This is a genomic window from Vibrio profundum (genome assembly GCF_050337555.1).
Taxonomy (GTDB): Bacteria; Pseudomonadota; Gammaproteobacteria; order Enterobacterales; family Vibrionaceae; genus Vibrio; species Vibrio profundum.
Genome location: NZ_JAKJTA010000010.1, coordinates 57489 through 115159 on the forward strand (window position 1 = coordinate 57489; position 57671 = coordinate 115159).

At 46.3% G+C, this 57671-nt stretch carries 52 protein-coding genes and 1 tRNA gene (2 of these 53 cut by a window edge); 30 read left to right on the plus strand and 23 right to left on the minus strand.

Annotation, left to right across the window (positions count from 1 at the left end; all coding sequences use genetic code 11):
* On the minus strand, positions 1 to 142 hold the 5' portion of the coding sequence (locus L4C34_RS11005) for an alpha/beta fold hydrolase (RefSeq protein ID WP_428789384.1). 623 nt of this gene lie to the left of the window's left edge; 142 of the gene's 765 nt are visible here — the first part of the coding sequence; its start codon is at positions 140 to 142; its stop codon lies beyond the left edge, outside the window.
* A gap of 92 nt (positions 143 to 234) precedes the next feature.
* On the opposite strand from L4C34_RS11005, the gene seqA reads away from it, so the two are divergent.
* Both seqA and pgm read left to right on the plus strand, forming a co-directional pair.
* Positions 235 to 780 carry a replication initiation negative regulator SeqA gene (seqA, locus tag L4C34_RS11010; RefSeq protein WP_428789385.1) on the plus strand — a complete coding sequence of 182 codons (546 nt, stop codon included), beginning with the start codon at positions 235 to 237 and terminating at the stop codon, positions 778 to 780.
* Positions 781 to 866: 86 nt separating this feature from the next.
* Positions 867 to 2513, plus strand: a complete 1647-nt coding sequence (gene pgm, locus L4C34_RS11015; protein WP_428789386.1) for a phosphoglucomutase (alpha-D-glucose-1,6-bisphosphate-dependent) — start codon at positions 867 to 869, stop codon at positions 2511 to 2513.
* A 125-nt stretch (positions 2514 to 2638) separates the two neighbouring features.
* On the opposite strand, the gene L4C34_RS11020 is transcribed toward pgm, so the two are convergent.
* Positions 2639 to 3397 carry a DUF1853 family protein gene (locus tag L4C34_RS11020; protein ID WP_428789387.1) on the minus strand — a complete coding sequence of 253 codons (759 nt, stop codon included), beginning with the start codon at positions 3395 to 3397 and terminating at the stop codon, positions 2639 to 2641.
* Between the two features lie 214 nt (positions 3398 to 3611).
* Here L4C34_RS11020 and L4C34_RS11025 point away from each other — a divergent pair, with 214 nt between their 5' ends.
* The gene (locus tag L4C34_RS11025) at positions 3612 to 4370 is read left to right on the plus strand and encodes a Nif3-like dinuclear metal center hexameric protein (protein ID WP_428789388.1); all 759 of its coding nucleotides are present in this window, start codon (positions 3612 to 3614) and stop codon (positions 4368 to 4370) included.
* 83 nt (positions 4371 to 4453) lie between these two features.
* On the opposite strand, the gene L4C34_RS11030 is transcribed toward L4C34_RS11025, so the two are convergent.
* Positions 4454 to 5743, minus strand: coding sequence for a citrate synthase (locus tag L4C34_RS11030; protein WP_428789389.1), 1290 nt, complete (start codon positions 5741 to 5743; stop codon positions 4454 to 4456).
* A 397-nt stretch (positions 5744 to 6140) separates the two neighbouring features.
* Between L4C34_RS11030 and sdhC the strand changes: the two genes are divergently transcribed.
* The 8 genes from sdhC to sucD all read left to right on the plus strand — a co-directional run bounded on the left by sdhC (position 6141) and on the right by sucD (position 15764).
* Complete coding sequence (gene sdhC, locus L4C34_RS11035; RefSeq protein ID WP_428789390.1) at positions 6141 to 6524, plus strand: succinate dehydrogenase cytochrome b556 subunit; 384 nt, start codon at positions 6141 to 6143, stop codon at positions 6522 to 6524.
* Positions 6518 to 6865 carry a succinate dehydrogenase, hydrophobic membrane anchor protein gene (gene sdhD / locus L4C34_RS11040; RefSeq protein WP_428789391.1) on the plus strand — a complete coding sequence of 116 codons (348 nt, stop codon included), beginning with the start codon at positions 6518 to 6520 and terminating at the stop codon, positions 6863 to 6865. The genes sdhC and sdhD overlap by 7 nt, the downstream gene beginning before the upstream one ends.
* Entirely contained in the window at positions 6866 to 8632 is a 1767-nt protein-coding gene (sdhA, locus tag L4C34_RS11045) for a succinate dehydrogenase flavoprotein subunit (RefSeq protein WP_428789392.1), read from the plus strand.
* Between the two features lie 14 nt (positions 8633 to 8646).
* The gene (locus tag L4C34_RS11050) at positions 8647 to 9357 is read left to right on the plus strand and encodes a succinate dehydrogenase iron-sulfur subunit (RefSeq protein ID WP_428789393.1); all 711 of its coding nucleotides are present in this window, start codon (positions 8647 to 8649) and stop codon (positions 9355 to 9357) included.
* Between the two features lie 102 nt (positions 9358 to 9459).
* Positions 9460 to 12273 (plus strand): 2-oxoglutarate dehydrogenase E1 component, encoded by a 2814-nt coding sequence (gene sucA, locus L4C34_RS11055; RefSeq protein ID WP_428789394.1) that lies wholly within the window; start codon positions 9460 to 9462, stop codon positions 12271 to 12273.
* 25 nt (positions 12274 to 12298) lie between these two features.
* On the plus strand, positions 12299 to 13507 hold the full coding sequence (odhB, locus tag L4C34_RS11060) for a 2-oxoglutarate dehydrogenase complex dihydrolipoyllysine-residue succinyltransferase (protein ID WP_428789395.1): 1209 nt from the start codon (positions 12299 to 12301) through the stop codon (positions 13505 to 13507).
* A gap of 218 nt (positions 13508 to 13725) precedes the next feature.
* Positions 13726 to 14892, plus strand: a complete 1167-nt coding sequence (gene sucC, locus L4C34_RS11065) for an ADP-forming succinate--CoA ligase subunit beta (RefSeq protein ID WP_428789396.1) — start codon at positions 13726 to 13728, stop codon at positions 14890 to 14892.
* Positions 14892 to 15764, plus strand: a complete 873-nt coding sequence (gene sucD / locus L4C34_RS11070) for a succinate--CoA ligase subunit alpha (protein ID WP_428789397.1) — start codon at positions 14892 to 14894, stop codon at positions 15762 to 15764. The genes sucC and sucD overlap by 1 nt, the downstream gene beginning before the upstream one ends.
* A gap of 89 nt (positions 15765 to 15853) precedes the next feature.
* Here sucD and rnt read toward each other — a convergent pair whose 3' ends face one another.
* On the minus strand, positions 15854 to 16522 hold the full coding sequence (gene rnt / locus L4C34_RS11075; RefSeq protein ID WP_428789398.1) for a ribonuclease T: 669 nt from the start codon (positions 16520 to 16522) through the stop codon (positions 15854 to 15856).
* 214 nt (positions 16523 to 16736) lie between these two features.
* Here rnt and motY point away from each other — a divergent pair, with 214 nt between their 5' ends.
* On the plus strand, positions 16737 to 17618 hold the full coding sequence (gene motY, locus L4C34_RS11080; RefSeq protein ID WP_428789399.1) for a flagellar protein MotY: 882 nt from the start codon (positions 16737 to 16739) through the stop codon (positions 17616 to 17618).
* Between the two features lie 115 nt (positions 17619 to 17733).
* Here motY and L4C34_RS11085 read toward each other — a convergent pair whose 3' ends face one another.
* The 6 genes from L4C34_RS11085 to L4C34_RS11110 all read right to left on the minus strand — a co-directional run bounded on the left by L4C34_RS11085 (position 17734) and on the right by L4C34_RS11110 (position 24999).
* Positions 17734 to 18459 carry a DUF3726 domain-containing protein gene (locus L4C34_RS11085; protein WP_428789400.1) on the minus strand — a complete coding sequence of 242 codons (726 nt, stop codon included), beginning with the start codon at positions 18457 to 18459 and terminating at the stop codon, positions 17734 to 17736.
* Positions 18456 to 20189 (minus strand): hypothetical protein, encoded by a 1734-nt coding sequence (locus L4C34_RS11090; protein WP_428789401.1) that lies wholly within the window; start codon positions 20187 to 20189, stop codon positions 18456 to 18458. The genes L4C34_RS11085 and L4C34_RS11090 overlap by 4 nt, the downstream gene beginning before the upstream one ends.
* 96 nt (positions 20190 to 20285) lie before the next feature.
* Positions 20286 to 21929, minus strand: coding sequence for a BCCT family transporter (locus L4C34_RS11095; protein WP_428789402.1), 1644 nt, complete (start codon positions 21927 to 21929; stop codon positions 20286 to 20288).
* Positions 21930 to 22038: 109 nt separating this feature from the next.
* Positions 22039 to 23028: a membrane dipeptidase gene (locus L4C34_RS11100; protein ID WP_428789403.1), complete on the minus strand. Its 990-nt coding sequence runs from the start codon at positions 23026 to 23028 to the stop codon at positions 22039 to 22041.
* Positions 23029 to 23105: 77 nt separating this feature from the next.
* Positions 23106 to 24566 (minus strand): aldehyde dehydrogenase family protein, encoded by a 1461-nt coding sequence (locus L4C34_RS11105; protein WP_428789404.1) that lies wholly within the window; start codon positions 24564 to 24566, stop codon positions 23106 to 23108.
* A gap of 43 nt (positions 24567 to 24609) precedes the next feature.
* On the minus strand, positions 24610 to 24999 hold the full coding sequence (locus L4C34_RS11110; RefSeq protein ID WP_428789405.1) for a RidA family protein: 390 nt from the start codon (positions 24997 to 24999) through the stop codon (positions 24610 to 24612).
* 164 nt (positions 25000 to 25163) lie between these two features.
* Between L4C34_RS11110 and L4C34_RS11115 the strand changes: the two genes are divergently transcribed.
* Both L4C34_RS11115 and cysS read left to right on the plus strand, forming a co-directional pair.
* A complete protein-coding gene (locus L4C34_RS11115) occupies positions 25164 to 26063 on the plus strand; it encodes a LysR family transcriptional regulator (RefSeq protein WP_428789406.1) in 900 nt (299 codons plus the stop codon).
* Between the two features lie 233 nt (positions 26064 to 26296).
* Positions 26297 to 27682: a cysteine--tRNA ligase gene (cysS, locus tag L4C34_RS11120; protein WP_428789407.1), complete on the plus strand. Its 1386-nt coding sequence runs from the start codon at positions 26297 to 26299 to the stop codon at positions 27680 to 27682.
* A gap of 73 nt (positions 27683 to 27755) precedes the next feature.
* On the opposite strand, the gene L4C34_RS11125 is transcribed toward cysS, so the two are convergent.
* From L4C34_RS11125 to L4C34_RS11170, 10 genes are all read right to left on the minus strand, one after another.
* Positions 27756 to 28712, minus strand: coding sequence for an AEC family transporter (locus L4C34_RS11125; protein ID WP_428789408.1), 957 nt, complete (start codon positions 28710 to 28712; stop codon positions 27756 to 27758).
* A gap of 49 nt (positions 28713 to 28761) precedes the next feature.
* The gene (gene gloA / locus L4C34_RS11130) at positions 28762 to 29178 is read right to left on the minus strand and encodes a lactoylglutathione lyase (protein ID WP_428789409.1); all 417 of its coding nucleotides are present in this window, start codon (positions 29176 to 29178) and stop codon (positions 28762 to 28764) included.
* Positions 29179 to 29227: 49 nt separating this feature from the next.
* Positions 29228 to 29863, minus strand: coding sequence for an endonuclease III (gene nth, locus L4C34_RS11135; RefSeq protein WP_428789410.1), 636 nt, complete (start codon positions 29861 to 29863; stop codon positions 29228 to 29230).
* 21 nt (positions 29864 to 29884) lie between these two features.
* Positions 29885 to 30577, minus strand: a complete 693-nt coding sequence (locus tag L4C34_RS11140; protein WP_428789411.1) for an electron transport complex subunit E — start codon at positions 30575 to 30577, stop codon at positions 29885 to 29887.
* Positions 30570 to 31205, minus strand: a complete 636-nt coding sequence (rsxG, locus tag L4C34_RS11145) for an electron transport complex subunit RsxG (protein ID WP_428789412.1) — start codon at positions 31203 to 31205, stop codon at positions 30570 to 30572. Before rsxG ends, L4C34_RS11140 begins: the two co-directional genes overlap by 8 nt.
* Before the next feature lie 2 nt (positions 31206 to 31207).
* A complete protein-coding gene (gene rsxD / locus L4C34_RS11150; protein ID WP_428789413.1) occupies positions 31208 to 32254 on the minus strand; it encodes an electron transport complex subunit RsxD in 1047 nt (348 codons plus the stop codon).
* Positions 32254 to 34932 (minus strand): electron transport complex subunit RsxC, encoded by a 2679-nt coding sequence (gene rsxC / locus L4C34_RS11155; RefSeq protein WP_428789414.1) that lies wholly within the window; start codon positions 34930 to 34932, stop codon positions 32254 to 32256. Before rsxC ends, rsxD begins: the two co-directional genes overlap by 1 nt.
* Positions 34933 to 34934: 2 nt before the next feature.
* Positions 34935 to 35531: an electron transport complex subunit RsxB gene (rsxB, locus tag L4C34_RS11160; protein WP_428789415.1), complete on the minus strand. Its 597-nt coding sequence runs from the start codon at positions 35529 to 35531 to the stop codon at positions 34935 to 34937.
* On the minus strand, positions 35531 to 36112 hold the full coding sequence (gene rsxA / locus L4C34_RS11165) for an electron transport complex subunit RsxA (RefSeq protein WP_428789416.1): 582 nt from the start codon (positions 36110 to 36112) through the stop codon (positions 35531 to 35533). Before rsxA ends, rsxB begins: the two co-directional genes overlap by 1 nt.
* A gap of 275 nt (positions 36113 to 36387) precedes the next feature.
* Positions 36388 to 36463: transfer RNA gene (locus L4C34_RS11170), tRNA-Asn, on the minus strand.
* Between the two features lie 392 nt (positions 36464 to 36855).
* On the opposite strand from L4C34_RS11170, the gene uvrB reads away from it, so the two are divergent.
* The 3 genes from uvrB (at position 36856) to luxU (ending at position 40880) form a co-directional block, all read left to right on the plus strand.
* On the plus strand, positions 36856 to 38889 hold the full coding sequence (uvrB, locus tag L4C34_RS11175) for an excinuclease ABC subunit UvrB (protein WP_428789417.1): 2034 nt from the start codon (positions 36856 to 36858) through the stop codon (positions 38887 to 38889).
* Between the two features lie 262 nt (positions 38890 to 39151).
* On the plus strand, positions 39152 to 40570 hold the full coding sequence (gene luxO, locus L4C34_RS11180) for a quorum-sensing sigma-54 dependent transcriptional regulator LuxO (RefSeq protein ID WP_428789418.1): 1419 nt from the start codon (positions 39152 to 39154) through the stop codon (positions 40568 to 40570).
* Positions 40536 to 40880, plus strand: a complete 345-nt coding sequence (gene luxU / locus L4C34_RS11185) for a quorum-sensing phosphorelay protein LuxU (RefSeq protein WP_428789419.1) — start codon at positions 40536 to 40538, stop codon at positions 40878 to 40880. Before luxO ends, luxU begins: the two co-directional genes overlap by 35 nt.
* Here luxU and yvcK read toward each other — a convergent pair.
* Positions 40869 to 41759, minus strand: a complete 891-nt coding sequence (yvcK, locus tag L4C34_RS11190; RefSeq protein WP_428789420.1) for a uridine diphosphate-N-acetylglucosamine-binding protein YvcK — start codon at positions 41757 to 41759, stop codon at positions 40869 to 40871. The genes luxU and yvcK overlap by 12 nt on opposite strands.
* A 410-nt stretch (positions 41760 to 42169) precedes the next feature.
* On the opposite strand from yvcK, the gene moaA reads away from it, so the two are divergent.
* The 10 genes from moaA to L4C34_RS11240 all read left to right on the plus strand — a co-directional run bounded on the left by moaA (position 42170) and on the right by L4C34_RS11240 (position 51181).
* Positions 42170 to 43159, plus strand: a complete 990-nt coding sequence (gene moaA / locus L4C34_RS11195; protein WP_428789421.1) for a GTP 3',8-cyclase MoaA — start codon at positions 42170 to 42172, stop codon at positions 43157 to 43159.
* A gap of 43 nt (positions 43160 to 43202) precedes the next feature.
* Positions 43203 to 43724, plus strand: a complete 522-nt coding sequence (gene moaB, locus L4C34_RS11200) for a molybdenum cofactor biosynthesis protein B (protein WP_428789422.1) — start codon at positions 43203 to 43205, stop codon at positions 43722 to 43724.
* 9 nt (positions 43725 to 43733) lie between these two features.
* Entirely contained in the window at positions 43734 to 44213 is a 480-nt protein-coding gene (moaC, locus tag L4C34_RS11205) for a cyclic pyranopterin monophosphate synthase MoaC (protein ID WP_428789423.1), read from the plus strand.
* Positions 44210 to 44455, plus strand: a complete 246-nt coding sequence (gene moaD / locus L4C34_RS11210) for a molybdopterin synthase sulfur carrier subunit (RefSeq protein ID WP_428789424.1) — start codon at positions 44210 to 44212, stop codon at positions 44453 to 44455. The genes moaC and moaD overlap by 4 nt, the downstream gene beginning before the upstream one ends.
* Before the next feature lies 1 nt (position 44456).
* A complete protein-coding gene (moaE, locus tag L4C34_RS11215; protein ID WP_428789425.1) occupies positions 44457 to 44906 on the plus strand; it encodes a molybdopterin synthase catalytic subunit MoaE in 450 nt (149 codons plus the stop codon).
* A 169-nt stretch (positions 44907 to 45075) separates the two neighbouring features.
* Entirely contained in the window at positions 45076 to 45492 is a 417-nt protein-coding gene (locus L4C34_RS11220) for a CBS domain-containing protein (protein WP_428789426.1), read from the plus strand.
* A 128-nt stretch (positions 45493 to 45620) separates the two neighbouring features.
* The gene (locus L4C34_RS11225; RefSeq protein ID WP_428789427.1) at positions 45621 to 47081 is read left to right on the plus strand and encodes an MATE family efflux transporter; all 1461 of its coding nucleotides are present in this window, start codon (positions 45621 to 45623) and stop codon (positions 47079 to 47081) included.
* Positions 47082 to 47148: 67 nt separating this feature from the next.
* Positions 47149 to 49449 (plus strand): zinc/cadmium/mercury/lead-transporting ATPase, encoded by a 2301-nt coding sequence (locus L4C34_RS11230; protein WP_428789428.1) that lies wholly within the window; start codon positions 47149 to 47151, stop codon positions 49447 to 49449.
* 265 nt (positions 49450 to 49714) lie between these two features.
* A complete protein-coding gene (gene udp, locus L4C34_RS11235) occupies positions 49715 to 50479 on the plus strand; it encodes a uridine phosphorylase (protein ID WP_428789429.1) in 765 nt (254 codons plus the stop codon).
* Positions 50480 to 50737: 258 nt separating this feature from the next.
* Entirely contained in the window at positions 50738 to 51181 is a 444-nt protein-coding gene (locus L4C34_RS11240; protein WP_428789430.1) for a hypothetical protein, read from the plus strand.
* A gap of 92 nt (positions 51182 to 51273) precedes the next feature.
* Here the strand turns inward: L4C34_RS11240 and L4C34_RS11245 are convergent, their stop codons facing one another.
* On the minus strand, positions 51274 to 52080 hold the full coding sequence (locus tag L4C34_RS11245; protein WP_428789431.1) for a hypothetical protein: 807 nt from the start codon (positions 52078 to 52080) through the stop codon (positions 51274 to 51276).
* A 211-nt stretch (positions 52081 to 52291) separates the two neighbouring features.
* Complete coding sequence (gene metG / locus L4C34_RS11250) at positions 52292 to 54352, minus strand: methionine--tRNA ligase (RefSeq protein ID WP_428789432.1); 2061 nt, start codon at positions 54350 to 54352, stop codon at positions 52292 to 52294.
* 159 nt (positions 54353 to 54511) lie between these two features.
* Here metG and apbC point away from each other — a divergent pair, with 159 nt between their 5' ends.
* The 3 genes from apbC to L4C34_RS11265 all read left to right on the plus strand — a co-directional run.
* Positions 54512 to 55585, plus strand: a complete 1074-nt coding sequence (apbC, locus tag L4C34_RS11255; protein ID WP_428789433.1) for an iron-sulfur cluster carrier protein ApbC — start codon at positions 54512 to 54514, stop codon at positions 55583 to 55585.
* 189 nt (positions 55586 to 55774) lie between these two features.
* Complete coding sequence (gene udk / locus L4C34_RS11260) at positions 55775 to 56416, plus strand: uridine kinase (protein WP_428789434.1); 642 nt, start codon at positions 55775 to 55777, stop codon at positions 56414 to 56416.
* 114 nt (positions 56417 to 56530) lie between these two features.
* On the plus strand, positions 56531 to 57671 hold the 5' portion of the coding sequence (locus L4C34_RS11265) for an AsmA family protein (RefSeq protein WP_428789435.1). The gene runs 1046 nt beyond the window's last position; 1141 of the gene's 2187 nt are visible here — the first part of the coding sequence; it begins with the start codon at positions 56531 to 56533; its stop codon lies off the right edge, out of view.

Genomic DNA, 57671 nt, shown 5'->3' on the forward strand with positions numbered 1-57671 from the left:
GTAGATCTAGACTCACGACTTGATAGTCGTCTTTTAGATCTCGGGCAAGCGTACCTAGATTATCTAAGTTACCAAATAAACCATGGATCAAAACAATGGTGTGACCTTCACCTTCAATTTTATAGTTTAGCAGCTCTGACATTTTCTCTTATTCACACAGGGTTTCTCGTAGAGTATCTGCAAAGATCTCGTTATAATCCTATGGAGTTTAAACATTGAGATAATGAAAAGCGAATGAAAACAATTGAGGTTGATGAGGAACTGTACCGCTTCATCGCTAGCCAAACACATCACATCGGGGAAAGTGCCTCAGATATTCTGCGCCGCTTACTGATGATAGATGTCGATGCTATGCAGGCAGATACAAGTTCGGTTGTTCCGGTTGAGCCAAAAGGCATTGTCGTGAGTAAAGAGGGAGCGAAAGAAAAACACATTGATAGCGTAAAAGCTATGCGCTCGTTGCTTATCTCTGATGAGTTCGCAGGCATGACGAAAGCCATTGACCGATTTATGTTAGTGCTATCGACCCTGTATCGAATTGATTCAATTACTTTTTCAGAAGCGAGCCAAGTTAAAGGCAGAAAACGAGTGTACTTTGCTGACAATGAAAAAACCTTGCTAGCTAATGGTAACACGACCAAACCTAAGGCCATTCCAGATACCCCGTTCTGGGTGATTACCAATAACAATACCAGCCGAAAGCGTCAAATGGTGGAGCAGCTCATGGGCAAAATGAGTTTCCCCAACGATTTGGTTGATAAAGTCGTTAACGCTATCTGAACCACCTGATTTTAGCCTCGCTTTGCACTCCAACAAGTTCAATGCGGGGCTTGAGCAGCTATTCATATCATTAAAGGATTTTTTATATGTCTATTCACCCTCGCGCAGGGCAGCGAGCGCAGCAGCAAGATCTGTACAATATTCCAGCACTAGTCGCTAACTACTATCTTATCCAGCCGTCTTCGCATTCCTCCGATCAAAGAGTCCAGTTTGGTACGTCGGGGCATCGTGGGTGTGCAGACAAAGCAACATTCAATGAACATCATATTTTAGCGATCGCGCAAGCGGTGGCAGAGTACCGAGCTGAGCTGAATACGACAGGGCCTTTGTTTATTGGTAAGGATACCCACGCGCTATCCGAGCCGGCTTTTTCCAGTGTGGTTCAGGTATTGGTGGCGAATGGGGTGCAAGTGGTTGTGCAAGAAAGCGCTGGTTATACGCCGACGCCGGGCATCTCTCACGCTATTTTAACCCACAACTTGTCTGCGAAAGATAAAGCTGACGGTTTGGTTATCACTCCTTCACATAACCCTCCACAAGACGGCGGTATTAAATACAACCCGGCACATGGTGGGCCAGCAGAAGGGGACATCACCAAAAAAATTGAAGATCGAGCGAACGCTTTGATTGCAGAAGGTCTACAAGGCGTGCAGCGCATTAGCCTTGAACAAGCGAAGGCATCTGAATTGTATCAAGAGAGAGACTTGGTTGCGCCATATGTGGCTGACTTGGTTAACGTTGTTGATATGAAAGCGATTCAAAATGCGGATCTGAACATTGGCGTTGATCCTCTTGGTGGTAGCGGTATCGAGTACTGGAAGCAGATTCGTGATGCATACGGTCTTGATATTACATTGGTTAATGATGCTGTCGATCCATCGTTTCAGTTTATGTGCCTAGACAAAGATGGCGTTGTGCGTATGGATTGCTCGTCGCCATATGCCATGGCTGGCTTGTTGGCTCTGAAAGATGAGTATGACTTAGCGTTTGGTAATGACCCAGATTACGACCGCCATGGTATTGTGACACCTGCGGGACTGATGAACCCAAACCACTTCTTAGCGGTTTGTATCGACTATTTGTATCGTCATCGCAGTGATTGGTCAGCTGAAGTTGCCGTTGGCAAGACGTTGGTTTCTAGCGCGCTGATTGATAAGGTGGTCGCCGATCTTGGCCGTGAGCTGTGTGAAGTGCCAGTTGGCTTTAAATGGTTTGTGGACGGCTTGTTTAGTGGTCGCTTTGGTTTTGGCGGTGAAGAGAGTGCGGGTGCATCTTTCTTGCGCAAAGATGGTACGCCTTGGGCAACGGACAAAGATGGTATCATCTTGTGTCTTCTGGCTGCTGAAATAACCGCAGTGACAGGTAAGAACCCACAGCAATATTACCAAGAGTTGGCAGCCAAACACGGTGAATCTCAATATAGCCGTACCCAAGCTGTCGCGAATAGTGAGCAAAAAGCCGTTTTATCTAATTTGACTCCAGATGCCGTTCTTGCGGAAACCTTGGCAGGCGATCGTATTACCGCCCGTTTAACTCATGCTCCAGGTAATGGCGCTGCGATTGGTGGCCTTAAGGTGACAACTGAGTTTGGCTGGTTTGCGGCAAGGCCGTCAGGCACAGAAGACATTTACAAAATATACTGTGAGAGTTTTAAAGGTGAAGAACACCTAAAAATGCTTGAGCAAGAAGCGCAAGATATCGTTAAAAAAGTGTTTGTTGCAGCTGGTTTGTAACACGCAATTCAGCGACTAAAAACAGTACAAAAAAAAGCAGTGGCAGTGCCGCTGCTTTTTTGTAGCCGTGGGAAAGTTCTAAATATTCTAAATATTCTAAATATTATAAAAGCCACAACTCTTGATTAATTATTTGGCCACGAATCTGGGACGACAAACCAGAATTTGCCTGATTGAGCTTGATAGTGGAGTGGCTCACGGTGTGGATGTGAGACTTCTTGGTTGAGATCAAACTTGTCGAATCCCGTGATCCAAAGGTGCTTTGCTAACGGTAAAATAGGTTCACTTATTAAGTGCTTTTGGCTTTGGTAACACCAATAGCCTTCTACTCGAGAGGGTTCGATTTCATAGCCTAAACAGTGAGTTGGAATCTCGTACTGCTCAAATGGATTGACATATAAACGCCCTTGCATCAATAGGTGTTGAGATATGTCGTCCCACTCTGGAAATCGTAGGCGAAATGATTTGCTTGCAGACATTGCGAGCTGGTGGTTAAGCATCCTATCTAATTTTAGATCTAAGCGGTCTTTGGCGTTAGGCCCATACCACTTCCCATCGTGCAATAGATAAAACTTTATCGCGACTTCCCAGTGTTCAAGTTGAGTAGTAGCCAAGTTTTCAATAATAAAGTCGATGGCACCCAAGGTTTTTCCCGCGTCACTGAGTTGGACCTCTTCCGCGAGGATCTGATGGTGCTGACTGTGGTTAAATAGCTCGCTCACCACATACTGGTAGAGGAAGCCGAGCCGAGGGTTTCCGGTATAACTATCAGGCCATCGCGGCGCAACGGTTTGGGTCGGTGCTGAATGACATATAGGTGATAAGGCGTTGAACAGCGACGGGGTATTTTGTACCCACTGGGCAATACGAGGAAAGTCAGTCATAGTTTTTGGGCAATCTAAGTCGAAACTTGGCGGTGGCCAACAGTGTACATCAGACCAATGAGCTTATTAAGATTATGTTTGTTTCCGTTCAATATCGATCAAGCTGAAACTAAAGCGCGCTAGGCATATCTTGGAAATAGTCAATCTTCCTCGATTAGGATGGGAACCCTAGGGTATGATTACCTGATAGATCAAACATTCACGGAATCTCCTTATGAACAATATCCAGCTTGAAAGCGTACTGAACCAGAAGCTTTCTCCGCAATTAGTAAAAGATTACAGCCCAAATGGTTTGCAGGTGGAAGGTAGCCCAAAGATACGTAAGGTGATTACAGGCGTGACAGCCTCGCAAGCACTGATCAATGTAGCGATTGAGAAGAACGCTGATGCCATTTTAGTCCACCACGGTTACTTTTGGAAAGGGGAGCCTGAGCCAATTAGAGGGATGAAAGGCCAGCGTATCCGTAGTTTAATTAAAAATGACATCAATCTGTATGGTTATCACTTACCGCTAGATATCCACTCTGAGCTTGGCAACAATGCCCAATTAGCTGCCTTGCTGGGTATTGATATACGTGGGGGGATGGAAGATCACCCTCAATCCGTTGCCATGCACGGCGTCTTTGATCCGCCAATATCGGGGAAAGAATTGAGTGAGCGCATTACAAAGTGTTTACACCGAGCTCCACTGCATATTGCGCCAAACAACACGGATAAGATCATTTCGTCGGTTGGTTGGTGTACTGGTGGTGGTCAAGACTATATAGATCTTGCTGCTAAATTAGGGCTCGATGCATTTATTTCGGGTGAGATTTCTGAGCGCACAACGTACTCAGCGAGGGAGCAAGATATTCATTATTTCTCAGCAGGACATCATGCAACTGAACGTTATGGTGTAAAAGCACTTGGTGAATGGCTCGCTCAGGAACATGGACTAGATGTCGAATTTATCGATATCGATAACCCGGTGTGAGTATTCGGTATAAGTGTCAGTATTAGAGATATGATAAAAAAGGGCTTGGAAAACCAAGCCCTTAACACATGCGTTGTTGTCAGTTATTCACGTTCGTGAATAGGCTGAAAATCACGTTTGGTCTGGCCTGTGTAAAGCTGGCGAGGACGGCCAATACGATTCTCAGGGTCACTGTGCATCTCGCTCCAGTGAGCAATCCAGCCGATGGTACGAGACATGGCAAAGATAACTGTAAACATGGACACTGGAATACCGATCGCTTTAAGAATGATACCTGAGTAAAAATCAACGTTCGGGTATAGTTTCTTATCGACAAAATATTCGTCTGATAGAGCAATACGCTCTAATTCCATCGCGACATCAAGAAGAGGATCTTTGATGTTCAGCTCTTTGAGTACTTCATGGCACGCTTCACGCATTACCGTTGCACGTGGATCGTAGTTCTTGTAGACACGGTGGCCAAAGCCCATCAAGCGGAATGGATCATCTTTGTCTTTTGCTCTATCTACATATTCAGCAATCTTATCGACTGAACCAATTTCTTCGAGCATCTTCAAACATGCTTCATTGGCACCACCATGAGCCGGTCCCCAAAGAGAGGCGATCCCTGCGGCGATACAAGCAAATGGATTCGCGCCAGATGAACCTGCTAGACGAACAGTTGAAGTCGACGCGTTTTGTTCGTGATCGGCATGCAACGTGAATATTTTGTCCATCGCACGTGCAACCACTGGGTTCACTTCGTACTCTTCACATGGGTTAGCAAACATCATGTGCAGGAAGTTTTCTGCGTAGCTTAGATCGTTGCGTGGGTAGATAAATGGCTGACCGATTGAGTATTTGTAACACATGCCAGCGAGTGTTGGCATTTTCGAAATCAAGCGGAATGCAGCAATCTCACGGTGTTCGTCATTGTTGACGTCAAGAGAGTCGTGATAGAAGGCAGCAAGTGCTCCAACTACACCACACATAACGGCCATTGGGTGAGCGTCGCGACGGAAACCGTGGAAGAAGCTCGCGATTTGCTCATGAACCATAGTGTGGCGAGAAATAGTCTTTTTGAATTCTTCATACTCAGCGCGTTTTGGCGCTTGACCATAAAGAAGAATATAACAGACTTCTAAATAATCGGCATTATTAGCTAATTGATCGATAGGGAAGCCACGATGCAATAAGACGCCTGCGCCGCCATCAATGTAGGTGATTTGAGATTCACAAGATGCAGTGGCAAGAAAACCAGGGTCAAAAGTAAAGTATCCATTTGCTCCTAGTTTACGAACGTCAATGACTTCTGGACCTAAGGTTCCATCCATAATATCGAGCTCGATTGGCGATTTACCTTCAACTTGAAGGACCGCTTTCTTATCTGCCATAACCAATCTCCTTTGTTTATTTTTATCCGATACGGATTTTCATGCCTCAATTTTTTACGTTTGTTCGTGAAGAATGTCAATTACTCTCCTCTTTTGTGTGCACTTGTAAGTGTTTTTTATTGGTGCATAGTTAAAAACCTGCCCTGTGTAGCAAAAACTGTTGCACGTATTGTATTAGAATGTTGCCAGCCGTATAGTGGCGGCGAAATTTTAGGGGGAAACCTTTTGAATTCAAGGCTAGACTGAATTATTGAGATGGATTCACCTAGTTTTGTCTGTTAACAAAAACCTCACATTCATTTGCACCAAAATGATGCTTTGTGATGAGGTTGAGGTTAACTTTTACAAGGTTCCGTCAAAAATTTATTCATAATTATAAATGCAATAATGGAGCTGAGTGAGCAAGCCCATGAAAAAAAGAAAGTCTAGACCTGTTAATCTCGATTTACAGACCATCCATTTCCCGATCACCGCAATTACATCTATTCTTCACCGAATATCAGGTGTGATCATGTTTGTTTCGGTCGGAATCCTACTCTGGCTATTGTCCCAATCTCTTTCCTCCCCAGAAGCCTTTCAGCAAGTTGTTAATGGCTTCTTCGTGAAACTGGTTCTATGGGGAATTTTGACCGCGGTTTCATACCATATTGCTGGTGGCATTCGCCATCTAATGATGGATTTAGGTCATTTTGAAGAGCTTGAAAGCGGTGCGAAAAGCGCGAAAGTTGTTTTTGTCGTGACAGTCGTTCTTTCGCTGCTAGCGGGGATTTTAGTATGGTAAATAATGTTTCCACTTTTGGTCGCAATGGCGTACACGATTTTTTGCTGATTCGTGGCACTGCGATCATTATGACCCTTTACGCTATATATCTGGCGTGCTTCTTCGCTTTCTCAGGTGAGATTACCTTCCAAATCTGGACGGCTTTTTTCGCTGGTACCTGTACTAAAGTGTTTACTATGTTGGCGCTGGTTTCAGTGCTGATTCATGCCTGGATAGGTATGTGGCAAGTGCTCACTGATTATATTAAGTGTTCTATGATCCGCGCTGGACTTCAGCTGCTCGTGATTGCCGCACTAATTAGCTATGTTTTTTCTGGTCTGTTTATTTTGTGGGGTGTGTAAGTGACTATTCCAGTTCGTGAGTTTGATGCCGTCGTAATCGGCGCTGGTGGTGCTGGTATGCGTGCCGCTCTCCAGATATCTGAGCAGGGGCTATCATGCGCACTGTTATCAAAAGTATTCCCTACACGTTCTCATACGGTATCTGCCCAAGGTGGTATCACAGTCGCACTAGGCAACTCCCATAAAGATAATTGGCAGTGGCATATGTACGATACTGTCAAAGGTTCCGATTACATTGGCGACCAAAATGCCATTGAGTACATGTGTAAGAACGGTCCAGAATCGGTTATCGAGCTTGAAAAAATGGGCCTTCCATTTTCACGCTTCGACAACGGCTCTATTTACCAAAGACCATTTGGTGGTCAGTCTATAGAGTTTGGCGGCGAGCAAGCTGCGCGAACGGCAGCCGCGGCAGACCGTACAGGTCACGCGCTTTTGCATACTCTTTACCAACAAAATATCAAGCACAAGACAACAATTTTCTCTGAGTGGTATGCACTGGATTTGGTGAAGAACCAAGACGGCGCCGTTATGGGTTGTACCGCGATTTGTATGGAAACCGGTGAGATTTGTTATTTCAAATCAAAGGCAACTATTTTAGCGACAGGTGGAGCGGGGCGTATTTATGCTTCAACCACGAATGCACACATCAACACAGGTGATGGTGTGGGTATGGCGCTTCGCGCTGGTGTACCAATGCAAGACATGGAAATGTGGCAGTTCCACCCAACCGGGATCGCGGGCGCAGGTGTATTGGTAACAGAAGGGTGTCGTGGCGAAGGCGGCTATCTACTCAATAAAGACGGCGAACGCTTTATGGAGCGTTATGCACCTAATGCCAAAGACTTGGCTGGTCGTGACGTCGTGGCACGCTCAATGATGATTGAATTGCGTGAAGGACGCGGTTGTGAAGGACCATGGGGACCTCACATTAAGCTGAAATTGGATCATCTAGGTAAGGACGTATTGGAATCACGTTTGCCGGGCGTTTGCGAATTGTCACGAACGTTTGCTCACGTGGATCCTGTGAAAGAGCCGATCCCAGTTATACCTACATGTCACTACATGATGGGTGGGGTGCCAACGCAAGTTTCTGGCCAAGCAATCAAACAAGATGCTTCTGGAAACGATGAAGAAATTCAAGGCTTATTTGCCTGTGGTGAAATCGCCTCAGTATCAGTTCATGGTGCGAACCGTTTAGGCGGTAACTCGCTTCTTGATTTAGTGGTATTTGGTCGAGCGACTGGTTTGCACTTGGGTGAAACACTAGCAGCGCAAGCAGAAGCTCGCCCTGCAACTGAGTCCGATATTGAAGCTTCTCTTGCTCGTACCATGCGCTGGGAAAACAGCACGGGCGGTGAAGACCCAGTGCAAATTAGAAAAGATCTGCAAAGTTGCATGCAAAATAACTTCTCAGTATTTAGAGAAGGTGATGCGATGGCAACAGGTCTTGAAGAGCTGAAAGTGATCCGTGAGCGTTTGAAAGATGCTCATCTGGCTGACAAATCATCTGAGTTTAATACCCAGCGCGTTGAGTGCTTGGAGTTGGATAACTTGATGGAAACGGCGTTCTCGACAGCAGTGGCGGCAAACTACCGTACTGAAAGTCGCGGTGCTCACGCTCGGTTTGATTTCCCGGATCGTGACGATGAAAACTGGCTATGCCACTCAGTCTATAACCCTGAGACGGAAAACATGGCGAAACGTGATGTCAATATGGCACCGGTTCACCGCGAAGCGTTCCCGCCTAAAATTCGTACATACTAAGGGAGGCCTACGACATGAAACTAAACTTCTCTTTGTATCGTTATAACCCAGATGTAGATAAAAAACCTTATATGAAGGACTACACTCTGGAAGTTGACGATGGCTCAGACATGATGCTGCTAGATGCGATGATTTTGCTAAAAGAGCAAGATCCTACCATCTCATTTCGTCGCTCGTGCCGTGAAGGTGTATGTGGCTCTGACGGAGTCAATATGAATGGTAAGAATGGCCTCGCGTGTATCACGCCGTTGTCAGCGTTAACCGGTGGAAAAATTGTCATTCGTCCGTTACCTGGTTTGCCGGTAGTGCGCGATTTAATTGTCGATATGACCCAGTTTTACGACAACTACGCCAAAGTAAAACCATTCTTGATTTCCGATGGTGAATTACCTCCGTCACGAGAGCACTTACAGTCTCCAGAAGACCGTGTACATCTTGATGGATTGTATGAGTGCATCATGTGTGCGTGTTGCTCAACATCGTGCCCATCTTTCTGGTGGAACCCAGATAAGTTTATCGGTCCGGCTGGCTTACTTGCGGCCTATCGCTGGCTAATCGACAGCAGAGATACAGCGACAGATGAACGTTTGTCTGATCTTGATGACGCTTTTAGTGTCTTCCGTTGTCACGGCATCATGAACTGTGTGAGCGTTTGTCCGAAAGGTTTGAACCCGACTAAAGCAATTGGTCATATCAAAACGATGCTCGTCAATCGTTCTGTATAACAAATTCAGTAACAAGATGGCGTGAAGGCTTAAGCTGGATCGCCTACGTAATAACTCGGCCTAGACCGTAGATAACATGAAAACAACTGGTTAAGGGAAAATATGCACAATGGTGTGATGAAGGCGTGGCTCGAGTCTTCACACTTGGCTGGTGCCAATGCAACATATGTAGAAGAACTCTACGAACTGTATCTGAGTGATCCCGAACAGGTAAGTGATGAGTGGAAAAGTGTGTTTGAAGATTTGCCTGTGCAAGCTTCTGTAGCGGCTGAACAGCCGCACTCACGTGTCCGCGAATACTTCCGACGACTCGCAAAAGAAACAAAGCATTACAGTGCCCAAGTTAGTGATCCAGACGTCGACGCAAAGCAAGTAAAAGTTCTACAGCTGATTAATGCTTACCGATTTAGAGGGCATCAAGCCGCCAACCTAGACCCGTTAGGTCTTTGGAAGCGAGAAGCGGTCGCTGAGCTGGACCCTGCATACCATAATTTAACGGAACAAGATTTTGATGAGACGTTTAACGTAGGGTCTTTTGCCATTGGCCAAGACACTATGGTATTGCGAGATATCTACAAGGCGTTGAATCAAACATATTGTGGTTCGATTGGTGCAGAATACATGCACATGACCAATACGGAGGAAAAACGTTGGATTCAGCAGCGTTTGGAATCTGTTTCTGGTCAGCCAGCTTTCACGAAAGACGAAAAGCATACTTTCCTTGAAGAGCTAACTGCAGCGGAAGGATTGGAGCGTTATCTGGGTGCTAAGTTCCCAGGTGCGAAACGTTTCTCTCTTGAAGGTGGTGATGCACTTATCCCTATGACCAAAGAGATCATCCGCCATGCGGGTGCAGAAGGCATGCGTGAAGTTGTCGTAGGCATGGCTCACCGTGGTCGCCTCAATATGTTGGTTAACGTATTAGGTAAAAAGCCTCAAGATTTGTTCGATGAGTTTGCTGGTAAGCAGCATGATGAATCATGGGGTACGGGTGATGTGAAGTATCACCAAGGTTTCTCAGCAGACTTTGCGACTTCTGGTGGTAATGTCCACTTAGCTCTCGCTTTTAACCCATCGCACCTCGAAATCGTGAACCCTGTTGTAATCGGGTCGGTACGTGCTCGTCAAGATAGGCTCGAAGATCATAGTGGTAGCTTAGTGTTGCCAATCACTGTTCATGGTGATTCTGCGATTGCGGGTCAAGGTGTTGTGCAAGAAACGTTCAATATGTCTCAGGCACGTGGCTTTAAGGTTGGCGGAACTATTCGCATTGTGGTGAACAACCAAGTGGGTTTCACCACGTCTAACCCAACTGACACTCGCTCTACTATGTATTGTACTGATATTGCGAAGATGGTTCAGGCACCAATTTTCCACGTGAATGCCGACGACCCAGAAGCTGTCGCTTTTGTTGCTCGCACTGCATTGGATTATCGCAATACGTTTAAGCGTGATGTGGTGATCGATCTGGTTTGTTATCGCCGTCATGGTCATAACGAAGCCGATGAGCCGAACGCGACTCAGCCTCTGATGTACCAGAAAATCAAAAAGCACCCGACGCCACGTAAGCTATACGCAGATGTGATGATCGATAAAGGTGAATTTGAAATGGAAGCCGCCACCCAATTGGTCAATGAATATCGTGATTTATTAGACCAAGGTGAAGTGGTTGTAAAAGAGTGGCGTCCAATGACGATGCACTCTGTGGACTGGTCACCTTTCTTAGGTCACGACTGGAATATGGATTGGGCGAGTAAAGTTGACAATGATCGACTGCTAAGCTTAGGCAATAAGGTGTGTTCATTCCCAGAAAGCCATAAGCTGCAAAGTCGGGTACACAAGCTGTACAACGATAGACTTGCTATGGTGGAAGGCGAAAAAGCAATTGACTGGGGTATGGCAGAAACGCTCGCTTATGCCACGTTAGTTGATGATGGCAGACGTATTCGTATTTCAGGGCAGGACTCTGGTCGCGGTACATTCTTCCATCGCCATTCTGTATTGCATAACCAATCCGATGCCAGCACTTATATTCCACTGCGTCACTTACATGACAAGCAGGGTCCATTTGAAGTCTATGACTCAGTGCTATCGGAAGAAGCCGTATTGGCGTTTGAATATGGTTACGCGACTGCTGAGCCGGGTGGATTGACATTATGGGAAGCCCAATTTGGCGATTTTGCAAATGGTGCGCAGGTCGTGATCGATCAGTTTATCTCTTCTGGTGAACAGAAGTGGGGGCGCTTATGCGGCTTAACGATGTTGCTTCCACATGGTTATGAAGGGCAAGGTCCTGAGCACTCATCTGCGCGCGTAGAGCGCTATCTACAGTTGTGTGCTGAGCAGAACATGCAGGTTGTCATGCCGTCAACGCCAGCTCAAGTTTATCATATGCTGCGCCGCCAAGTTGTACGCCCTATGCGTCGTCCATTGATTGTTATGTCACCGAAGTCCTTACTTCGTCATCCACTGTGTGTTTCTAGTATTGATGATTTAGCTCAAGGGACTTTCCAAGCAGCAATTGGTGAAATTGACGATATCAAGCCAGATGGCGTGAAACGCGTGGTGATGTGTGCAGGTAAGGTTTACTACGATTTGCTGGAACAGCGTCGTAATAATGAGCAAAAAGATGTGATTATCATTCGTGTTGAGCAACTGTACCCGTTCCCGATGGAAGACGTGCAGAGGATTCTTTCTCAATACGTTAATGCGACTCAGTTTGTTTGGTGCCAAGAAGAGCCTCTAAACCAAGGTGCATGGTATTCAAGCCAGCATAATTTCCGCTCAGCGATACCTGCGGGCTCTGAGATCATTTATGCAGGTCGCCCTGCATCAGCTTCTCCAGCGGTTGGATATATGTCCGTCCATTTGAAACAACAAAAAGCGTTAGTTGAAGACGCTCTGACCCTAGATTAAGAACTAGAGTGAAAGGAAAAAGAACATGACAATTGAAATTCTGGTTCCAGATTTACCTGAATCCGTAGCTGACGCTACAGTAGCAACTTGGCACAAAAAGCCAGGTGAAGCGGTTGCCCGCGATGAAGTGATCGTCGATATCGAGACTGATAAGGTGGTGCTTGAAGTGCCTGCGCCGGATGCTGGCGTTCTAGAATCTATCGTTGAAGAAGAAGGCGCAACCGTACTTTCTCGTCAGCTGATTGCTAAGTTAAAACTAGGTGCAGTGGCCGGAGAGCCAACTAAAGACAAAACTGCTGCGACAGAAGCGTCACCAGATAAACGTAAAACTGCAGATCTATCTGAAGAAACGAATGACGCGCTGAGCCCAGCGGTACGTCGACTGTTGGCTGAACACAATATTGATGGCAGCCAAGTAAAAGGGTCAGGTGTTGGTGGACGCATCACTCGTGAAGACGTCGAAGCCTATATGAAAAACAAAGATGCTGGTGCGCCAGCATCGGCCGAGCAGGGGGTAGTAGTACCTGCTGCCGCTCGTAGCCAAAAACGTGTACCTATGACTCGTTTACGCAAAACAGTTGCGAACCGATTGTTGGAAGCGAAGAACAGTACAGCGATGTTGACGACGTTCAATGAAGTCAACATGAAGCCAATCATGGACTTAAGAAAGCAGTACAAAGATCAATTCGAAGAGCGTCATGGCATTCGTTTGGGCTTTATGTCTTTCTACGTGAAAGCCGTTACTGAGGCCTTAAAGCGTTTCCCTGAAGTGAACGCTTCTATCGACGGTACTGATATTGTTTATCATAACTATTTTGATATCAGCATGGCGGTTTCAACTCCGCGCGGCCTAGTCACTCCAGTATTGAAAGACTGCGATACGTTAGGTTTTTCTGATATTGAAAAAGGTATTAAAGAGCTCGCCATCAAAGGTCGAGATGGCAAATTAAAGGTTGAAGAGCTGATCGGTGGTAACTTTACTATCACCAATGGCGGTGTATTTGGCTCTCTGATGTCGACTCCAATTATTAACCCACCTCAGTCTGCCATTTTAGGCATGCATAAAATCCAAGATCGCCCGATGGCGGTCAACGGAAAAGTTGAAATCTTGCCAATGATGTACCTAGCTCTGTCTTACGATCATCGTCTAATTGATGGGCGTGAATCGGTAGGTTTCTTGGTCACGATTAAAGAACTACTAGAAGATCCAGCGCGTTTATTGCTGAATGTTTAACAATGTCGACCGTGCCTCAGTGCGATAAACGCTAGGCGGTGCGGTAAACATTCTAGTAACTCAGGTCAGCTGTGTTCACAGCTGGCCTGAAACTCAGCGTGAGTAATGCCATCACGTTGATAACTTCAAAGAGTACTCCTACATATACTTGCTCGGCGCCAGCTAGAAGCGAATGGAAATAATAAATCCTTCAAAGGATAAATAGACGGAATAACATAATGAATTTGCATGAATACCAAGCCAAACAGCTGTTTGCAGAATTCGGGTTGCCTGTACCAGAGGGCTACGCATGTGATACACGACACGAAGCTGCTGAAGCTGCCAGTAAAATTGGTGGCGATAAGTGGGTCGTAAAATGTCAAGTACATGCGGGTGGTCGCGGTAAAGCTGGCGGTGTTGAGCTGCATGATACTAAAGATGGCATTCGTGATTTCGCTCAAAAATGGATTGGCAGAAATCTAGTTACGTACCAAACAGACGCTGCAGGCCAACCTGTAACAAAAATCTTGGTTGAAGAAGCTTCTAATATTGCCAACGAGCTTTATTTAGGCGCGGTTGTTGACCGTTCTACTCGTCGTATTGTTTTCATGGCATCGACAGAAGGCGGCGTTGAGATTGAAAAAGTAGCGGAAGAAACTCCGGAACTTATTCACAAAGCGGCTATCGATCCGCTGGTAGGCCCTCAAGCTTACCAAGGTCGCGAGTTGGCGTTCAAATTAGGCCTAAAAGGCGATCAAATTAAGCAGTTTGTGAAGATCTTTATGGGTCTAGGTGAGATGTTTGCTCAGTACGACCTTGCGCTACTAGAAATCAACCCATTGGTTATCACGGGCGAAGGCAACCTATTGTGCCTTGATGGCAAGATCAACATTGATTCTAATGCTATGTACCGTCAACCAAAATTGCGTGAAATGCACGATCCATCTCAAGAAGATGAGCGTGAAGCTCATGCTGCGCAATGGGAACTGAACTACGTTGCTCTTGACGGAAACATTGGTTGTATGGTCAACGGCGCTGGCCTAGCAATGGGTACAATGGATATCGTTAACTTGCACGGCGGCAAACCAGCGAACTTCCTTGATGTAGGCGGCGGTGCGACGAAAGAACGTGTAACTGAAGCGTTTAAAATCATCCTGTCTGATACCAATGTACAAGCAGTGCTTGTGAACATTTTCGGCGGTATCGTTCGTTGCGACCTGATTGCTGACGGTATCATTGGTGCAGTAGAAGAAGTGGGCGTGAAAGTACCTGTTGTCGTTCGTCTTGAAGGAAACAACGCACCATTAGGCGCGAAAAAGCTGGCCGATAGTGGTCTAAACATCATTGCTGCAAACTCTCTCACTGAAGCAGCGGAAAAAGTAGTTGCTGCAGCGGAGGCGAAATAATGTCAGTTCTAATTAATAAAGAGACTAAAGTGATCTGTCAGGGCTTTACTGGCGGTCAAGGTACTTTCCACTCTGAGCAAGCGCTTGAATACGGTACTAAGCTCGTTGGTGGTGTTTCTCCGGGTAAAGGTGGTCAAACGCATTTAGGTTTGCCAGTCTTTAACACGGTACGTGAAGCTGTTGAGATGACAGGTGCAACTGCATCGGTTATCTACGTACCAGCACCGTTCTGTAAAGATGCGATTCTGGAAGCGATTGACTCAGGCATCAAACTGATTGTGACGATCACTGAAGGTATTCCAACTCTTGATCTTCTTGACGTTAAGGTTCGTTTAGACGAAGCAGGCGTGGTCATGATTGGTCCAAATTGCCCAGGCGTCATCACTCCTGATGAATGTAAAATTGGCATCATGCCAGGCCATATCCATAAGAAAGGTAAAGTCGGTATCGTTTCTCGTTCTGGCACATTGACTTATGAAGCGGTTAAACAAACGACTGACGAAGGCTTTGGCCAATCGACTTGTGTTGGTATTGGTGGTGACCCAATTCCTGGTTCTAACTTCATCGATATTCTAAAGTTGTTTGAAAAAGATCCTGAAACTGAAGCAATTGTAATGATTGGTGAGATTGGTGGTACGGCTGAAGAAGAAGCGGCAGCTTTCATCAAAGAGAACGTATCTAAGCCAGTTGTTTCTTACATTGCTGGTGTAACGGCTCCTCCAGGTAAACGTATGGGCCATGCTGGTGCGATTATCTCTGGTGGTAAAGGTACTGCGGAAGATAAGTTCGCTGCATTAGAGTCTGCGGGCGTTAAGACAGTGAAGAGCTTAGCTGATATCGGCAAAGCAATTCGCGAAATCACGGGCTGGTAATTAAACCATCTTGAATAGAAAAAACCGAGCTATGATGCTCGGTTTTTTATTGTTTGTACTTTTAAACTAGCGAAGCATGAAAGAGAGTGTCACTCTTGGCATTTGTCCGCGTCAGCGCATTCGTCTGCGACAGGCCAGCCACCCAAGGCTTTCCACTTGTTAACAATCGAACAGAAAAGCTCAGCTGTTTTTTGTGTGTCATATAGAGCGGAATGTGCTTCTTTATTGTCAAATTCCATTCCTGCGGTACGGCAGGCCTTAGCTAAAACCGTTTGTCCATATGCTAGACCACTCAATGCCGCGGTATCGAAGGTGGCAAATGGATGAAATGGAACACGTTTTAGCTTAGAGCGTTCACTGGCTTCTTTGACAAATTGATGATCGAACGTGGCGTTATGGGCGACCATAATAGCTCGATTACAGCCTTCTATTTTTAGCTCTTTACGTACTAATTTATAAATTTCTTTTAGGGCTTCTGATTCGGTAACGGCGCCACGCAACGGGTTGAAAGGGTCTCGGATACCATTGAATTCTAATGCGGCTTGTTCAAGATTCGCGCCTTCAAATGGACTCACGTGAAAATGTATTGTTGAGGCTGGCTGAAGATTACCCTCCTCATCCATTCTTAGGGTGATAGCGCAAATTTCAAGCAGTGCGTCAGTTTTTGCATTAAAACCAGCAGTCTCAACATCAACGACGACAGGGAAGTAGCCTCGAAAGCGCCCTTTTAATGTAAGCGCATCATTGTTTGAACTCATGTGTTACCTAAATTATCGGATAGCTGCATATTATCGCAGATTCTGTTCGGTAGAAAAACCTGACACTATAATTAATCGAGCCTAATTGAGAGTGAGTGATGAGTTATATGACGGTCAACCACGATAGTGGCGGGAGTTTTGCATAACAGGTGATAGTGCGTTATCGGTGGCAAAAAGATGCCCCCAGCTTCATTAGTTGTGAGTTGAGTGAAATATGAATAAGTGGATTATCGTTGTAGCGTCTTCTTTACTGGGAATATACGTTCCCAATGCATGGTCTTGGGAGAAACACTTTGTCGCGTCTCCGAGTCAATCTCATTGGGAAATGGCGGTGAATACACCACTAGAGTGTAGGTTAATTCATCCTATTCCGAATTACGGCGATGCAGAGTTTATCTCTCACGCAAGCAAGAAAATCAATTTAGACTTTGAGCTTAAAATGCGTCTGCCAATGGGGGCCACACGGGATGTCAGCCTGATTTCAATGCCACCTGCGTGGCGGCCTGGTGAAAACGCTGAGCGTATTTCTAATATTAAATTCTTTAAACAATTTGATGGTTATATTGGCGGGCAAACAGCGTGGGGAATTTTGAGTGAATTGGAAAAAGGGCGCTACCCGACCTTTAGCTACAGAGATTGGCAAAGTCGTGACGAGCGAGTAGAAGTCTCTTTATCTTCGATATTATTTCAACCGAAATATGATCAATTTAGTCAATGTATTAGCCACTTACTACCTTATAGTTTTGAGGATATTGCGTTCACTATTTTGCATTATGATCGTGGGAGTATTCAGCTGAATAAGGCCTCAAAGAAACGTCTATCACAAATTGCTGAGTACATTCGTTACAATAAAGATATCGACTTGGTCTTAGTGTCGACGTATACCGACGCAACTGACAGTAAGTCGGTTAGTCAAGATTTGTCGGAGCAGCGAGCAAACGCATTGCAAAATTATTTTCAGTCGATAGGTTTGTCTGAAGATAGGATACAAGTCCATGCTTACGGTAAGCGCCGCCCGATAGCCGACAACGCGTCCGCGATTGGCAAGAGTAAAAACCGCCGCGTAGTCATTTCATTAGGTAGAACGCGCGTGTAGAGATTACTGCACATGATCAAAAAAGCCTAGAGAAGCCGGCTTCACCTAGGTGGAGAAGTCGACTTTTGGGATTACGTTTTGGTGAGAGTTTTCGTTAAGTTCATCACTGAGCTGGTTAAACCAACTCCCCAGCTCCCTTAATCGAGCGTGCGCTGTTCTCCACCAAAATGGCTTTGCCAGTGTTCACTAATATCTCCCACTCTGCTTCATCGACGCTAATACCTTCATTCCAAGCGACTTGTTGAGCTTGCTTTAATTCGCTTGAGTCAATATGAATACTGAAGTCAGACGCGAGGTCAGCTATGTCAAAGTGACGTTTAGAAATGGTGAGCGTCATGCTCTGATATTCATCCTCGACGATGTGGTCAGATAGAAAAATCTCAGGTAAGTTGCAATCTTGATTGAGTACAAATAGAGTGCGTTTTGGGCTCGAACCATTGCTCCACTGAGCGCTACAAGCGAAGCCTAAATCAGATAGCTTGGCAAGTTCACTGTATGCAAGCCAGCGATTGTGGCAGTGATTTATATCCAGCGTCAGCGTTTCAGTATTGGCCATTTTTTCAATCGCGAAAGCGATGAGAGCTGGCATGTGACAAGCCAAACTTGCATTGTGAAGTTCCACCGTCAGGCGGTCGCTACCGATCGCTTCTATCTCGGCTGGACGGTCGTCTTCCAATTGAAGAAAGGTACTGGCTTTATTAAAGTGATGCACGCCGTGAAGTCCTGCTATTTCTAAACTGGCAACCATATCTGCAATCATATCCGCTTCGCCACAAGATCGGCGCATGCCCCAAAATGCCTTATGGACAGCCGTGATTAATTCGTTGTGTGAAACGATCATAGTGCGTCTCCTTGACGAGATGTTTTTACTGGCTGTAAGTCTTTTTGCTCGGGCAATAGTGGGAATACCCAATTATCGTGATAGGAAGGATCGTGTAAGTCGGTAAGCAGGGGAGCGCCTTGGTAGAAAGTCACTCGAACCCAGCGATCGGATCTTGGGTCAAATTTAGTGGCACCAAAATTGGCTAACTTGCATCGTAGCAAATGAATAGGTAAAGCGGATTCGTGCAACACGTTCATTTGGATATCCCCCATGACTTTTTGGCTCAATGTCCATGTCCGGCGCGCGATAGAGCGATGTTGTGGGTGCTGAAGTAGGAACTCTGCTAAAGGAGTCTCTGGCGAACTGATAAGCAATGCTTTGTAGAGGTGATGGGCTTGCCGTGCGACATCAAGCGGCAGTTCTTTCTCTTCACCATTTTCTTCTCCTCGTACGCCTAGCCTTGGCTCTTCTTTGTCTTCAGAGCGATACCAAAACCAATAATTGTTTTGAGGCTTTGAAAAATCAGTGCTGATCGCCCAATGGTATTTTTTCTCCAGTGCCTTGATTAAATCGCCTACCGATTTGCCACTCGGTAAGTCAAGGGTTTCACTGCAGTTCATTTGTTCTTGGTACTGATCGACTAAGTTGGGGTAAAGCTCCAATAGACAAGTAAGAATCACTTCTTGCGCTTCAAAAGACATGCATTTGGAATGTTCGAGCAGTGGATGCCAATCATGATTTGGTGTAACGATTGAGTTCAAATCAAGCGTAAGGGCGCTTAGATTATCAACGGCTTCTCTGTTTAGGCTTTGCTGACGCTCGTTCACCGTGACGATTTGAGTTAAATGCAAGATAGCTTTGTTGAGTAGTGCATTGAGCGAACGGATTTTTTCGTGGCAAACTTGCTGAGATAAGACAGAGGCAAGAGCCGTTTCTCGTGTTGTCATCCATTGATCAACGATTGCAGGATGGCTGATTAAGTAAGGTGCCATCCCCAGCCCCGTGGCATTACCGACACCAAGATAGCGTTGAAGGTCTGGATGTAGGCCGATTGAATGATCGCCGCCTTGCTGAGCCGAGAGGTAATTAACCCAAGCGAGGCTAAATTCTCGAAGTAGGTAGACGGCACACATTTGAGCGCTAAACGACTGACTAAAATCAGGGTTGTTTTCTAGGCGCTTAAAGTCAGCAATGCCGAACTTACCGTTGCCGTAGACCGCTGTGGTGCGAAGTATGTAGCCTGCTTCTGCAAGCTCTTTAGGATTGGGTTGAGAGCCTTTCGCCAGTTGGTCAATAATGTGATCGAATACGCGTACGCTCTTGTTGGCTCGCGCTAAGACTAATACCTTGTTTGAGTTTCTGCCCGCTTCTTGGCGTGGCACGTTGTCTCGCAGCTGTGTCATGAGTTCCGCTGTGATGTCACCTTCGATAAGGGCGAAGGTGACATCCCATTTTTCGGCAATTACTCTGTCATTACGTTCTTCGTCAGCAATTTCATTACAAAAGGCGACAAAGTGATACACATGATTTGGAGTACAAAGCCGGTATATTACGTGGCCAAAGCCTCGTGGGCAGAGGTGCCACTCTTTGACGTCGACTTGCCAATGTTGTGACGCTATTTTTCGCAATAGTGTACGCACGAAGCTCAGGCGGGTTTGGTGCATGGCGCCGAGTCTCGCGGGTGACATAACCGTACTAGGGCTACGGAAAAGGGGTGTTGTGTGCAAGGTAGAACGATTGATATCCATATTACTCACCGTTATTTTTTCATTATTAGTGTTATCGATGTATGAGTGAGGGCGAATCTCCGCCCTTGGTGTTTGCTTTCGTTATATGATTGCGGATCAGCGAATGTTTTGTGCTTTTGCCATTGCCATCGCCGCTTTCGGTGCATTCCATAGGGAAGGAAGCAAAATTAGCGAAACGGGAACCGCAGTAATGACGATGAACGACTGCAGCGCTGAAATACCGCCTGAGCCGAGCGTAATCAAGACCAACGTGGTTGCCCCCATCATGATTCCCCAAAATACTCGGAGCATTGGGTTTGGCTCTGTGCTGCCACTGATCACAACGCTGATGGTATAGGTCATTGAGTCACCAGTGGTAACGATAAAGATGGCGGTCAGCACTAAAAACAATACTGAGATGAACGTGGGCAAAGGGAGCTGCTGCGTGATAGCTAATAGGGCACCTTGGATATTTGCTCCTTCTAGCACATGGCTAACACTACCTGGGTTGGCGATTTCTAAGGCTAGGCCGGTTCCACCGACAATTGAGAACCAAAAACAGGTGGCAAGCGGAGCGACAATGCTGATCGCGACCACGAGTTGTCTGATGGTTCGCCCACGCGAGATGCGAGCGATAAAAATTGCCATCATAGGTCCATATCCTAGAAACCACCCCCAGAAGAATAGAGTCCATTGATTGAGCCAAGGTTGGTTGTCTCGATACGTTGCCATAGCAATAAAGTGATCCAGCATGCTGCCCATACCTTGGATATAACCATTGATAATAAAGTTAGTCGGACCAAATATTAAAATGTACGCCATTAGGGACAATGCTAGGATGATATTGTAGCGACTCAATATCTGCATACCACGATTGAGCCCGCTCAGCGCCGATAGAGTGTAAAACGTGATGGAGCACAAAATGATCACCAGCTGCGTGGTGAAACCGTTTGGTAGCTGGAATAGGGTGTGCAATTCCGCACTGATTTGTAAGCCGAGAAAGCCGATAGGTCCGATTGTTCCGGCCGCAACGGCAATGATACAACAAGCATCAGTGAGTGAACCTATGTGTCCGTTGAGTGCTCGATCTCCTAATATAGGAAACAGTAAAGTTCTTGGTTTTAATGGCAAGCCTTTATCGTAATGAAGGTGCATTAATACGATAGCGGTCAAACTGCCGACAATCGACCAAGCTAAAAATCCCCAATGCATAAAAGACTGTGATAAAGCGTTGACGGCAAGCTGTTGGTCGCTGTGAGTAACACTAAAGACAGGCGCCGGATGAATATAATGAGCCACTGGCTCCGCCGCTGCCCAGAATACGCCGCCTCCTGCAAGCAATGAACAAAAGATCATCGCTACCCAGCGAAACGAATCTGTTTCAGGTTTGTCTAGATTCCCTAATTTAACTTGCCCAGTTCGTCCAGCCGCTAAGCCAAGGGCGATGACAAAAGTCAGCAGTAGTAGTAATTGCCAATACGGACCGAACACAGCCACCGACCAAGCAAAACCAGCATTAACCAGTTTCGATAACAGCGTATTGTCGTAAAGGGCGGTGAATACAAACAGGGCAATAAAGCCACCGCTATACCAAAAAACGGGATTGCTTAATCCAAATGAACTGACTTTGGTGCGTGACTCACCGGTCACTTCGTTATCGCTCGATGTTTGACTATTCGATGAGCTGAGAGAAGCGCTTTGGCCACTTTTCACACTAGAATCCAAGGGTGAGGTGTTTACGATGTTGGTTGTGTCAGACATGCTCTAACTCCAGAGGTATGTCTGCCGCCAAAGATGTCTGGCGGAAGACGAGGGGTGGCATATCGGCGGATTATTTTTATTGTGGCCGATATGTTCTATCAAACAAAGATTATGCCGCTGGCGAGAGTCCTTGCGCTAAAAAGCTGAGCCAGTTTCCACCTAATATTTGACTCGCCTCAGACTCGTCGAATCCGTGTTGGATGAGGCCATGGTAAATATTCTCCATGCCTGAGCTACCGCTAAACCAAGGTAATGAGTCTGGCCAACCTGAATTGGTTGCTGAGCCTTCTCCATAATCCATGGCTTTCGACCAGCGACCATTACGCATCCACTCTAAGACTTGTTGAGGCTGGTTTAAGCACAGATCGCTGCCTATCCCTAGGTGCTCAACGCCCACTAAGTCAGCGGTGTCAGCCGCCATTTGGCAGAAGTCGTTTAGAGTGCACTGGCTGCCATTTGGCAAGTGGAATGGGTACAAACTAAAACCAATTAAGCCGCCTCGTGTTGCGAGTGCTTTGATCACCGAGTTGGATTTGTTGCGTTTCGCTGCATGAGCAAAAGTCGGGTTCGCATGGCTAATGCAAATTGGTCGAGATGATAGGTCGATGGCTTCAAGGGTTGAACGTTCTGCGCTATGTGACATGTCGATGATCATGCCAACGCGGTTCATTTCAGCGATAGCTTGTTGGCCAAAGCGGGTGATGCCGGTATCGTTGCTCTCATAGCAACCTGTCGCTAGCAAACTTTGATTGTTATAAGTTAACTGCATGATCAGCAAGCCTTGCTGGCGCATGACTTCAATTAGGCCAATTTCGTCATCAATTGGTGAGCAATTTTGTGCGCCGAGTAAAATACCGACTTTGCCCATCGATTTAGCGGTGTGGATATCTTCCACTGCATGCACAGGCATGATGAGGTCGGCATGCTGTTCAAACAGCAGGTTCCACTGAGCGAAACGAGACAGGGTTTCTCGGGCGTTTTCATGATAAACCAAAGTGGCGTGCACGGCGGTAATACCACTGGCTTTAAGAGTTTGAAAGTATTCACGATCCCAGTTGCAGTACTGCAAGCCATCGATAACGATATTTTGATGGTACATAGCCATTCCTTGATAAAATCTTAGCATGGGGCCTAATGCGTTATGAATTAGGCCCATTTCTATTGAGGTGTAAGTGCTTAGTACGGACGTTGATAGGCAGTTTTTACAACGGTATAGAATTCTTTAGCGTATTGGCCTTGTTCACGTGGGCCGAAGCTGGATGCTTTTCTGCCGCCGAAAGGTACGTGGTAGTCAGTACCTGCGGTTGGAAGGTTAACCATCACGCAGCCAGTTTGTGCTTGTTGTTTGAACATGGCGCTGGTGCGTAGGCTTTGGGTAACAATGCCCGCAGTAAGACCAAAACGAGTATCATTGGCCGTCCAAATCGCTTCTTCTAAGCTGGCGGCTCGAACTACACAAGCCATTGGTGCAAAAACCTCTTCTTGGTTTACTGACCAAGAGTTTTTCGTATTCAGCAGCAAGGTCGGTGACATATAGTAGCCTTCATGTTCGAGGCTTAAACGCTCGCCGCCAACCCCAAGTTCTGCGCCGCTTTGGCTGGCTTTCTCTAACCAAGAGAAGTTTGACTCAAGTTGTTTGTCATCGACGACTGGCCCCATGAAGATGCCATCCTGCAGAGCATGGCCCACTTTTAGCGTGCTCATACGTTGTATTAGAGCATCGACGTATTGGTCGTGGACCTTGTCCATGACCACAAGGCGAGAAGAGGCAGTACATTTTTGGCCTGCGCCAGAGAAAGAACCTGCAATCGTTGCTTCAACAGCGATTTGGATGTCGGCATCGTCGGCAATAACGAGCGCATTTTTACTGCCCATTTCTAATTGGCTACGCACAAAGTTTGGCGCGGTTGCTGCTGCGACTTTACGTCCCGTTTCCACTGAGCCTGTGAAGCTCACACCGCCAATTTCTTTTGAATGAATCAGGGTGTCGCCAACTTGTGAGCCACTACCAAGCACCAAGTTGAAGGTTCCTGCAGGTAGGCCTTGGCGATGAATGATTTCAGTCAAGGCGACGGCGCTGGCTGGGGTCAAATTAGCGGGCTTCCAAACCACGCTGTTGCCGAACGCGAGTGCTGGCGCAATTTTCCATGCGGCAGTCGCGGTTGGGAAATTCCAAGGTGAGATGATTGCGATGACGCCAACGGCTTCGCGGGTCACTTCAACCGTGACACCAGGACGAACTGATTGAGCCGTGTCGCCCATTTGGCGTAATACTTCAGCGGCGAAGTATTGGAAAAACTGCCCAGCTCGGTAAATCTCTCCTCGACCTTCAGTAAATGGCTTACCTTCTTCACTTGATAGTAAAGTGCCCAGTTCATCACACCTTTCGATGAGTTCATCACCGATGGCTTGAAGCACAGTCTGCTTTCGTTCAAGCGGTGTATTTTCCCACTCTGGTTGTGCTTGGTTAGCCGCTGAAATAGCCTGTTGTACTTGTTGTTTACTTGCTTGGGCAAACTCGCCAAGATTTTCATTTATATTCGAAGGGTTTACATTGGTGATCGTGTGATCGCCAGATTGCCATTCACCAGCAATATAGAGAGATTTTTCGGAGTGAACATTTTTTAGTAGAGTCATTTTTTTGTCCTAATAATGGCATCATCGCCTTTCAGTGGGCTCGTTATTCGCTGTCAGAAACGCCCGCGTAAACCACAAATTCAACCAGCATTTCTTCACGTGCTAGGCCTGCAACAACAATCGCAGCGCGATTAGGGAAAGGGGCTTCAAAGTATTGCGCATACATCTCATTGACCACTTTTAAGTGTGAACGGTCAGTCACATAAATCAGGACTTGAAGAACGGAATCCAGCCCTTCTCCTGCACATTCGAGAGTATGGATAAGGTTTTGAAAAACTTGCCGAGTTTGCGCTTCTATTCCGCCATCGACAACGATGCCAGTCTCATTGATAGGAATTTGTGCGGTATATAGGGTGCCGTTATTCACGATTGCCCATTCTAGTGGCGCTTTTGAAGCGAATAGGGCGGTTTTTACAGGCTGTTTATTATTCATCGGATTCACCAAATGTTTTAATTATGTAATGGCAATGTTTTGATGGGGTTAGATACTGCCTTTTGATATTTGATAAATCTAATGGTAAATTTTGTTCACTTGATAAATAAAACTTATCAAATGCGTTTAACTGCGATAGGAAAAGGGCTGTAAGGGAATAGACGATGAGTATTAAGCTGCAACAATTAAATCATTTTGTGATGGTGGTCGAAGAAGGTGGTTTTCGCGCCGCTTCCCAGCGAGCAAACCGCTCTCAGGCGGCTCTGTCGACTTCAATTAAAGAATTAGAAAAGAAATTGGGCCAGTCGCTGTTTGAATCGGGCAACAAATCGACACTTACTTTGTTTGGCGAAGCTTGTTTACCTAAGGTGCTGCAGTTTCTGGATAATTATCGGCGATTGGAAAGTGATCTATATTCGGCAGCAGATGGACAAATAGGCCGAGTCCGCATCGCTAGCGTTCCATCCGTGGCGGCCAAATTATTACCTTCAGTGTTGGCTGAGTTTTGTACGAAGTATCCTCAAGTAGAAGTCAGTTTAATCGATGACAATGCCCACGGGGTTGAGACGAGGTTACTGTCTGGCGAAGTGGATCTGGCCGTGGGGAATCATTCTCATTATGCTGACGCTAACGTGCTTTTTACCCCAATATTATCAGACCCTATCGGCGTGGTGTGTTTAGAGAGTAACGCGCTCGCGCAACATAAAGAAGGCTTGAAATGGCAAGATTTACTGTCCTCTCCTTTTATTAGTAATGGTACGTGTAGGCTACTGGAAGCGACTCCAGCTCGAGTTCTAAGTGATAATGCTTTATACAATATCGAGAACATTACCTCTTTGCTGTCGATATTAGAGCAAGGGATTGGTATTACCACCTTGCCGAAACTCGCCTTGCCCAGTCACACAACTCAATTAATTTGGTTACCACTCGTGGATCCCATGATTCAGCGTCAGATCGGTATCTTCCAATTATCCGAACGGACCCTTTCTCCCCCCGCTCAATTATTTCAGCGATTATGTGTTGAAAAGCTTGGTGGAAACAAAATTGATATCACAGGCAATTGATATGGCAACGATACAATGAAAATACCGAGGTTGTATTTCTGCCCACAATCTTTTAGGTTGAAAGGTATGAAACTGATTTTGAATTGTCTTCACCCCGTTTGTTGTTGCTGTAAATACCAAATTTGCGGCCGGTTTCTGCGCGTTTCGATTTCGATATAGTCCACTAACACAAGAACCCTTTAGGCCGTGATGTTCGCATCTACGGCCTTTTTGCTTTTATAAGGATATGATTTATGTTTAAACCTCAGCCTCAACTAAAGTTGTTCAATACGTTAGACCGCACAGTCAGCGAATTTCAGGCCATTGACGGCACTAACGTCGGTTTATACGCCTGTGGGCCGACCGTATACGATTACGCCCATATTGGTAACTTGCGCACTTACTTGTTTGTCGATGTATTAAAACGGGTGCTGGCTCTGAACGGCTATCAGGTTAATCACGTGATGAACATCACTGATGTCGGTCATTTGGTCTCGGATGGTGACACCGGAGAGGACAAAATGGAAAAGGGATCGCGCTTGCAAGGAAAATCAGCCTGGGATATCGCCAAGTTCTATGAACAAGCTTTTTTTTCTGATTTACAGGCGCTGAATATTGCTGCGCCAAGTCTTACTTGCCGCGCAACCGAGCATATCCGAGAGCAAATTGCCTTTATTAGTTCTTTAGAAAGCCGTGGCTACACCTATCAAACGCGTGATGGTGTGTACTTTGATACCCATCAACTCGCGGACTATGGAAAACTTGCTCAGTTGGATAAAACAGGACTTGCTGCTGGGATTCGGGTTGAGATGGCGGAGAAAAAACAGCCCACCGACTTTGCACTATGGAAATTTAGTGGGGAAAGGCAGAGGCAAATGGAATGGGATAGCCCGTGGGGGAAAGGCTTTCCGGGGTGGCATATTGAATGTTCAGCCATGGCAGAAAAGTATTTAGGTGAGCGTTTCGACATTCATATTGGGGGAGAAGATCACATTGCTGTTCATCACACCAATGAGATTGCACAATGCCAAGCAAAGAATGGGCATGTTCAAGCTAACTATTGGCTGCATGGCTATTTCTTGAAATTAGACAATGAAAAAATATCCAAGTCGGGAGCTTCTCTTTTACTAGAGGATGTGATCAAACATGGGTATGACCCTCTGGCCTATCGCTATTTGACGCTCACTAGTCACTATCGCCGTCAACTTAACTTTAGTTGGCGAAGCTTAGCCAGCGCGCAAAAAACACTGCAACGTTTACGGCAGAAAGCCAGTGCTCTTCCTGATGGCGGCGACATAAATGAGCACTTTCGTGCTCAATTCTTACAGCACGTCAATAACGATTTAAACATGCCTAAGGCTTTAGCTCTGGTATGGGAAGTGTTAGATAGCGATATAGAACCCGCGAGTAAAAAGGCCACGTTACGTTATTTTGATCAGATATTTGGCATTGAACTGGATAAGGTTGCTGAAACTTCCATCCCTGATGAAGTGCTACGGCTCGCTTCTCAGCGATTGACGCTAAAGAAGCAAGGAAACTACGCGCAGGCAGATGAGGTCCGTCAGCGAGTAAAAGAGATGGGCTATCAAATTAACGACCTAGCGGGACCGTCTTTTTCAGTGCAGCTTTTACCCTTGTAGCTTTTATCGGTGTTACTTTACTGATGTCGCATTACCGATTTCGCTTTACTGGTGTAGTTCATAGAGGAAGTGTTCAGTTTAGCACTGTGGTTGTTGCCGGAAGATGAAGAAGTATGGCTATCAAGCTAATTGTCACAGTGCTCAATAATGTTGAGATTAAGATGCTTGCCCCAACCGTATCGGCACAGCTATTTTGGGTGTCGGAGAAGAAATACGCGTTGAGCCCAACGGGCATTGCGGCAATAAGAGTGGCGACTGACGCCCAAAGAGGCCTGAGATCAAATAGGTAACGACTGAATAACCAAACGCACAATGGCAGCACGATCAGTTTGATTAAGCTAATGACGAGGGCTGGCCGCCATTGTTTGCGTAGGCTGTATTGGTAGAGAGAGCCACCTAAGATAAAAAGCGATAATGGCAGCGCAGCTTGGGCGATAAAGGCAAGAGTGTGTTCTATGACCGGAGGAATGGTTATGTGTAATACACGCAGTAAGCTACCCATTAACAGGCTGGCTATCAGCGGGTTGAGGATCAAAGTTCCTCCCACATTGAGAATGCGCGCATTGAGGCTTTTTACGGATGTGGATTGCCATTCAGCCCAAATTATTCCAAGACCAAATACCACCAGCGTGTTGATGGAAAGAAGAATAAAGACAGGCAGTAGAGCACGTTCACCGAGCATGTATAGGCATACCGGAATTCCAACAATGACGGTATTGGAATAAGTTGCGGCGACAGAAAAGGCGCCTTGTTTATTGAGCGGAGTACGCAAGATGCAACGGCTGACGAGATTAGCAAGAACAAACACGATAAACACGCCACAATAATAGGCCGCGAGAAAGTGCCAACTATAGCCGCTGGGTACCGCTAAGGTTGCGGTGTTAATGAAAAGTAGTGTGGGAATGAATACGGTGCGGGTAATTTTGCTCAATGAGCGGTGATTGGTTCGTTTGAGCAGCGCAAATTTTGTGGAGAGATAGCCAAGGCCGATACAAAATAAAATAGGGAGCATGATAGGGTAAACACTCATATCAAGCTCCTAACCTTAATTTAGGCGTGTGGCCTAATAGATGATGGGATTAGCCATTTAAACCTTCAGTGGCTTGCTTATTTTGGATGAGTTCCAACATGTAGCCATCAGGGTCTTTAACGAAGGCGATATGAGTTGTGCCACCTTTGACTGGACCCGGCTCACGGCTGACATTACCGCCAGCTTGTTTGATTGCGTCACAGGTTGAATAGATATCTTCAACACCAACGGCGATATGGCCGAAAGCATTACCATGCTCGTATTCGCTGGTGTCCCAATTGTAGGTGAGCTCAATCACGGCACCTTGAGCTTCGTCGCCATAGCCTAAGAAGGCGAGAGTATATTTATATTCTTTGTTTTCGTTGGTTCTTAACAGCGTCATGCCCATGACGTCGGTGTAGAATTTAATTGAGCGGTCAAGATCGCCAACACGTAACATAGTATGCAGAATGCGTCCGTTAGACATGGTTTACTCCTAGGCCATTAGACCTTAGCTTTCAGGATAAATATTTTCTTTACAATTCTGTTTTTTCAGAGAATTCACAGAGATCTTCAATGATGCAGCTACCACATCTTGGCTTGCGGGCCACGCAAGTGTAGCGCCCATGCAGGATCAGCCAATGATGGACATCTACTTTGAACTCTTTCGGGACCACTTTCAATAGCTTTTGCTCAACCTCATCGACGTTCTTGCCCATCGCGAATTTGGTGCGATTTGAGACGCGAAAAATATGAGTGTCAACGGCAATGGTTGGCCAACCAAAGGCTGTATTTAGCACGACATTGGCAGTCTTACGTCCAACACCCGGCAGAGCTTCCAGTGCGGCGCGATCCTCAGGAATATCTCCAGCATGCTCATCGAGTAAAATGCGGCAGGTTTTGATGACATTTTCAGCTTTCGAGTTAAATAGGCCAATCGTTTTTATGTATTCTTTTACGCCATCAACGCCCAAATCAAATATCGTTTGAGGTGTATTGGCGACAGGGTAGAGCTTGTCAGTGGCTTTGTTGACACTGACGTCCGTCGCTTGAGCAGAAAGCAGCACGGCAATCAATAACTCAAATGGACTCGACCAGTTTAATTCGGTTTCTGGATGAGGGTTTTCATTTCTTAATCGAGTCAAGATCTCGGCGCGTTTGGTATTATTCATTGCGAATCAGGCTCAGTTTGATTATTGGTTTGTCACACGGACACGTTCAATACTTGGTTTTTCCGGTTTGGGTTGGCGCTGCTGCATTTTTTGGTCAATGACGTATTTGAGCGCAATCAACAGGCCTAAACCAATAAAAGCGCCCGGCGGTAAAAGTGCCAGTAAAAAGCTGTTATCGGGATGAAATACAACAATTTTCAACGAGCTAGCCCATTGGCCAAGTAATAAGTTAGCACCGCCAAACAAGGTGCCACTGCCTAGTAATTCTCGCATCGCGCCTAATACCACGAGTACACTGGTCATACCCATTCCCATCCAAAACCCATCTTGAATGGAAGGTAAGACGCGATTTTTTGACGCAAAGGCTTCCGCGCGGCCGATGATGATGCAGTTGGTTACAATCAGTGGAATGAAGATCCCGAGTGACATGTATAAGCCGTAAGCGTAGGCATTCATCAATAGCTGAACGCAGGTAACTAACGCGGCAATGATCATAACAAATACGGGAATACGAATTTCATTTGGCACGTACTCACGAACGAGCGATACAGCAATATTAGACCCGACCAGTACCAACATGGTCGCGATCCCAAGGCCAAGGCCATTAATGACTGACGTTGACACAGCCAGTAGGGGGCACAAGCCAAGGATTTGGACTAAAGCTGGGTTGTTATTCCATAGGCCATTTTTGATTAGCGTCTTATGTTCAGTCATCTTTCGCTCCACAATTCATTGGTTGAGAGAGGATTTTGGCTCGGTTTTGATCGACGAACATCACCGTGTTTTTGATGGCTTTCACCACAGCTCTTGGCGTAATCGTCGCACCAGTGAATTGATCAAATTGGCCGCCGTCTTTTTTCACTTTCCATGTCGGCAGGTTTTGCTCGGTGACTTTTTTTCCGGTAAACGACAAGATCCAGTTTGAGTGGCTTAATTCAATTTTGTCGCCGAGCCCAGGTGTTTCATTTTGTGCCAATACGCGAGTACCAGTAATGGTGCCGTCTTGTTTGATGCCGACGATGATTTTTATTGCGCCGCTGTAGCCGTCCGGCGCGATAGACTCGATGGCCATTGCACTCGGTTTACCGTTTAAAGTGGCAATATACGCTGGCATTGCCTCAGTTGTTCCTAGGGCCGGGTCATTGACTAAGGTACATGATTTGTACAGTTTATTGTCGTGTAACGATGGCGGCACAACTTGGTTGAGGATCGACATGAGATGACGCTGCTCTTGGTGGTTTATTTGATCTTCGGTCAAATAATGGGTTAGGGCAACCAAGCCAGTTGAGACACTGGCAAAAATAGCCAGAACCAGTCCGTTTTTACGAATAGCGTTAATCATAATCAGTGACCGTAAGTGCGAGGTTTTGTGTAGTAATCAATCATAGGGACGCACATGTTTGCGAGGAGTATCGAGAAGGCAACGCCATCGGGAAACCCACCAAAGCTGCGGATGATGAAGACCAAAAAGCCAATAAAAAAGCCGTAGATCAGTCGACCTTTGATTGTCGTTGAGGCAGACACCGGGTCGGTAGCGATAAAGAAAGCGCCAAGCATGGTCGCGCCAGACAAAATATGGATGATTGGTGATGCGGTCCCTCCGGGTGTGAACAGCGTAAATAGCGCCGCTGTAACAAACAGACCCGTAAGAAAACTGACAGGAATATGCCAGCTAATCACACGCAGGCGAATCATCATAAGGCCACCAACTAGGTAGGCCATATTGACCCATTCCCAACCAATGCCAGCTAAGCCATCAAATTGAGGTTGTTTTAGTGCTTCGGAAACCGTGTGTCCACCGTGCAGTGCTGTTTTGAAAGCATCTAATGGCGTGGCCATGGTTACCCCATCAATGCCCGCCCGCACTTGCTGTAAAGAAAGCCCATCTTGAGTGAAATGGCTAAAAATCAACGATAGAGAGTCAATAAAGGAGAGCGGGTCGTTGGATAGTTGGCTGGGCGCAACCCAACTGGTCATTTGTACGGGGAATGAAATCAGTAATACGACGTATGCGACCATTGCAGGATTAAACAAATTTTGTCCAATACCGCCGTAAAGGTGCTTCGCGACAACAATCGCGAAGATTAAGCCAATAGTGACTATCCACCAAGGTGAAAGAGGAGGAATGGAAACGGCTAGCAGCCACGCGGTGACTAATGCGCTGTTGTCGCGTAAGGCCGACATAGGTGGACGTTTGCGCGCCCACATGACTGCCGCTTCAAGCGCGAGAGCCACGATAATCGCGAAGATGACCTGAATAATACTGCCCCAGCCAAAGAAGTAAGTTTGAGCGGTAAGTCCCGGAAGAGCACAAAGTGCCACCCATTTCATCAGGTTAGGGGTGCTGCGCTTACTGTGCGTATGGGGTGAGCTGGCGATAAAAAAGGCCATTACTCTTTCTCCTCGATATCATTGGACGGGTTGGCGTGTCGTGCTTGTTTCTTTGCTTTGGCACGAGCAATTGCGGCGGCGACAGCGGCTTTTTTGTTGTCTTGCTCGTTTGGTTCAATCGTAGTGTCAGCTGGCGCTTGGCTAGCAACCTGCTTTTTGGCTTTTGCGCGAGCTATCGCGGCGGCGACAGCGGCTTTTTTACTGTCTTGCTCGCTTGACTCGGCAGCTGTGTCAGCAGGTGCTTGGTTAGCGGCTTGCTTCTTGGCTTTTGCGCGGGCAATCGCAGCGGCGACGGCGGCTTTCTTGTTGTCTTGTTCGCTTGGCTCGGCAGCCGTGTCAGCTGGTGCTTGGCTAGCGGCTTGCTTCTTGGCTTTTGCGCGGGCAATCGCAGCGGCGACGGCGGCTTTCTTGTTGTCTTGTTCGCTTGGCTCGGTAGCCGTGTCAGCAGGTGCTTGGTTAGCGGCTTGCTTCTTGGCTTTTGCGCGGGCAATCGCAGCGGCGACGGCGGCTTTCTTGTTGTCTTGTTCGCTTGGCTCGGCAGCTGTGTCAGCAGGTGCTTGGTTAGCGGCTTGCTTCTTGGCTTTTGCGCGGGCAATCGCAGCAGCGACGGCGGCTTTCTTGTTGTCTTGTTCGCTTGGCTCGGCAGCCGTGTCAGCTGGTGCTTGGCTAGCGGCTTGCTTCTTGGCTTTTGCACGGGCAATTGCGGCGGCGACAGCGGCTTTCTTGCTGTCTTGCTCGCTTGGCTCAGCAGCTGTATCAGCTGGCGCTTGGCTAGCTACCTGCTTTTTGGCTTTGGCGCGAGCAATTGCGGCGGCGACAGCGTCTTTTTTGCTATCTTGTTTGCTGGGTTCAGCGGCGGCGTCAGCTGATGATTGGCTAGCAGCCTGTTTCTTGGCTTTAGCGCGAGCAATGGCCGCAGCCACAGCGTCTATCTTTTCGTCTTTGTTACGGGGCTCTTCCACAGTCGCATTGGACGTTTCAGCTTCTGCTTTTCTCTCTCTAGCGAGTCGCTTGCGCTCCGCTCGGAGTTTCGACATTTCGGTATTGTCAGGCTCGTTACCTGCTTGAAGTGCAGCAGCTTGCTGCGCTTTTGCGCGAGCGATGGCTGCTGCTACTGCGGGTTTTTGTTGTTGCGGTTTGGTCTGGTCTTTTTGAGATTTGACTCGAGCGATGGCTGCCGCGATCGCATCGTCACCAGCAGGTGTTTTCATCTCTTGACGACGTTTGTTGGCTGCGTCTTTGAAGCGATTTTCTCGCGCTGCTTTGTCGCGTTCCAGTCGGGCTTTTTTCTCCTCGAAGCGTAGGCGAGCTCGTTCTGCTGCTTCTGTTTCTTCTTTGCGTACCCGAATTTCTGCTTTGGCTTGGCGGTAATATTGAACCAGTGGGATTTCACTTGGACAAACGTAAGCACATGCGCCGCACTCGATACAGTCTTTGAGATGTAGCTCTTCACACTTATCGTATTCTTCTGCTTTGGCATGCCATTGTAGTTGCTGTGGTAGCAGTGACGCTGGGCAAGCATCTGAGCACTGGCCGCAGCGAATGCAGGCCATTTCATACTGGCTTGGGCTAATTTCCTTGCGGCTTGGCGCTAAAATGCAGTTGGTTGTTTTGGTTAGCGGCACGCCAGCATGAGGGAGGGTGAATCCCATCATTGGTCCGCCCAAAATTAGCCGCGGCGACTTTTTTTCTTCTTTGTATTCAAATTCATTCAGCAGGCCGTCAATTGGTGTGCCAATTAATGCCCAGATGTTGCGGGGTGTTTTAAAGGCTTTGCCTGTTAGGGTAACCAAACGATTGATCAAGGGCTCTCCGTCACACACCGCCTTGTGTATGGCGTAAAGCGACCCTACGTTTTGAACCAAAATGCCGATATCTGCTGGGATACGGCCATTTGGAACTTCTTTGTTGGTTAAGATCTTTATCAGCTGCTTTTCGCCGCCCGATGGATATTTGGTCGGGATAACGCGAATGACCAAATCTTTGTCTTTGGCTGCGTTTTGAAGCGCACTCACCGCTTCCGGCTTGTTATCTTCGATCCCTATGATGGTGAGCTTGGGCTTTAAGATGTGTTCGACAATACTGATGCCATCAATGATTTCGTTTGCGTAGTGGCGCATCAACATGTCATCTGAAGTGATGTAGGGCTCACATTCGGCGGCGTTCACGATCAGTATCTCGGTGCGAGCGAGCCCAGATTGCACTTTTTTGGCGGTGGGAAAACCAGCACCGCCCATTCCAGAGATTCCAGCTTGGCGGATTATTTCGATAAGCTCATCGGGTGAACGTTGGGCATAGTCTGCACAAGGGCTAAGAGGAACCCATTGGTCCTTGCCATCGGGCTGGAGAATAATGCAAGTTTCGCTTAACCCAGATGGGTGTGCGATGGTTCTTGGCTCAATGGCAGTCACGGTTCCTGAGGTTGGTGCATGGACCGGTAGCATAAAGCTAGTGTCGTATTGAGTGAGAGGTTGCCCTTTGAGCACCTTATCACCAGCCTCTACCACTAAGTTGCCCGGATGGCCGATATGTTGCTTAAGCGGCAAAACTATTTCATTCGGTAGCGAAGCACTGACGATGGAGGCCTGAGTAGATTGGCGCTTATTCTCCGGTGGGTGAATGCCTCCCGGGAAGTCCCACATCGCGCCAGTTTTGATTTGTTCAATTAACGACTGCATGATTATCCTTCGCTGGCATGTTTGGAGCTATTTGATGAGGCGATGTCGGTCACGTCGACGGAGGCAATTTGGTTTAACTGCCATTTCCAATTGTCGGTTGTTGTGGTGACTGGAATCATTTCAATACAGTCGGTCGGGCAGGGGGAAACACATAAGTCGCAGCCGGTACATTCATCTTTAATGACAGTATGTAAAGCTTTGGTACCCCCGACGATGGCATCTACTGGGCAGGCTTGAATACATTTAGTACAGCCGATGCACATGTCTTCATGAATGTAGGCCACTTTCTTGACAGCATCAGAGAGGTCATGTGCGGATTCCTCGGCTTCAACACCCATAAGATCCGCCAGTTTTTCGATTGTCGCTTGGCCACCCGGTGGACATTTATTAATTTTGTCACCGCCCGCAATCGCTTCAGCGTAGGGGCGACAGCCAGGATAGCCACATTGACCGCATTGAGTCTGTGGTAAAATTTGGTCGATTTGCTCGACGATAGGGTCAGATTCGACTTTAAAGCGAATAGAAGCGAAGCCTAATACGGCACCGAAAATTGCCGCGAGCGCGGCTAAGGCCAAAATGGCCAATAAAATCGAGCTCATTACAACTTCACCAATCCAGTGAAGCCCATAAAGGCGAGCGACATAAGACCTGCGGTGATCATAGCAATCGAGGCCCCTTTAAATGGCGCAGGAACATCGGCGGCCGCAATGCGTTCTCGCATCGAAGCGAATAAAATCAACACTAAAGAAAAACCAGCAGCGGCGCTAAAGCCATACACGATCGACTGAATGAAGTTGTGGTTTTCGTTGATGTTCAACAATGCGACGCCCAAAACGGCGCAGTTGGTCGTGATAAGCGGTAAGAAAATGCCGAGTAGACGATATAAAGTAGGGCTGGTTTTATGCACCACCATTTCGGTAAATTGCACCACAACTGCGATGACAAGGATGAAGCTCATCGTCCGCAAGTAATCGAGGCCAAGAGGGCGAAGGATATAGCTTTCAACTAGATAAGAGCAAACCGACGCTAAGGTGATCACGAAGGTCGTTGCTAGCCCCATGCCAATGGCGGTTTCTAGTTTTTTCGACACGCCCATGAACGGGCAGAGTCCCAAGAATTTTACGAGTACAAAGTTGTTGACTAGGACGGTGCCGACCATCAACAAAAAATATTCGGTCATAGTAGTTAAGTGTTAACGTTTCGATTGTAATATTATCGTGTTTCACTCAACCAATAACAACCACGCATTAATAGGGTTTTATGAGTAAGGCTGCTCACCACATTTTAAACAGCATTGCGATGGGCACTTATCTACGAATTGCATGGTTGTCGAGTTAAGCAAATTCCGTTTGTTGTTCAAGCATAAGCAAAAAATCCACCTTAGTCAGGCGAACATGCCAATTTCAAATCGCAAATACGAAGAAGGCCCATCCTAAAGAATGGGCCTTCAAAATTTGGCTCCCCCTGCGGGACTCGAACCTGCGACATACGGATTAACAGTCCGCCGTTCTACCAACTGAACTAAGGGGGAATTGCTTAAAGCGGGGCGAATACTAGCGCCCTGATAAAACGATGTCAACACAGGAATAAGGATTAAAATTAAAAATATAAATCAACAAAATACCTTTACTTTCCGTTAGAGCTTGCAGTTATTGGCCTTGGGTTACTTATCCACTAAATTTGTGGATAACCATGTTGGTTACAAGTTGAAATCGTTTGATTACAAAGAATTTTGGGGTATTTCTGATTGTTTCGTGTTTATATCTAATTGATTGTTATGAGGTAAACTAAGATTTCTACAGGTTGCTGTAATTTTTGTTCGGGAAGGTGGCAATCTGACGTTTGATGTCGTGAGTAAATGCGGTGACAATATACTCAAGTCGGTAGGGTTTCGATATATGCGGGTAAATAGCTGGAGTAATTATGAAAAAAGTATTCGATTTGGTGTCTGACTACCAGCCTGCGGGGGATCAGCCGCAAGCCATTGAGCAATTGCTTGATGGATTGGATTCGGGGCTAGCGCATCAAACATTACTTGGGGTCACGGGTTCAGGTAAGACGTTTACATTAGCGAATGTGATTGCGACAGCCCAGAGGCCTGCGATTATTCTGGCGCCGAATAAGACTCTAGCCGCTCAGCTCTATGGTGAGATGAAGTCGTTTTTCCCCAATAACGCGGTGGAATATTTTGTCTCGTATTACGATTACTATCAGCCTGAAGCTTATGTGCCGACGACTGATACCTTCATTGAGAAGGATTCCTCGGTTAATGCGCATATTGAGCAAATGCGTCTTTCTGCGACCAAAGCATTGTTGGAAAGAGAGGATGCCATCATCGTGGCTTCAGTTTCAGCGATTTATGGCCTTGGCGATCCGCAATCTTATTTGAAAATGATGCTGCACGTGAGTCGCGGCGATATGATAAATCAACGTGATATAATACGCCGCTTGGCAGAAATTCAATATTCGCGCAATGATGTGACGTTTGAGCGTGGCCAATTTAGGGTGCGCGGAGAAGTGATTGATGTCTTTCCGGCGGAATCAGAGCAAGATGCAGTACGAATTGAGATGTTCGATGATGAGATTGAATGTATCAGTTTGTTCGATCCGCTGACAGGCGCTATCAAGCAGCGCGATCTTCCTCGGTTTACCATCTACCCCAAAACTCACTATGTCGCTCCGCGTGAGCGTATTTTAGAGGCAATAGAAAAGATTCGTGAAGAGCTGGAAGGGCGAGTCAGTTATCTTAAAAATAACAACAAGTTATTGGAAGAACAGAGGATCAGTCAGCGCACACAGTTTGATCTAGAAATGATGATGGAACTGGGCTTTTGTTCAGGGATCGAAAACTACTCCCGTCATTTGAGCGGGCGTTCTGAAGGTGAGCCTCCACCCACTCTGTTTGATTATCTGCCCAAAGATGGTTTATTGGTCATTGATGAGTCACACGTCACCGTGCCGCAAATTGGTGCGATGTTTAAGGGAGATCGTTCTCGTAAAGAGACATTGGTGGAGTTTGGTTTCCGTCTTCCTTCTGCTTTAGACAATCGCCCGCTTAAGTTTGATGAATTTGAGGCTTTGGCGCCGCAGACCATTTTTGTCTCAGCAACGCCGGGCCATTATGAATTAGATAAGTCACAAGATGACGTCGCGGATCAGGTTGTTCGCCCGACTGGCCTGCTTGATCCTGAACTGGAAGTTCGCCCTGTTTCGACTCAGGTGGATGATTTGTTGTCGGAAATTCGCTTGCGTAGCCAGCGCGATGAGCGAGTTCTCGTGACCACACTCACCAAACGAATGGCGGAAGATCTGACTGAATATCTAACCGAACATGATGTGAAGGTGCGTTATCTGCATTCAGACATTGACACGATAGAGCGGGTGGAAATCATTCGAGATTTACGTCTCGGCGAGTTCGATGTCTTAGTTGGTATTAACTTGTTGCGAGAAGGCTTAGATATGCCGGAAGTGTCGTTGGTGGCGATTTTAGATGCGGATAAAGAAGGCTTCTTACGTTCAGAGCGGTCGTTAATCCAAACCATTGGCCGGGCGGCCCGTAATTTAGAGGGTAAGGCGATACTCTATGCAGACTCAGTAACGAAATCGATGAAAAAGGCGATGGATGAAACCGAACGCCGCCGTGGAAAACAGCAAGCGCATAATGAGGCCATAGGCGTTGAGCCAACAGCGCTGAAGCGGAACGTGCAAGACATTATGGAGCTGGGTGATATCGCTAAGGGTAAAAAGCGGAAGTCGAACCAAGCGGTTCCGTTATCTAAAGTGGCCGAATCATCTCAATCTTACTATGGAACGCTTTCGCCTCAGCAGTTAGACAAAGAGATCAGTAAGCTCGAAGCGGCGATGTATAAACATGCGCAGGATTTAGAATTTGAGTTGGCGGCCCAGAAACGCGATGAAATAGAAACGTTGCGTAAGCAATTTATCGTCAATAGTTGAGCACCTAAAATAATAGTTGAGCACATAAAAAAATGGCCAATAGAAACGACATCTATTGGCTCATATGTGTGAAAACTAAGTTCACTAACAACGTCAGTTGGCTAGGTAACCCGTTAGGGTTAGCTTTAGTTATCGCATATAGCGTGCCAATAAATTTTCGTTTATTTATCAAGCAGCTTGTATTTTTCACTCAAAATGACTTTGCAAAGTGCGAATCTTAATGCAATTATTTACACAAATTGCAACGCATTGTGGCTAGGCTATGCAACAAACAACTCCAGACCAAAAAAGAAAGTATTTATTGATGGTTGAAGATACTGCGTCCGTCGCATTATTGTATCGTTCATACCTGACTCCCTTAGACATAGATATCAATATTGTTGGTACCGGTCGTGATGCTATCGATAGCGTTGGAGCGTGTCGGCCAGACTTGATATTACTTGATCTACGCCTACCTGATATGACCGGAATGGACGTTTTGTTTGCCGTGAAACAAACTTACCCGGATGTGCCCGTTATCTTCATGACGGCGCACGGGTCGATTGATATTGCGGTTGAAGCAATGCGGCACGGTGCTCAAGACTTCCTCATCAAACCGTGTGAAGCCGATAGGTTGCGTGTCACCGTTAACAATGCTATTCGTAAAGCTAGCAAACTTAAAACAGACGCTGGTAATGCTAAATACCAAGGTTTCATTGGCAGTAGCCAAAATATGCAAGCAGTGTATCGGACAATCGATTCTGCTGCATCGAGTAAAGCCAGTATTTTTATTACGGGTGAAAGTGGTACGGGCAAAGAAGTGTGCGCCGAAGCGATTCATGCGGCGAGCAAGCGCGGTGATAAGCCTTTTATTGCAATTAACTGCGCAGCTATTCCCAAAGATTTGATTGAAAGTGAGCTGTTTGGCCATGTGAAAGGGGCGTTTACAGGGGCAGCAACAGATCGTCAAGGAGCCGCAGAATTGGCTGATGGCGGGACCTTGTTTTTGGATGAGTTATGCGAGATGGATTTGGATCTGCAAACCAAGCTATTGCGATTTATTCAAACGGGTACCTTTCAAAAGGTAGGCTCATCGAAAATGAAGAGCGTCGATGTTCGATTTGTATGTGCGACGAACCGTGACCCATGGAAGGAAGTGCAAGAAGGTCGTTTCCGAGAAGATCTCTACTATCGTCTATATGTGATACCTCTGCATCTACCGCCTTTGAGAGAAAGAGGGGAAGATGTTATCGAAATCGCTTATTCTTTATTAGGCTATATGTCTAACGAAGAAGGGAAAGATTTCATTCGCCTAACCCCTGAAGTGGTAGAGAAGTTTAACCGCTATGAGTGGCCGGGCAATGTTCGTCAATTGCAAAATGTGTTGCGTAATGTGGTGGTGCTAAACGATGGCAAGGAAATTGCCTATAACATGCTTCCTCCTCCTCTGAATCAAATGAGCGACAATCAGATTCGAGTAAAAATGGAGGAAAAAGATAATGTTAGCGTGCAAGATATTTTCCCGTTATGGCTCACCGAAAAAATGGCGATTGAGCAAGCTATTGCGGCTTGTGACGGTAATATCCCTAAAGCCGCTGGATATCTTGATGTGAGTCCATCAACTATTTATCGCAAGCTACAAGCGTGGAATTCGAAGGAAGAACAAAATGGCGTTGGAATTGCTAAATCAAAGCAAAATTGATCGATTGTCGTCTGAAGTCGGCCAAGAGAACGTGGCGACGTTACTCAACATCTTTCTTGGTGAGTTAGATGATTATATTAATCATTTATCTACAGATGCATCCGACGACATACATGAATATTTAAAGCACATTAGTCACGCACTAAAAAGTAGTGCGGCGAGCTTTGGTGCCGACGCACTCTGTGGAACGGCGACAGCGATTGATTCTAAAGCGAAAACTGGGGTTGTATTAGAGCAATCGGTCGACGGACAGGAATTGCTCGTGGTATTACAAACGACCTATCGACGTTACCAAGAGCTATCGGCGTAACTGCTTTTCTATAACTTCCTGTAGTTTAGCCCTATCGTGGCGCCAAGCTCTGTTTGGCGAGGCTAAGTCGACATTTAGACACTGCCACTCGGCGGCTATTTCTGTGTAATCGTCTTCGCCAATCACGGCATCTATCTTTCGGGCCTGGCATGCCCGCTCACACCATTCCAGCTTTTGCTTCAATGGCATTATGCTGGCTGGGCCTTTTTCTGGGGCCAAGTTATCTATAAAGATCAGCTTCGCATTTTGATTGCGCGCGATAGCGTGGCCTATATCTGGAAGTAGAAGAGGGGGCATAATACTGGTTAAAAAGCTTCCCGGCCCTAACACAATGCAATCGGCTTGTTCGACTGCCGTCACACCTTCTGAAGTCGCGGGGACCTCTGGGTCTAAGTCGAGGCGTCTTAACGGCTGATTCATTTCGTCAATATTGGTCTCTCCAGTGACCGATTGACCATCGACTGATAAGGCCGTCAAATCGGTTGGGTGTTCTGACATCGGAATAATATTGACGCTGACTTTTAGCATATCTCGAATCAAATTAATGGCGTCTAGTGGCCGAACTGATAAATTGTCTAATGAAGTGAGCATAAGGTTGCCGAGGTTATGGCCTGACAGCTCGCCGTTGCCTTTAAATCGATACTCAAACATCATAGAGCTGATCGAGGGCTCGGTGATCAACTGGTTAATACAATTTCGGGTGTCTCCCCATGCGATTCCTCCAAGGCTATCTCGAATCCGGCCTGTTGAACCACCATTATCTGTGGTGGTGACAATTCCCGTCGCATTGGAACCAAAATCTTTGAGTGCGGACAGAACGCGCCCTAGGCCATGACCGCCGCCGATGGCGACTACTTTTTTGGTTGAATATAAAGTCATCTATGTGTTCTCTACAGGCCCCGTGAATAGCATTTAAATTGGTGTGAGCATTCCCTTAGAACGTGATAAATGCTTAACTTATCTATGATAAGGGCGATGTTAATAGGCTTGGTAATTATATACCTATCTTAGCCGAAGGTGCAGTATTGTCACTTAACGTTCTCGAACTCAATTAACGGCTTTTTAAATAGATACGTGAGAAGTAAAGGTTCAATTGAGTCATTGTTCATGTTTATTTGACCAGTCTCTCCAACTTCATTAGCTACACTTCATGTTGAGGCAGCTTTAGTGGCGAGGACATTACCAGTTGGTTAGCTGAAAGGCTGGCAATTTTATTACTTGTCGGTAGAATTTATAAAAGTGAGTTGTAGCAAATGCTTGCCTATATTAATTGCTGAAAAAGGAACTGCATGGCCATCCAGCTGGAAGATAGCTTTAAACGGCAATTCTATTACTTACGCTTATCCGTCACGGATGTATGTAACTTTAAGTGCACATATTGTCTACCGGATGGGTATGTTCCACCGAGTAAGGCGAGTTCATCTTTTCTTGGTCTTGACGAAATTCGTCGGGTAACGAATGCCTTTGCTCTCTGTGGTACCACTAAGGTGCGCATTACCGGCGGAGAGCCAAGTATGCGCAAAGACTTCCGCGACATTATCGCGACAGTCTCAGATACGCCTGGCATCGAAACGGTGGCAACAACGACCAACGGGTATCGACTAGAAAAGCATGTTGCAGAATGGCAACAAGCGGGTTTGACACATATTAATGTCAGTGTCGACAGCTTGAATGCCAATATGTTTCGGCAAATTACTGGCCAAAATAAGTTTGTACAAGTTATGGCGGGCATAGACCGAGCTTTAGAAGTCGGTTACCGCCAAATAAAAGTGAACACTGTTTTACTTAAGCAGTTTAACCTTAAAGAACTCCCCACTTTTCTTATGTGGATCAAAGAGCGGCCGATTCAACTTCGTTTCATTGAACTGATGCAAACTGGTGAAATGGATTCGCTGTTCGATCAGCAGCACGTTTCCGGTGACGTGATTCGAACACAATTAGTTAATCTTGGTTGGAAACGCAAAGCGCGTCAGAGCCATGATGGACCGGCTCAAGTATTCACACATGAAGATTATGCGGGAGAAATAGGCTTGATTATGCCGTACGAAGCTGGTTTTTGTGCCAGCTGTAATCGACTTCGTGTCTCTGCCCGCGGCAAGTTACATTTGTGTTTGTTTGGCGAGCATGGCGTAGAGCTTCGCGATTTATTGCAAGCGGATGGCCAAACTACAGAGCTTATCCATCGCATAGATGCGCAGCTACAAACCAAAACTTCAGGTCATCAATTGCATCTGGGAAACTCAGGCAGTACCCCGCACTTAGCCTCTATCGGAGGCTAATCCCATCTTGGAAATATCATACTGACAAAATTTAGGAAATCTTATGGGACATGCTGAAAACGAATCTCGCTTGGCGAGTGTTGCCGTACTAACGGTTTCAGATACACGAACTGAAGAGACTGATACGTCTGGGCATTACTTGCTGGAACAGGCAAAAGAAACAGGTCACTCTATCATTGACAAACAAATTGTGGTGGATGACAAATACCAAATCAGGGCGATTGTCTCTAATTGGATTGCGGATGAAACAGTACAAGCAATTTTGATCACTGGCGGAACCGGGTTTACAGCGCGAGATACCACGCCAGAAGCGATTAGTCCTTTGTTTGATAAGTGTGTGGAAGGTTTCGGAGAGTTGTTCAGGGCGGTGTCATACGAGGAGATTGGGACGTCAACTATCCAGTCTCGAGCGGTAGCAGGCTTTGCCAACAATACGGTTATTTTTGCCATGCCAGGCTCGACTGGTGCGTGTCGCACAGCTTGGACGAAAATAATTCAGCAGCAGCTAGATGCTTCCCATAAACCGTGCAATTTCATGCCGCATGTGACCAACAAATTTACCTAGGAGTGTTGCATGGCTACATTAACTCACTTAAATGAGCATGGTGAAGCGAATATGGTGGATGTCTCCGCGAAACCGGAAACGGTGCGAGAGGCGCGCGCGCAAGCCATCGTGTCTATGTCTGCAGAAACATTGCAATTGATTGTATCCGGTTCTCATCACAAAGGGGATGTGTTTGCGATTGCGCGGATTGCGGGTATTCAAGCCGCAAAAAAAACGTGGGATCTTATTCCTCTTTGTCATCCATTGCTCCTGTCTAAAGTTGAGGTGAACTTATATCCGGAGATGGAACGCAATCAAGTTCGGGTTGAGTCCTTATGCAAACTAAAAGGGCAAACTGGGGTGGAGATGGAAGCCTTGACCGCCGCTTCAATCGCGGCTCTGACCATTTACGACATGTGTAAAGCGGTGCAAAAAGACATACAGATTGGCTCGGTATGTTTACTGGAAAAGGTCGGTGGGAAATCTGGTCATTTTAAGGCGGAGTTATGATTAAGGTATTATTTTTTGCTCAAACGAGAGAGCTATTAGGCACTGACTCTTTGGAAGTTGAGGAAGGGTTTGCAACGGTAGAAGCGCTGCGAGCGTCGTTAGCATCACAGGCAGGGAAATGGTCGTTGGCATTAGAAAAAGGCAAGCTTCTTGCAGCGCTGAATCAATCGGTCGTGGATTTTGATACGTCACTTAATGATGGCGACGAGGTGGCGTTCTTCCCTCCAGTGACGGGGGGATAACATGGCGATTCGCATTTCGGTGCAAACAGGTCCGTTTTCTGTGGGCGGCGAATATGATCTATTGAGCCAGAACCCATCAGCGGGCGCAGTCGTGACGTTTGTCGGTAAAGTGCGCGACATGAATCTAGGCGATCATGTTGTAGGGCTGGAGCTTGAGCATTATCCGGGTATGACCGAGAAATCGCTCTATAGCATTGGTGGAGAAGCTGTGCATCGTTGGACGTTAACTGATGTCACTGTGATTCATCGAGTGGGAGCGCTGGATGTGGGGGACGATATCGTTTTTGTCGGCGTTGCGAGTACACACCGTGGTGAGGCGTTTACTGCTGCCGAATATATTATGGATCAACTTAAGACCCGTGCGCCTTTTTGGAAAAAAGAGCGCACCAAACAAGGAAGCCGCTGGATAGAGAGCCGATGCTCTGATACTGATGCCGCTGAGCGGTGGTGAGTTGCAGAAGCTTCGACGTCGCAATGTAACATACTCGATAGGGGTACACTGAAAGCATGATAGGTATCACCTATTAATAAAATTGCTTAAATCCATTGCGTAAATTGAAGAAAGTAGTCGACACTTAAAGACAGACGGTTGGAGCTTTTGAGTCAAGGAGATAGCAAACATGGAATCGCTCAAAGTAAAAGATTATATGACAGCCAAAGCAGTCACCTTCACGGTGGAGATGTCGTTAAGTGCGGCACTAAACAAAGTAATGAGCTCACCGCATTTAGGTGGTCCAGTTATCAACGAGAAAGAAGAAGTCATTGGATTTCTATCTGAGCAAGACTTGTTAGATAAGTTAGTCAAGGTGAGTTATTTTTGTCAAGACACTCACCTTGTCGGTGACTGCATGCATCCTGAAGTGTTGTCGGTGAAACCTGATACTAGCATTATTGAGTTGGCAGATAAGATGAGAGTAGGTAAGCCTAAAGCTTACCCTGTGGTGGATAATGGCAAGTTAGTCGGTATCATCACTCGTACGGATGTGCTCAGAGCGATCGGTAAAAACATTGATGATTGTTTTCAACATCCGGTGTAGTATCACGGAGAAAAATTAGGTTGAGTGATTCTCAATATCGTTCTTTACAATAAGGTGAACGATGCGAATTAACTTGGCTATGATTGGGCGCGCAATGCGCCTTTTTTGTATTTTAGAAGGTAGGAAATATGTCAAAGCATGCAGCCAAGTTTGTTGAAGGATCAACAATGAAACATATCTTGGTGATGACGGGGGCGGGCTCCGTTGGCTTGATGGGATTGTTTGTGGTCGATTTAGTCGACATGCTATTTATCAGTATGCTTGGCCAGGTTGAGCTTGCTGCCGCTATCGGGTTTGCTGGCACATTATTGTTCTTTTCCACCTCAACTTCTATTGGTACCTCAATTGCGATGGGTGCTTTGGTATCGAAAGCGATTGGGGCGAATAAGCGGCCTGATGCCCGAGATATCGGGACTAGTATTTTGATCACCTCAGTGCTTGTCAGTACGGTAATCAGCGCTGTGATGTATTTTTTTATTCCAGAGCTGCTCGCCACTATAGGTGCTAAGGGATACGCGGCGGAAAAAGCAGCAGACTATATGCGTATTATGCTGCCTTCTGGACCTATCTTGGCACTCGCGATGTCGGCTGGTGCTGGGCTACGTGCCGCTGGGGACGCAAAACGTTCCATGTGGTCGAAGCTGTATGGTGGCATTGTGAATGCCGTACTCGATCCGCTGTTTATATTTGGTTTTGGCTGGAACGTAGAAGGTGCAGCTATCGCCTCAGTGTTTGCTCGTTTTACCGTGTTATTTTTCTCCCTATATCCGCTCATCAAGGAATATGATCTATTGGCGTGGCCGTCATTGCAAAAATGGCTCAACCACATAAAGGTTATTTTTGCGATTGCTGTGCCCGCTATCATTACTAACGGTGCGACTCCAATAGGGAATGCGATTATTACTGCTTTTATTGCTAAATCGGGTGAAGATTTTGTTGCTGGATATGCGGTGATTGGGCGATTGGTCCCAGTGAGTTTTTGTCTGATATTCGCACTGTCTGGGGCGATAGGGCCGATTATTGGCCAAAACTTTGGCGCCGGTCGATTCGACAGAATTAAAGAGGTCTTACAAAACTCGGTGTTGGTCACCACTGCGTATTCAGTGCTGATATGTCTAGTGCTTTACCTCTCCCAAGGGTTGATTATTGCTGGGTTTAGGTTAACGGGGGATGCGGCAGGAATTGTATCGGTCTTTTGTACCTATATTGCGATTAGTTACGTATTTAACGGCACATTATTTGTGGTCAATGCTTCATTCAATAATCTAGGTAAGCCTTTGTACTCCACGGCGTTGAATCTTGGCAAAGCGACGCTTGGTACTTTGCCCTTTGTCTATGTCGGTGCGCATGTGGATGGGGCTTATGGTGTGATGTATGGCTCGGCTCTCGGTACCGTTGTGTTTGGTACGCTAGCATTTTTTGTGCTGAAAAAGCATATAAGCCAGCTCATGCTGGGAATTGAGGACGCAAGCTTAGTTGAAGATGACCCAGTGCACTGCGTTAATACTCAACCTTTTTGTTCGCATGATGCAATGGTGATTGAAGAAATCAGCGCAGTCGTTCAGGAAGAAGAAAAAACTGCATCATAGCCCTTGACCTTGGAGTACGCTCCAAGGTCTATTCTTGTGGGGTATCTTAAGAAATGGAGAAAGCCCCATGTGCACTAAACATTCAGCATGCCGTGCAAAAAACTTTTCAATCAACACTATTCAACCTCAATCTTGTGTTAGTCAACCAATGGCGGCGATTCAGGCTGCCAGCCTAGAATCTTCGGCTAGTTGCTGTGACAGTTCGGGCTGCGCATCAGATGCAAGCTCGTTAGACGAAGAGCCTGAGCGGCGGCGACCTTCTCAATATATCACCAGCCAAAGTTGGCTAATTTCGGGGATGGACTGCCCATCCTGCGCAAAAAAAGTGGAAACCGCGGTTAATAAAGTCGCCGGTATTTCAGAGAGTAAAGTTTTATTTGCTACCGAAAAGTTGGTAGTGAAATATGTAGATCAATCTGTCGCGGAGCAGGTTATCGCTGCGGTAAAAAAAGTAGGCTTTACTCTGAAGTCTGCGGAAGCGACGTCGAATAAGACGATCGAAGCTTCTGGCTGGTTTAGCCACGTTAAAGATAACTTGCACGTTATTTCTGTCGCCATTGCGGTCATGGTCGCGGCCATCCTTTCCTATTTTTCTCCTGTCGCCAGCCAATGGCTGTTTACCGTAACATGTTTAGTGGGCTTGTACCCTATCGCTAGAAAAGCGATTCAGCTTGCTTTATCTGGCACACCATTTGCGATTGAAATGTTGATGAGTGTTGCTGCTTTGGGCGCGCTCTATTTGGGCGATACCGCTGAAGCCGCCATGGTATTGTTGCTGTTTTTGATTGGTGAGCGCTTAGAAGCGTTCGCCGCTTCACGCGCCCGTAGCGGCGTGCAATCGTTGATGCAACTGGTGCCGGAAAATGCCGTCAAGATAGTCGATGGCGAACGCATCGAGGTGCCAGCTGGTGCGTTAGACATTGGTGACGTGATTGAAGTTTCTCCAGGCGGAAGACTGCCAGCTGATGGCGAGCTTATATCTTCTTCGGCGAGCTTTGATGAAAGCGCTTTGACAGGTGAGTCGATACCAGTCGAACGTTATCAAAATGAATCTGTGATGGCGGGTGGGGTTGTCGTCGACAAAGTTGTGCGCTTTAAAGTGACGTCTAAGCAAGGCGAAAATGCTATTGACCGAATCTTGCATTTAATCGAGCAAGCCGAGTCTCGCAAAGCGCCATTGGAGCGATTCATAGACAAATTCAGTAGTTGGTATACGCCTGCCATGATGCTCCTCACGGTAGTCGTGGTAGTGGTGCCTCCACTATTGTTCGGCCAAGATTGGGACACTTGGATTTACCGCGGATTGGCTATGTTATTGATTGCTTGTCCTTGTGCGTTGGTCATCTCTACGCCTGCGGCGATAACCTCAGGGTTAGCCACGGCGGCTCGGCGTGGTGCGTTAATTAAAGGTGGCGCGGCCCTAGAGCAGCTTGGGCGAGTACAAACCATCGCTTTTGACAAAACAGGTACGCTAACGAAAGGCACGCCAGAAGTGACAGACATTCAGCCGGTTGCAGGCATGAGTGAAGAAAGCTTATTAACTATAGTTGGATCGATTGAGGTGGGCTCAAGCCATCCACTGGCGGTTGCTCTGGTGAACAAGGCAAAGAAGAACAATTTGTTGCTTCCAGAAGCCGATGATAAGCAAGCGTTAATCGGTAGCGGCGTGACTGGCGTTATTAATGACCAGCGTTATAGCGTATTAGCGCCGAGTAAATTGACGGCTCACCTTGATGAAGCGCTCAGTGAGAAAATTCAGCGATGGGAATCGGAAGGTAAAACAGTCGTTGTCGCTTTGAAAGGTGACGAGGAAGTGATGGGGATCATCGCTTGCCAAGATACGTTGCGTGAAGATGCTCAGCAAGCGATACGTATGCTAAAAAATCTTGGGATTGATTCGGTGATGTTGACGGGGGATAACCCGTTGAGTGCAGCCGCAATAAGTAAGCGGATTGGCATAGACTTTCAAGCTGGATTGCTACCTCAAGACAAAGTGCATTATGTTGAGCAGTTGGCACAAAGCCGACAGGTTGCCATGGTAGGGGATGGTATTAATGACGCACCTGCTATGAAAGCCGCCAGTATTGGTATCGCTATGGGCAGTGGTACCGATGTCGCACTAGAAACAGCAGACTCAGCGATAACGCATAGCCGATTAGTTGAGCTGGCTGGCATGATAGAGCTGTCTCGTGCGACGCTTGCCAATATCAAACAGAATGTCACGTTGGCACTTGGGCTAAAAGCGGTGTTTTTAGTTACTAGCGTACTGGGAATTACTGGGCTGTGGGCGGCTATTATGGCTGACAGCGGGGCAACCGCACTAGTCACACTCAATGCTCTTAGATTGCTCAAGTTTAAATCGGAATAGGTAGCGTTTAAACCGGAATCCGAAGTACAAAGCTCATTGAATAAAAGCGTCCATGAATAATGGGCGCTTTTTTATTTTCCGCTTATTTATGGAATGGGTTGCAATGGAAGTGTGATGCAAACCGATTAAATGTGTAAATTGAAATTAGTAACCTTTGAATAGTGTGATCTAGATCGATATGTGGAAAGGTAATGATCGGTAGATTACCCCCTTACCCTACCAATAAAACTGAGCCTGCAAAGAAAGGCCTTATAAGGAGTTTGAAATGTCAGAAGCTGTATTCCACCTTGGTGTCACTAAATCTGATCTTAGCGGCGCAACTATCGCAATTATTCCTGGAGATCCAGCTCGTGTACAAAAAATCGCTGAGCTACTCGATGAGCCAGAGTTTCTAAATAGTGCACGTGAATACACCTTATATAAAGGCAAACTTGACGGAAAATCAGTGGTAGTTTGTTCTACCGGTATCGGTGGCCCTTCTACGTCAATCGCGGTTGAAGAGCTAGCACAGCTAGGGGTTGATACTTTCTTACGTATCGGTACAACGGGTGCTATCCAACCGCACGTAAATGTAGGCGACATGATTGTAACTACTGGTTCAGTTCGTCTTGATGGCGCTAGCCAACACTTTGCTCCAATGGAATTCCCAGCAGTACCTGATTTCGACGTGGCCGCAGCAATGCGTGAAGCGACGCTAGAATCGGGTAACAAGGTTCACATGGGCGTGACGGCATCAAGCGATACTTTCTACCCAGGTCAAGAGCGTTACGATACATTCTCTGGCCGCGTTGTGCGCCGTTTCCAAGGTTCAATGCAAGAATGGCAAGACATGGGCGTACTGAACTTTGAAATGGAATCAGCAACGCTTCTTACCATGTGTGCAAGCTCTGGCCTTAAAGCTGGCTGTGTAGCAGGTGTTATCTTAAACCGTACACAAAAAGAGATCCCAGATCACTCAACACTGAAAGAAACAGAAGCGCACGCTATCCGTGTTGTTGTTGAAGCAGCGCGTAAGATGCTAAATAAATAATCTCGCCTGATTTCTTATTGATAAAGACTCCGCTTGAGGCTCTCAGCGGAGTTTTTTGATTTAGAGGTTTGAGTTTGCTATTGGACTTGGATACGGGTAACACTTAGTTGGACGCAAATTAGTCAGTGAAGATTCCCGTAAGGAATAGCTTCAATTAGAACTTCATCAAATCTAGCACTGAAGATCAGCTTTCATTCAACAGACAAACCTATAGATTCCAACTACCTTTATAACAATCAGAAAGCTGGAATTTCTATCATGTTAAAACAATTGATTGTTTGGGTGAGGAAGTGGACGAAAAAAACTCGCCGTCTTATCAAAGAACCCGTTCAAAAGCCAATAAAGAGTAGTATTGAAGCCCCGAATTGCCAGCACTCTCAAACATTACCCCAAAAGTACCTAGATGAAAAAGATAAGGTAAGGCATCGACTAGAGCGATGGGCGCAGCGTCAAGACCAAATTAATAGTCGTATTCTTAATGCATATCTAACCCTTGAAAGAAAAGGTTACTCCCCTATAACCATCACTATGCTTCGAAACCAACTTCTGGATATTAAAACGTTCCTGTCCAACTTCAATCAAATGAAAAGTATTGCTCCACACAATCATGCAAAGGTATTTGAAGTTACGGGCGAAAATGTACGCATTTGGGATGTTGTTAAAGTTCACGTCCGAGAATACGAAAACAAAATCTTTTTCTAGAATACTGAACTGATAAATAAGGTTCCAATATGAAAACGCCAACTACTGTATCTAACATAACCTGAGATCGGTTTAACTATCTTTCTTCAATCTCAAGCAATCCTCTCCATAGGTAGCGGTAAATACAGCTGCTCGATCAGATCCGATAATATTTGGTCGTAAACTCTGGCGATATTAAGTGAAATATCGTTGGTGAGGTCATATAGAGCTTGCGTGGTATGGGGAAAGTCGGGGTTATTGATCAGCTCGCTTAATGTTTGCAGTGCTTTGTTGCAAGCGGGGGAGGTGAGGGTTAACGGTGAGATAATCGACAGCTGATTAATGGTTCGTCGCATTTTATCGCAACAGTATTGCGCTTGCTGAAACCCTTCCTTAGTGCTGATATCTTGGATAGAGATCCTGAGCTTGGTGAGGACTTCCATCGCATCGACAATTTGCTGCCAGTGGTGGTGGTACTCGGTGCTCAGATCTTGCCTGCCAGATTCCACTAACCAAGCGATCATCACTTCGTCTATTAAGAACAAGCAGTGACGGATGGCTTTGCCGTGCACCATTTGGTTTTTTGCCACGCTGCGTGTTCTCCAGTCTAGCGTTAAGGACTTTAACATCTGCTGGAAGACTCGGTAGTTGGGTTTGCTCTCGAACGGAGAGATGGTGACTAATTGGTGGGATTTGTCAGTGAGTCTGCTATTTAGATTGGTGAGCTGTGAGGCAAGATTTTTCTCGGCGGAGATCCCATAGTGAGTATTGCTTCGGCTTTGGCGGATGAGTAACAGCAGCTGCCTGAGTGTGACGATCAATTGATATTGGCGTAGGAAGGTATTCTCACGTTGTTTCGCTAAGAACATCATCACCAGTAGAATACTAAATGACGTTAAGAGAGAGATGGCGATAAACATAGCGGCTCCTAAAATAAAGACCCCAAAGTATTATGCCTATCTAGCATGCGACGTGCCAAATGTTAGGTGTTAAAAAACAATGAGTTAATATGATGCAGCTCACTGATTTTCATTGTATTGGTGCAATATGATCCATCGTGGTTATCAACTAAAAATCCCTCAGCTGGATTCAAACTGAGGGATTGATTGGGTATCAGGGTTAAGCTGAGTGTTACATCACACGCATACCTGGTTGAGCACCTTCATGTGGTTCTAGGATCCATAGGTCGCTGCCACCTGGGCCTGCTGCCAAGATCATGCCTTCAGACATACCAAACTTCATTTTACGAGGTTTGAGGTTCGCCACCATCACCGTCAGCTTGCCTTCCAGTTCTTCAGGTTTATAAGCAGATTTAATACCTGAGAATACTTGACGAGTTTCACCACCGATATCAAGTTGGAACTTAAGCAGCTTGTTCGCTTTTGGCACTTCTTCACAAGAGATGATACGTGCGATACGCATATCAACTGCTGAGAACGCGTCAAATTCAATCTCATCTGCGATTGGATCTTTGTCTAGTTCCGTTTGGCTTGCTTTGTTCTTTTCTGCTTCAGCCTTTTCTTTCGCTGCTGCTTCAACTGCCGCATCGTCTTTAGATGCGTCGACCATCGCTTCAACTTTCTTCGCATCAATTCGGTTGAATAGTGCTTTGAACTTAGTGATCTCGTGGTCAGTCAGCGGCTGTGCGATACCATCCCAAGTTAGCTCTTCGTTTAAGAAGGCTTCTGTACGTGCGGTTAGTGCAGGCATGACAGGCTTGAGGTAAGTCATTAGAACGCGGAACAGGTTGATGCCCACAGAGCAGATGTCTTGCAGCTCTTGGTCTTTACCTTCTTCTTTCGCCACAACCCATGGGGCTTTCTCATCCACATATTGGTTAGCTTTGTCTGCTAATGCGGTGATCTCACGAATGGCTCGGCTAAATTCACGGTTGTCGTATAGCTCTGCAATGCGCGGGGCTGCGTCAATGAATTCTTGGTACAGTTCAGGTTCAGCAAAGTTTGCGGATAGCTTGCCTTCAAAACGCTTAGTCACGAATCCAGCGTTACGAGATGCCAAGTTAACAATCTTGTTCACAACATCAGCGTTGACACGTTGAGTGAAGTCTTCAAGGTTAAGGTCTAGGTCATCAATACGGTTATTGAGCTTAGCCGCGTAGTAGTAGCGTAGGCACTCAGGATCTAGGTGATCAAGGTAAGTGCTGGCTTTGATGAAAGTGCCTTTTGATTTCGACATTTTCGCGCCATTCACCGTCACATAACCGTGTACGAATACGTTGTTTGGCTTGCGGAAACCTGAGCCTTCTAGCATGGCTGGCCAGAATAGGCTGTGGAAGTACACGATGTCTTTACCGATAAAGTGGTAAAGCTCAGTGCTGCTGTCTTTACGCCAGTACTCGTCGAAGTCTAAATCGTCACGTTTGCTACATAGGTTTTTGAATGAGCCCATGTAACCGATTGGCGCATCTAGCCAAACGTAGAAGAACTTGTCTTTTTCGCCTGGGATTTCAAAACCAAAGTATGGTGCATCGCGAGAAATATCCCACTGTTGCAAGCCAGACTCAAACCATTCTTGCATCTTGTTTGCAGTTTCAGTTTGCAGTGAGCCAGAGCGAGTCCACTCTTTTAGCATGCTTTCAAATTGTGGCAAGTCAAAGAAGAAGTGCTCAGAGTCTTTCATTACTGGTGTGGCACCAGAAACGGCAGATTTAGGATTGATTAGCTCAGTCGGGCTATAAGTTTCACCGCAGTTGTCGCAGTTGTCGCCGTACTGATCTTCAGATTTACATTTCGGACAAGTGCCTTTGACGAAACGATCTGGCAAGAACATTTCTTTTTCTGGGTCAAACAGCTGGCTGATCGTACGGCTAGAGATAAAGCCATTTTTCTTCAGTTCAAGATAGATATGAGAAGCGAGCTCACGGTTTTCGTCACTGTGAGTGCTGTGGTAGTTATCAAAACTGATATCAAAGCCAGCGAAGTCTTTTTGGTGCTCTTCGCTTACCGCAGCAATCATTTCTTCAGGTGTAATACCCATCTGTTGCGCTTTAAGCATGATTGGCGTGCCGTGTGCGTCGTCCGCGCAGATAAAGTTCACTGTGTTGCCACGTAGGCGTTGGTAACGAACCCAAATATCAGCTTGGATATGCTCAAGCATATGGCCAAGGTGGATAGAACCGTTAGCATACGGAAGGGCGCAAGTTACCAAAAGTTTTCTTGGATCAGTTGCCATACTTAATATTTCGCTTCACTTGATAGGATTAAAATTTGATGAGTAATACTAACCTATGACAGCCGTGACGCCAAGAACACAAGGATACGAAAAATTGCCGCTTTCTAGTTTAGTCGAGCAGCGGTGAGTGTTAGGATTGGCAGCGCACCAGGAGGTTCTATGCGTCAGTTAAATTCTAAACAAGATTTTTGTGATTGGTTGAATGAGTTTCAGCACGATCAGTTGGTTGAACAATGGGCGAATCAAGCCGGAATGGTAGATCTTTCTGCCAATCATCAACTAACAATTAATATCCCGTTTGCATCTGGTCAGCTAGTCAGTGACCTGCAAGCTTGGCTAGAGGAACAAGTGGCCAGCAAGGCAGTACAATCGGTTGATTTCTTAGTGGGCACCAAAGTGAAAGCGCTTGAATCACATGTACCGAAAGGGACGGCGGGTGTAAAAAACATTATCGCGGTGACATCAGCGAAAGGTGGGGTAGGAAAATCAACCACGGCCGTGAACTTGGCACTTGCGATTGCTAAAAGTGGCGCCAAAGTGGGTTTGTTGGATGCCGATATTTATGGCCCATCAGTGCCAATTATGATTGGCCAGCAAAATGCCGACATTGAAGTGCGCGACAATAAATGGATGCAGCCTGTTGAGGCATTTGGGATTTATACTCATTCGATTGGCTACTTAGTCGACCAAGGTCAAGCCGCGGTATGGCGTGGCCCAATGGCTTCAAAAGCGCTAGCACAACTGTTGGATGAAACTCAGTGGCCAGATCTTGATTACCTCATCATTGATATGCCACCGGGTACGGGCGACATTCAGCTAACTCTGTCCCAGCGTATTGCTGTGACTGCGGCTGTGATTGTCACCACGCCGCAAGATTTAGCGTTGGCCGATGCCCGTAAAGGCGTGGCGATGTTCGAACAGGTCAAAGTGCCCGTATTGGGCGTTGTTGAGAACATGAGCCACCACATTTGCAGTCAGTGTGGTCATAAGGAAGCCTTGTTTGGTCAAGGCGGCGCGGAAAAAATGGCAGGGGACTATGGTCTATCGTTGCTAGCTCAGATCCCACTGCATATCTCGATGCGCGAAGACATTGATAACGGTAAGCCAACGGTGGCAGCACGCCCAGATAGCGAACATGCGAACTATTATATAGAACTAGCTAACTCAGTATGTAGCCGTATGTATTGGCAAGGAAAAGCGAAACCGGACAATATCGATGTCACGCTAGTCTAATTGACCTAGGCTTGTTTATCTTTCGAACACACGGCGGTAAAAATCGTCGCGAAACGTAAACGGGCTCTAGCATCTATTGTCTGAACTCCCTATAATCGGGCGGTTTATGTTTGTGGCGGGTTGTGGGTTCAATTGAATGCATAACAGCGCTAATAAGTTTTACCATACTATCATCGGGTGCGATAGATAATGTCTATTAAGAATCAATGTGTCATCGTCGGTATTGCTGGCGCTTCCGCTTCAGGAAAGAGCTTAATCGCGAGTACTATTTATAATGAACTTCGTGAGAAGGTTGGCGATCATCAAATTGGAGTGATCAAAGAAGATTGCTACTACAACGATCAAAGCCACCTAAGCATGGAAGAAAGAGTTAAGACTAACTACGATCACCCGAATGCGATGGACCACGAGTTGCTTTGTGCTCACCTAGAGCAGCTTATCCAAGGTAAAGCTGTTGAAGTACCAGAGTATAGTTATTCTGAACATACTCGCCTGGATGAAACGACAACGCTGACACCGAAGAAAGTAATTATTCTTGAAGGGATTTTGCTTCTTACAGATCCTCGTTTGCGTGATCTTATGCATGCGACAGTCTTCATGGATACGCCTCTAGATATCTGCTTGATGCGTCGTTTGCAGCGTGATGTAGAAGAGCGCAACAGAACGATGGAGTCGGTGATGACTCAGTATAAAGAAACGGTTCGCCCTATGTTTATGCAGTTTATTGAACCATCAAAGCAGCATGCCGATATTATCGTGCCACGTGGCGGCAAAAACCGCATCGCGATCGATGTATTGAAAGCGCACATTACTAAGTTGCTTCGTTCTTAACGTTTAGTTAACTGAGTTATCTTTATTTTTGCGATTGAAAGTGGCACTTTATGTGCCACTTTCTTTTTTCTTACGCCCTAAAATAAGAAGGGTGCCAAGGTTAGGTAAATGCTGATGAAGAAATTTCTGTTATTTATTGCCGTTATTGTTGTCGTTATTGTTGGCGGGGTGACAGCACTTGTTACTTTGGTCAATCCAAATCAATTTAAGCCGCTTATTGTGGAGCAAGTCAAACAACACACTGGACTTGATCTGAAAATAGACGGTGATATCCATTGGCAGTTTTTCCCTTCTATTGGCTTTGAACTTGGCAAGACCGAGCTGAGCAATCCAAGTGGATTTTCTGAACCGACTATGTTCAAAGTCAACCAAATTGGGGTGAGTGTTTCTGTCTTACCTTTGTTTAGCCATCAGCTGCAAATCGGCAATGTGACCTTGGATGGCGCAGAGGTCAACGTCGAGACACTGAAAGATGGCCGCAGAAATATTGATGCGCTGCTTAAGCCGAAAGCGGTGCCACTTGAAAAGCCTCAAACGAAGGCTCCAGTTAAGCCAAGTTCTGAAGAGAAAGCAGCGAGCAATAATGCTGAGCCCAAGAGTGACTCTCAGCCAACAGCGCCCGCGAAGTGGAAGATAAATCTCGCGGGTGTAACGATTTCTGATGCGAAGTTGGTCATTAATGATCGTAAAGCGGGCACCGAAACTAAGCTTGATAATGTTGCAGCCAACCTGACGGGTTTACTGCCTAATGAATGGGCTACGGCACGTTTTTCGGCGGAAGGGCAGAGTAATCAGCAAACTTTTTCGGTAAAGGGGAGCTTGAAGCTTCGCTTGTCGGGCGATATGTCGCAATACGCGTTAAAAGATATCGATGTGACAGCAAACCTGAAAGCGCCAGATATGGACTTGAAAACGGTCAAGCTAGCATTAAGTACTTTTGAATTTGATAAAGAAAATACCTTTACTTATTCATTGCTTGGCCAAGCGTCTGGGACGAGTTTTGATTTGCAAGGTGGCGGTATCCTTAGTGTCGATCATCAGGTCTCTAGAGTTGCCATTAGTGGCTTCAATCTCGCTGGTAAACTATCAGGCGCTGCGCTTCCAAGTTCACCGATGAAGCTGAACTTAAAAACGGATGTCAGCTTTAATCTTTCAGATCAGCAGCTTGCCTTGACCTTGGAAAAGCTTCAGGCAAACGATATGGTGTTTAGTGGCAATGCGAATGTGACCTTAGCCAAAATTCTGAAGGTTCGTT

What these genes read in the sequence shown, in the direction of transcription:
- rsxB (WP_428789415.1), bottom strand. Translation starts at nt 35,531, where the DNA reads ATGAGCTCGATTTTATTGGCCATTTTGGCCTTAGCCGCGCTCGCGGCA.
- rsxC (WP_428789414.1), bottom strand. Translation starts at nt 34,932, where the DNA reads ATGCAGTCGTTAATTGAACAAATCAAAACTGGCGCGATGTGGGACTTC.
- sucA (WP_428789394.1), top strand. Translation starts at nt 9,460, where the DNA reads ATGCACAATGGTGTGATGAAGGCGTGGCTCGAGTCTTCACACTTGGCT.
- L4C34_RS11085 (WP_428789400.1), bottom strand. Translation starts at nt 18,459, where the DNA reads ATGATCGTTTCACACAACGAATTAATCACGGCTGTCCATAAGGCATTT.
- luxO (WP_428789418.1), top strand. Translation starts at nt 39,152, where the DNA reads ATGCAACAAACAACTCCAGACCAAAAAAGAAAGTATTTATTGATGGTT.
- L4C34_RS11140 (WP_428789411.1), bottom strand. Translation starts at nt 30,577, where the DNA reads ATGACTGAACATAAGACGCTAATCAAAAATGGCCTATGGAATAACAAC.
- moaE (WP_428789425.1), top strand. Translation starts at nt 44,457, where the DNA reads ATGGCGATTCGCATTTCGGTGCAAACAGGTCCGTTTTCTGTGGGCGGC.
- L4C34_RS11125 (WP_428789408.1), bottom strand. Translation starts at nt 28,712, where the DNA reads ATGAGTGTTTACCCTATCATGCTCCCTATTTTATTTTGTATCGGCCTT.
- luxU (WP_428789419.1), top strand. Translation starts at nt 40,536, where the DNA reads ATGGCGTTGGAATTGCTAAATCAAAGCAAAATTGATCGATTGTCGTCT.
- sucD (WP_428789397.1), top strand. Translation starts at nt 14,892, where the DNA reads ATGTCAGTTCTAATTAATAAAGAGACTAAAGTGATCTGTCAGGGCTTT.
- gloA (WP_428789409.1), bottom strand. Translation starts at nt 29,178, where the DNA reads ATGTCTAACGGACGCATTCTGCATACTATGTTACGTGTTGGCGATCTT.
- L4C34_RS11110 (WP_428789405.1), bottom strand. Translation starts at nt 24,999, where the DNA reads ATGAATAATAAACAGCCTGTAAAAACCGCCCTATTCGCTTCAAAAGCG.
- motY (WP_428789399.1), top strand. Translation starts at nt 16,737, where the DNA reads ATGAATAAGTGGATTATCGTTGTAGCGTCTTCTTTACTGGGAATATAC.
- moaA (WP_428789421.1), top strand. Translation starts at nt 42,170, where the DNA reads ATGGCCATCCAGCTGGAAGATAGCTTTAAACGGCAATTCTATTACTTA.
- udp (WP_428789429.1), top strand. Translation starts at nt 49,715, where the DNA reads ATGTCAGAAGCTGTATTCCACCTTGGTGTCACTAAATCTGATCTTAGC.
- rnt (WP_428789398.1), bottom strand. Translation starts at nt 16,522, where the DNA reads ATGAGTTCAAACAATGATGCGCTTACATTAAAAGGGCGCTTTCGAGGC.
- udk (WP_428789434.1), top strand. Translation starts at nt 55,775, where the DNA reads ATGTCTATTAAGAATCAATGTGTCATCGTCGGTATTGCTGGCGCTTCC.
- L4C34_RS11245 (WP_428789431.1), bottom strand. Translation starts at nt 52,080, where the DNA reads ATGTTTATCGCCATCTCTCTCTTAACGTCATTTAGTATTCTACTGGTG.
- nth (WP_428789410.1), bottom strand. Translation starts at nt 29,863, where the DNA reads ATGAATAATACCAAACGCGCCGAGATCTTGACTCGATTAAGAAATGAA.
- L4C34_RS11095 (WP_428789402.1), bottom strand. Translation starts at nt 21,929, where the DNA reads ATGTCTGACACAACCAACATCGTAAACACCTCACCCTTGGATTCTAGT.
- pgm (WP_428789386.1), top strand. Translation starts at nt 867, where the DNA reads ATGTCTATTCACCCTCGCGCAGGGCAGCGAGCGCAGCAGCAAGATCTG.
- moaD (WP_428789424.1), top strand. Translation starts at nt 44,210, where the DNA reads ATGATTAAGGTATTATTTTTTGCTCAAACGAGAGAGCTATTAGGCACT.
- cysS (WP_428789407.1), top strand. Translation starts at nt 26,297, where the DNA reads ATGTTTAAACCTCAGCCTCAACTAAAGTTGTTCAATACGTTAGACCGC.
- odhB (WP_428789395.1), top strand. Translation starts at nt 12,299, where the DNA reads ATGACAATTGAAATTCTGGTTCCAGATTTACCTGAATCCGTAGCTGAC.
- L4C34_RS11240 (WP_428789430.1), top strand. Translation starts at nt 50,738, where the DNA reads ATGTTAAAACAATTGATTGTTTGGGTGAGGAAGTGGACGAAAAAAACT.
- seqA (WP_428789385.1), top strand. Translation starts at nt 235, where the DNA reads ATGAAAACAATTGAGGTTGATGAGGAACTGTACCGCTTCATCGCTAGC.
- L4C34_RS11230 (WP_428789428.1), top strand. Translation starts at nt 47,149, where the DNA reads ATGTGCACTAAACATTCAGCATGCCGTGCAAAAAACTTTTCAATCAAC.
- L4C34_RS11025 (WP_428789388.1), top strand. Translation starts at nt 3,612, where the DNA reads ATGAACAATATCCAGCTTGAAAGCGTACTGAACCAGAAGCTTTCTCCG.
- sucC (WP_428789396.1), top strand. Translation starts at nt 13,726, where the DNA reads ATGAATTTGCATGAATACCAAGCCAAACAGCTGTTTGCAGAATTCGGG.
- rsxD (WP_428789413.1), bottom strand. Translation starts at nt 32,254, where the DNA reads ATGGCCTTTTTTATCGCCAGCTCACCCCATACGCACAGTAAGCGCAGC.
- moaB (WP_428789422.1), top strand. Translation starts at nt 43,203, where the DNA reads ATGGGACATGCTGAAAACGAATCTCGCTTGGCGAGTGTTGCCGTACTA.
- apbC (WP_428789433.1), top strand. Translation starts at nt 54,512, where the DNA reads ATGCGTCAGTTAAATTCTAAACAAGATTTTTGTGATTGGTTGAATGAG.
- L4C34_RS11105 (WP_428789404.1), bottom strand. Translation starts at nt 24,566, where the DNA reads ATGACTCTACTAAAAAATGTTCACTCCGAAAAATCTCTCTATATTGCT.
- sdhD (WP_428789391.1), top strand. Translation starts at nt 6,518, where the DNA reads ATGGTAAATAATGTTTCCACTTTTGGTCGCAATGGCGTACACGATTTT.
- L4C34_RS11225 (WP_428789427.1), top strand. Translation starts at nt 45,621, where the DNA reads ATGTCAAAGCATGCAGCCAAGTTTGTTGAAGGATCAACAATGAAACAT.
- moaC (WP_428789423.1), top strand. Translation starts at nt 43,734, where the DNA reads ATGGCTACATTAACTCACTTAAATGAGCATGGTGAAGCGAATATGGTG.
- rsxA (WP_428789416.1), bottom strand. Translation starts at nt 36,112, where the DNA reads ATGACCGAATATTTTTTGTTGATGGTCGGCACCGTCCTAGTCAACAAC.
- metG (WP_428789432.1), bottom strand. Translation starts at nt 54,352, where the DNA reads ATGGCAACTGATCCAAGAAAACTTTTGGTAACTTGCGCCCTTCCGTAT.
- L4C34_RS11030 (WP_428789389.1), bottom strand. Translation starts at nt 5,743, where the DNA reads ATGGCAGATAAGAAAGCGGTCCTTCAAGTTGAAGGTAAATCGCCAATC.
- L4C34_RS11115 (WP_428789406.1), top strand. Translation starts at nt 25,164, where the DNA reads ATGAGTATTAAGCTGCAACAATTAAATCATTTTGTGATGGTGGTCGAA.
- L4C34_RS11090 (WP_428789401.1), bottom strand. Translation starts at nt 20,189, where the DNA reads ATGGATATCAATCGTTCTACCTTGCACACAACACCCCTTTTCCGTAGC.
- yvcK (WP_428789420.1), bottom strand. Translation starts at nt 41,759, where the DNA reads ATGACTTTATATTCAACCAAAAAAGTAGTCGCCATCGGCGGCGGTCAT.
- rsxG (WP_428789412.1), bottom strand. Translation starts at nt 31,205, where the DNA reads ATGATTAACGCTATTCGTAAAAACGGACTGGTTCTGGCTATTTTTGCC.
- uvrB (WP_428789417.1), top strand. Translation starts at nt 36,856, where the DNA reads ATGAAAAAAGTATTCGATTTGGTGTCTGACTACCAGCCTGCGGGGGAT.
- L4C34_RS11100 (WP_428789403.1), bottom strand. Translation starts at nt 23,028, where the DNA reads ATGTACCATCAAAATATCGTTATCGATGGCTTGCAGTACTGCAACTGG.
- L4C34_RS11050 (WP_428789393.1), top strand. Translation starts at nt 8,647, where the DNA reads ATGAAACTAAACTTCTCTTTGTATCGTTATAACCCAGATGTAGATAAA.
- L4C34_RS11220 (WP_428789426.1), top strand. Translation starts at nt 45,076, where the DNA reads ATGGAATCGCTCAAAGTAAAAGATTATATGACAGCCAAAGCAGTCACC.
- L4C34_RS11020 (WP_428789387.1), bottom strand. Translation starts at nt 3,397, where the DNA reads ATGACTGACTTTCCTCGTATTGCCCAGTGGGTACAAAATACCCCGTCG.